This window comes from Azospirillum sp. INR13, from assembly GCF_015390205.1.
Lineage (GTDB): Bacteria > Pseudomonadota > Alphaproteobacteria > Azospirillales > Azospirillaceae > Azospirillum.
Genome location: NZ_VUOI01000007.1, coordinates 1 through 57,671, shown reverse-complemented (window position 1 = coordinate 57,671; position 57,671 = coordinate 1). Strand labels below are relative to the sequence as shown.

General features: G+C 68.7%; 49 protein-coding genes and 3 pseudogenes (1 of these 52 running past the window's edge). 33 read left to right on the top strand and 19 right to left on the bottom strand.

What is annotated here, in order from left to right; all coding sequences use genetic code 11:
• Positions 1-163: the beginning of a hypothetical protein gene (locus tag F1643_RS07995; RefSeq protein WP_194912462.1), read on the bottom strand. It extends 170 nt beyond the left edge of the window; only the first 163 of its 333 coding nucleotides appear in the window; the start codon lies at positions 161-163; its stop codon lies beyond the left edge, outside the window.
• Positions 164-239: 76 nt separating this feature from the next.
• Between F1643_RS07995 and F1643_RS07990 the strand changes: the two genes are divergently transcribed.
• The 3 genes from F1643_RS07990 (at position 240) to F1643_RS07980 (ending at position 2,896) form a co-directional block, all read left to right on the top strand.
• On the top strand, positions 240-1,280 hold the full coding sequence (locus F1643_RS07990) for an RluA family pseudouridine synthase (RefSeq protein WP_255542533.1): 1,041 nt from the start codon (positions 240-242) through the stop codon (positions 1,278-1,280).
• Between the two features lie 163 nt (positions 1,281-1,443).
• Positions 1,444-2,334, top strand: a complete 891-nt coding sequence (gene rpoH / locus F1643_RS07985; RefSeq protein WP_194912457.1) for an RNA polymerase sigma factor RpoH — start codon at positions 1,444-1,446, stop codon at positions 2,332-2,334.
• 28 nt (positions 2,335-2,362) lie between these two features.
• Entirely contained in the window at positions 2,363-2,896 is a 534-nt protein-coding gene (locus F1643_RS07980) for a GNAT family N-acetyltransferase (protein ID WP_194912454.1), read from the top strand.
• A gap of 45 nt (positions 2,897-2,941) precedes the next feature.
• Here F1643_RS07980 and F1643_RS07975 read toward each other — a convergent pair whose 3' ends face one another.
• The 6 genes from F1643_RS07975 to F1643_RS07950 all read right to left on the bottom strand — a co-directional run bounded on the left by F1643_RS07975 (position 2,942) and on the right by F1643_RS07950 (position 7,660).
• The gene (locus F1643_RS07975) at positions 2,942-3,286 is read right to left on the bottom strand and encodes a gamma-glutamylcyclotransferase family protein (protein WP_194912451.1); all 345 of its coding nucleotides are present in this window, start codon (positions 3,284-3,286) and stop codon (positions 2,942-2,944) included.
• An 18-nt stretch (positions 3,287-3,304) separates the two neighbouring features.
• Positions 3,305-4,111 carry a PhzF family phenazine biosynthesis protein gene (locus tag F1643_RS07970; protein ID WP_255542532.1) on the bottom strand — a complete coding sequence of 269 codons (807 nt, stop codon included), beginning with the start codon at positions 4,109-4,111 and terminating at the stop codon, positions 3,305-3,307.
• A gap of 75 nt (positions 4,112-4,186) precedes the next feature.
• Positions 4,187-5,203 carry a threo-3-hydroxy-L-aspartate ammonia-lyase gene (locus F1643_RS07965; protein WP_194912450.1) on the bottom strand — a complete coding sequence of 339 codons (1,017 nt, stop codon included), beginning with the start codon at positions 5,201-5,203 and terminating at the stop codon, positions 4,187-4,189.
• A 47-nt stretch (positions 5,204-5,250) separates the two neighbouring features.
• Positions 5,251-5,685, bottom strand: coding sequence for a GNAT family N-acetyltransferase (locus F1643_RS07960; protein WP_194912449.1), 435 nt, complete (start codon positions 5,683-5,685; stop codon positions 5,251-5,253).
• Between the two features lie 4 nt (positions 5,686-5,689).
• The gene (locus F1643_RS07955; protein ID WP_255542531.1) at positions 5,690-5,941 is read right to left on the bottom strand and encodes a DUF1127 domain-containing protein; all 252 of its coding nucleotides are present in this window, start codon (positions 5,939-5,941) and stop codon (positions 5,690-5,692) included.
• Positions 5,942-6,244: 303 nt separating this feature from the next.
• Positions 6,245-7,660 carry an MFS transporter gene (locus F1643_RS07950; protein ID WP_194912446.1) on the bottom strand — a complete coding sequence of 472 codons (1,416 nt, stop codon included), beginning with the start codon at positions 7,658-7,660 and terminating at the stop codon, positions 6,245-6,247.
• A gap of 143 nt (positions 7,661-7,803) precedes the next feature.
• On the opposite strand from F1643_RS07950, the gene F1643_RS07945 reads away from it, so the two are divergent.
• On the top strand, positions 7,804-8,718 hold the full coding sequence (locus F1643_RS07945) for a LysR family transcriptional regulator (RefSeq protein ID WP_194912443.1): 915 nt from the start codon (positions 7,804-7,806) through the stop codon (positions 8,716-8,718).
• An 81-nt stretch (positions 8,719-8,799) separates the two neighbouring features.
• Complete coding sequence (gene mgrA / locus F1643_RS07940; RefSeq protein ID WP_194912440.1) at positions 8,800-9,843, top strand: L-glyceraldehyde 3-phosphate reductase; 1,044 nt, start codon at positions 8,800-8,802, stop codon at positions 9,841-9,843.
• Positions 9,844-9,891: 48 nt separating this feature from the next.
• Here the strand turns inward: mgrA and F1643_RS07935 are convergent, their stop codons facing one another.
• The gene (locus F1643_RS07935; protein WP_194912438.1) at positions 9,892-11,304 is read right to left on the bottom strand and encodes a M20/M25/M40 family metallo-hydrolase; all 1,413 of its coding nucleotides are present in this window, start codon (positions 11,302-11,304) and stop codon (positions 9,892-9,894) included.
• 65 nt (positions 11,305-11,369) lie between these two features.
• Positions 11,370-12,458 carry a ParA family protein gene (locus F1643_RS07930; RefSeq protein WP_194912436.1) on the bottom strand — a complete coding sequence of 363 codons (1,089 nt, stop codon included), beginning with the start codon at positions 12,456-12,458 and terminating at the stop codon, positions 11,370-11,372.
• Positions 12,459-12,666: 208 nt separating this feature from the next.
• Between F1643_RS07930 and F1643_RS07925 the strand changes: the two genes are divergently transcribed.
• The 8 genes from F1643_RS07925 (at position 12,667) to mmsB (ending at position 19,810) form a co-directional block, all read left to right on the top strand.
• Entirely contained in the window at positions 12,667-13,017 is a 351-nt protein-coding gene (locus F1643_RS07925; RefSeq protein ID WP_370540520.1) for an ArsR/SmtB family transcription factor, read from the top strand.
• A 52-nt stretch (positions 13,018-13,069) separates the two neighbouring features.
• Positions 13,070-13,600 (top strand): arsenate reductase ArsC, encoded by a 531-nt coding sequence (locus tag F1643_RS07920; protein ID WP_194912434.1) that lies wholly within the window; start codon positions 13,070-13,072, stop codon positions 13,598-13,600.
• On the top strand, positions 13,597-14,031 hold the full coding sequence (gene arsC, locus F1643_RS07915; RefSeq protein WP_194912433.1) for an arsenate reductase (glutaredoxin): 435 nt from the start codon (positions 13,597-13,599) through the stop codon (positions 14,029-14,031). The genes F1643_RS07920 and arsC overlap by 4 nt, the downstream gene beginning before the upstream one ends.
• Before the next feature lie 13 nt (positions 14,032-14,044).
• Complete coding sequence (gene arsB, locus F1643_RS07910) at positions 14,045-15,118, top strand: ACR3 family arsenite efflux transporter (protein WP_194912432.1); 1,074 nt, start codon at positions 14,045-14,047, stop codon at positions 15,116-15,118.
• Complete coding sequence (gene arsH, locus F1643_RS07905) at positions 15,111-15,887, top strand: arsenical resistance protein ArsH (RefSeq protein ID WP_194912431.1); 777 nt, start codon at positions 15,111-15,113, stop codon at positions 15,885-15,887. The genes arsB and arsH overlap by 8 nt, the downstream gene beginning before the upstream one ends.
• Positions 15,888-16,021: 134 nt before the next feature.
• Positions 16,022-17,521, top strand: a complete 1,500-nt coding sequence (locus tag F1643_RS07900; RefSeq protein ID WP_194912429.1) for a CoA-acylating methylmalonate-semialdehyde dehydrogenase — start codon at positions 16,022-16,024, stop codon at positions 17,519-17,521.
• Between the two features lie 57 nt (positions 17,522-17,578).
• A complete protein-coding gene (locus F1643_RS07895) occupies positions 17,579-18,724 on the top strand; it encodes an isobutyryl-CoA dehydrogenase (protein ID WP_194912427.1) in 1,146 nt (381 codons plus the stop codon).
• Between the two features lie 195 nt (positions 18,725-18,919).
• Positions 18,920-19,810 carry a 3-hydroxyisobutyrate dehydrogenase gene (gene mmsB / locus F1643_RS07890; protein ID WP_194912425.1) on the top strand — a complete coding sequence of 297 codons (891 nt, stop codon included), beginning with the start codon at positions 18,920-18,922 and terminating at the stop codon, positions 19,808-19,810.
• Position 19,811: 1 nt separating this feature from the next.
• Here mmsB and F1643_RS07885 read toward each other — a convergent pair whose 3' ends face one another.
• The gene (locus F1643_RS07885; protein ID WP_194912423.1) at positions 19,812-20,717 is read right to left on the bottom strand and encodes a LysR family transcriptional regulator; all 906 of its coding nucleotides are present in this window, start codon (positions 20,715-20,717) and stop codon (positions 19,812-19,814) included.
• A gap of 307 nt (positions 20,718-21,024) precedes the next feature.
• Between F1643_RS07885 and F1643_RS07880 the strand changes: the two genes are divergently transcribed.
• Entirely contained in the window at positions 21,025-21,618 is a 594-nt protein-coding gene (locus F1643_RS07880) for a hypothetical protein (RefSeq protein WP_194912422.1), read from the top strand.
• A gap of 21 nt (positions 21,619-21,639) precedes the next feature.
• Here F1643_RS07880 and F1643_RS07875 read toward each other — a convergent pair whose 3' ends face one another.
• Complete coding sequence (locus F1643_RS07875; protein WP_194912421.1) at positions 21,640-22,419, bottom strand: DUF3102 domain-containing protein; 780 nt, start codon at positions 22,417-22,419, stop codon at positions 21,640-21,642.
• Positions 22,420-22,436: 17 nt separating this feature from the next.
• Complete coding sequence (locus F1643_RS07870) at positions 22,437-23,189, bottom strand: ParA family protein (protein ID WP_255542530.1); 753 nt, start codon at positions 23,187-23,189, stop codon at positions 22,437-22,439.
• 371 nt (positions 23,190-23,560) lie between these two features.
• Here F1643_RS07870 and F1643_RS22590 point away from each other — a divergent pair, with 371 nt between their 5' ends.
• The 6 genes from F1643_RS22590 to F1643_RS07840 all read left to right on the top strand — a co-directional run bounded on the left by F1643_RS22590 (position 23,561) and on the right by F1643_RS07840 (position 36,984).
• Positions 23,561-29,722 carry a filamentous hemagglutinin N-terminal domain-containing protein gene (locus F1643_RS22590; RefSeq protein WP_370540519.1) on the top strand — a complete coding sequence of 2,054 codons (6,162 nt, stop codon included), beginning with the start codon at positions 23,561-23,563 and terminating at the stop codon, positions 29,720-29,722.
• 144 nt (positions 29,723-29,866) lie between these two features.
• Complete coding sequence (hmgA, locus tag F1643_RS07855) at positions 29,867-31,171, top strand: homogentisate 1,2-dioxygenase (RefSeq protein ID WP_194912419.1); 1,305 nt, start codon at positions 29,867-29,869, stop codon at positions 31,169-31,171.
• A 116-nt stretch (positions 31,172-31,287) separates the two neighbouring features.
• Positions 31,288-31,809, top strand: coding sequence for a class I SAM-dependent methyltransferase (locus F1643_RS07850; RefSeq protein ID WP_194912416.1), 522 nt, complete (start codon positions 31,288-31,290; stop codon positions 31,807-31,809).
• Between the two features lie 169 nt (positions 31,810-31,978).
• A complete protein-coding gene (locus F1643_RS24580; RefSeq protein WP_370540518.1) occupies positions 31,979-34,813 on the top strand; it encodes an ABC transporter transmembrane domain-containing protein in 2,835 nt (944 codons plus the stop codon).
• A complete protein-coding gene (locus F1643_RS22580; protein WP_370540532.1) occupies positions 34,734-35,108 on the top strand; it encodes a cyclic nucleotide-binding domain-containing protein in 375 nt (124 codons plus the stop codon). Before F1643_RS24580 ends, F1643_RS22580 begins: the two co-directional genes overlap by 80 nt.
• Before the next feature lie 106 nt (positions 35,109-35,214).
• Entirely contained in the window at positions 35,215-36,984 is a 1,770-nt protein-coding gene (locus F1643_RS07840) for an ABC transporter ATP-binding protein (protein WP_194912414.1), read from the top strand.
• Positions 36,985-37,012: 28 nt separating this feature from the next.
• Here F1643_RS07840 and F1643_RS24575 read toward each other — a convergent pair whose 3' ends face one another.
• Positions 37,013-37,480, bottom strand: a complete 468-nt coding sequence (locus F1643_RS24575) for a hypothetical protein (RefSeq protein WP_370540535.1) — start codon at positions 37,478-37,480, stop codon at positions 37,013-37,015.
• Between F1643_RS24575 and F1643_RS22575 the strand changes: the two are divergent.
• Positions 37,379-37,933: pseudogene (locus F1643_RS22575) on the top strand (ABC transporter substrate-binding protein); the annotation flags it as partial. The gene F1643_RS24575 and the pseudogene F1643_RS22575 overlap by 102 nt on opposite strands.
• A 29-nt stretch (positions 37,934-37,962) precedes the next feature.
• On the opposite strand, the gene F1643_RS22570 reads toward F1643_RS22575, so the two are convergent.
• The gene (locus F1643_RS22570) at positions 37,963-38,103 is read right to left on the bottom strand and encodes a hypothetical protein (protein WP_255542564.1); all 141 of its coding nucleotides are present in this window, start codon (positions 38,101-38,103) and stop codon (positions 37,963-37,965) included.
• Positions 38,104-38,114: 11 nt separating this feature from the next.
• On the opposite strand from F1643_RS22570, the gene F1643_RS24570 reads away from it, so the two are divergent.
• The 9 genes from F1643_RS24570 to F1643_RS07795 all read left to right on the top strand — a co-directional run bounded on the left by F1643_RS24570 (position 38,115) and on the right by F1643_RS07795 (position 47,858).
• Positions 38,115-39,242, top strand: coding sequence for an ABC transporter substrate-binding protein (locus F1643_RS24570; RefSeq protein ID WP_370540531.1), 1,128 nt, complete (start codon positions 38,115-38,117; stop codon positions 39,240-39,242).
• Positions 39,124-40,095 (top strand): ABC transporter permease, encoded by a 972-nt coding sequence (locus F1643_RS07830; protein ID WP_370540530.1) that lies wholly within the window; start codon positions 39,124-39,126, stop codon positions 40,093-40,095. The genes F1643_RS24570 and F1643_RS07830 overlap by 119 nt, the downstream gene beginning before the upstream one ends.
• Positions 40,092-41,264, top strand: coding sequence for an ABC transporter permease (locus tag F1643_RS07825; protein ID WP_194912411.1), 1,173 nt, complete (start codon positions 40,092-40,094; stop codon positions 41,262-41,264). The genes F1643_RS07830 and F1643_RS07825 overlap by 4 nt, the downstream gene beginning before the upstream one ends.
• A 268-nt stretch (positions 41,265-41,532) precedes the next feature.
• Complete coding sequence (locus F1643_RS07820; RefSeq protein ID WP_194912409.1) at positions 41,533-42,846, top strand: glycosyltransferase family protein; 1,314 nt, start codon at positions 41,533-41,535, stop codon at positions 42,844-42,846.
• Between the two features lie 50 nt (positions 42,847-42,896).
• Positions 42,897-44,153 carry a glycosyltransferase family 4 protein gene (locus F1643_RS07815; RefSeq protein WP_370540517.1) on the top strand — a complete coding sequence of 419 codons (1,257 nt, stop codon included), beginning with the start codon at positions 42,897-42,899 and terminating at the stop codon, positions 44,151-44,153.
• Complete coding sequence (locus tag F1643_RS07810; RefSeq protein ID WP_370540516.1) at positions 44,150-45,280, top strand: glycosyltransferase family 4 protein; 1,131 nt, start codon at positions 44,150-44,152, stop codon at positions 45,278-45,280. The genes F1643_RS07815 and F1643_RS07810 overlap by 4 nt, the downstream gene beginning before the upstream one ends.
• Positions 45,277-45,801, top strand: coding sequence for a histidine phosphatase family protein (locus F1643_RS07805; protein ID WP_206692400.1), 525 nt, complete (start codon positions 45,277-45,279; stop codon positions 45,799-45,801). The genes F1643_RS07810 and F1643_RS07805 overlap by 4 nt, the downstream gene beginning before the upstream one ends.
• A 153-nt stretch (positions 45,802-45,954) precedes the next feature.
• Positions 45,955-47,091, top strand: coding sequence for a glycosyltransferase family protein (locus F1643_RS07800; protein ID WP_255542553.1), 1,137 nt, complete (start codon positions 45,955-45,957; stop codon positions 47,089-47,091).
• Positions 47,088-47,858 (top strand): polysaccharide deacetylase family protein, encoded by a 771-nt coding sequence (locus F1643_RS07795; RefSeq protein WP_194912408.1) that lies wholly within the window; start codon positions 47,088-47,090, stop codon positions 47,856-47,858. Before F1643_RS07800 ends, F1643_RS07795 begins: the two co-directional genes overlap by 4 nt.
• A gap of 77 nt (positions 47,859-47,935) precedes the next feature.
• Here the strand turns inward: F1643_RS07795 and F1643_RS22560 are convergent, their stop codons facing one another.
• The 3 genes and pseudogenes from F1643_RS22560 to F1643_RS07785 all read right to left on the bottom strand — a co-directional run bounded on the left by F1643_RS22560 (position 47,936) and on the right by F1643_RS07785 (position 51,164).
• Complete coding sequence (locus F1643_RS22560) at positions 47,936-49,201, bottom strand: cellulase family glycosylhydrolase (RefSeq protein WP_370540515.1); 1,266 nt, start codon at positions 49,199-49,201, stop codon at positions 47,936-47,938.
• A 460-nt stretch (positions 49,202-49,661) separates the two neighbouring features.
• A pseudogene (locus F1643_RS22555) lies at positions 49,662-50,339 on the bottom strand (carbohydrate-binding domain-containing protein); the annotation flags it as partial.
• A 609-nt stretch (positions 50,340-50,948) separates the two neighbouring features.
• Positions 50,949-51,164 carry a hypothetical protein gene (locus tag F1643_RS07785; RefSeq protein ID WP_370540514.1) on the bottom strand — a complete coding sequence of 72 codons (216 nt, stop codon included), beginning with the start codon at positions 51,162-51,164 and terminating at the stop codon, positions 50,949-50,951.
• A 223-nt stretch (positions 51,165-51,387) separates the two neighbouring features.
• On the opposite strand from F1643_RS07785, the gene F1643_RS07780 reads away from it, so the two are divergent.
• A complete protein-coding gene (locus tag F1643_RS07780; protein WP_194912407.1) occupies positions 51,388-51,963 on the top strand; it encodes a Panacea domain-containing protein in 576 nt (191 codons plus the stop codon).
• 686 nt (positions 51,964-52,649) lie between these two features.
• Positions 52,650-54,073: pseudogene (gene pyk / locus F1643_RS07775) on the top strand (pyruvate kinase).
• Positions 54,074-54,316: 243 nt separating this feature from the next.
• Here the strand turns inward: pyk and F1643_RS07770 are convergent.
• Positions 54,317-54,742 (bottom strand): Lrp/AsnC family transcriptional regulator, encoded by a 426-nt coding sequence (locus F1643_RS07770; protein WP_149222766.1) that lies wholly within the window; start codon positions 54,740-54,742, stop codon positions 54,317-54,319.
• Between the two features lie 210 nt (positions 54,743-54,952).
• Positions 54,953-55,438: a thioesterase family protein gene (locus F1643_RS07765; RefSeq protein ID WP_194912406.1), complete on the bottom strand. Its 486-nt coding sequence runs from the start codon at positions 55,436-55,438 to the stop codon at positions 54,953-54,955.
• A 408-nt stretch (positions 55,439-55,846) separates the two neighbouring features.
• Between F1643_RS07765 and F1643_RS07760 the strand changes: the two genes are divergently transcribed.
• Positions 55,847-57,671: carbohydrate-binding domain-containing protein (locus tag F1643_RS07760; protein WP_194912405.1), on the top strand; the 1,825-nt coding region annotated here is incomplete at its 3' end.

Genomic DNA, 57,671 nt, shown 5'->3' with positions numbered 1-57,671 from the left:
CCAGCGTCACCTCGGCGGTGGTTTCGGCCGGAGCGGGGGCGATGGCGGTCAGGGAGGCGCGGTTGGGGTCCGACATCCGCTTGTAGAGCTCCACCCCCAAAAAGGTGAAGCCGGCGACGATCAGAACGCCCATGATGACGATGAGTGCCTTGAGGATCTGCACGGTTTGGGGTCCACTCCCGGACGATTGAAACAGGACGCGACACGCACGCCCGATGGCCGCCAAAACACCCGCCGAAATGCCTGACGACATGTCGGACGACTTCTTCGATCCGGAGGACGGCGGTTCGCCCGCCGGAACCGCCGGGCCGCTGGCCTACACGATTCCCGACGAGGCGGCCGGCCAACGGCTGGACAAGGCGCTGGCCGCCGGTCTGCCGGACCTGTCGCGGTCGCGCGTGCAGGCCCTGCTGGAACAGGGCTGCGTGCGCGGCGACGGGCGGACGATAACGGACCCGTCCCTGAGGGTCAAACCCGGCCAGACCTTCGAGGTCGAGGTGCCGGGGGCGGAGACCGCCGAACCGGTGCCGCAGGACATCCCGATCGACGTGGTGTACGAGGATGCCGACGTGCTGGTGATCGACAAGCCGGCCGGCCTCGTCGTGCATCCCGCCGCCGGCAACCCGGACGGCACGCTGGTCAACGCCCTGCTCGCCCATTGCGGCGACAGCCTGTCCGGCATCGGCGGGGTGCGGCGGCCGGGCATCGTCCACCGGCTGGACAAGGACACCAGCGGCCTGATGGTGGTCGCCAAGAACGACCGCGCCCACCATGGCCTGTCGGAGCAATTCTCCGACCGCACGCTGAGCCGCACCTATCTGGCGCTGGTCTGGGGCGTGCCCAACCCGACGCAGGGCCGGATCGAGGGCAACATCGGCCGCAGCAGCGCCGACCGCAAGAAGATGGCGGTGGTGACCGGCGGCGGAAAACACGCCGCCACCAAGTACCGCGTGCTGAAGAGCTTCGGCATGGCGGCGTCGCTGGTGGAATGCGTGCTGGAGACCGGGCGCACCCACCAGATCCGCGTCCACCTGACCCACATCGGCCACCCGCTGGTCGGCGATCCGCTCTATGGCCGCGGGCGGTCGGGACGGCCCGGCGGCAAATTCGCCTCGCTGCTGCCGGAACCGGCGCGGACCGGACTTGTTGGGTTTTCGCGACAGGCGCTGCATGCCGCGGCGCTGACCTTCCGTCATCCGGTCAGTGGCGAGATCGTGACCTTCCGCTCCCCAATCCCGGCGGATATTCATGAACTAATTGTCACCTTGGAGACGGTTTAAAACGATACACCGGGAAATCGTTCTTGGTTAGACTCCCGGTCAATGGCGAGGTTCCGCCGCCCGCTCATTGAAAGGGGCCTATGGAACCCGCGCTGAAGAACGGCAGTGTGCGCATGAATTCATGTCGGCGCGCACCGGCCGTCATAAAGGGGGTTTTAGAACCATGGCGACGGCGTCCAACCTTCCGGCGATCGGGTCCGAGAGCAATCTGTCCCGCTATCTCCAGGAAATCCGCAAGTTCCCGATGCTGGAGCCGCAGCGGGAATACATGCTGGCCAAGCGTTGGCAGCAGCATGAGGATTCCGGCGCCGCCCACCAGCTCGTCACCAGCCACCTGCGGCTGGTCGCCAAGATCGCCATGGGCTACCGCGGCTACGGCCTGCCTTTGTCGGAACTGATCTCCGAAGGCAATGTCGGCATGATGCAGGCGGTCAAGCGCTTCGACCCCGACCGCGGCTTCCGGCTGGCGACCTACGCCATGTGGTGGATTCGCGCGGCGATCCAGGAATACATCCTGCACAGCTGGTCTCTGGTGAAGATGGGCACCACCGCCGCCCAGAAGAAGCTGTTCTTCAACCTGCGCCGGCTGAAGGGCCAGATGCAGGCGATCGAGGAAGGCGACCTGTCGCCCGAGCAGGTCCACGCCATCGCCACCAAGCTGGACGTGCCGGAACAGGACGTCGTCAACATGAACCGGCGCCTCGCCAGCCCCGACCATTCGCTGAACGCGCCCCTGCGGGCGGAAAGCGAGGGCGAATGGCAGGATTTCCTGGTCGACGAGACCGCCAGCCAGGAAATCACGCTGGCCGACCGCGAGGAGCTGGGCAAGCGCCGCAAGCTGCTGGCGAACGCCATGACCGCGCTGAACGACCGCGAGCGCGACATCCTGACCGAACGCCGCCTGCGCGAGGCGCCGACGACGCTGGAGGACCTGTCGCAGAAATACGGCATCAGCCGCGAACGCGTCCGCCAGATCGAAGTGCGCGCTTTCGAAAAGCTGCAGAAGGCGATCAAGGCCGCCGCGGTGGAACAGAAGATGGAGACGGAGGCGTAAGGGGCAACCCGGCCGCCGATACCGCGTGATGACCAGGACCAAGCAGGACGGCGAGGTTACCCTCGCCACGGTCGGGCCCGGCGATCTGCCGGCCTTCAAGGCGGATATGGAGGCATCCTTCGCGGTCGCCGTCATTGAGGAGTTCGGCTCCCTTCCGGAAGGCTCGATCCCCTCCGGCAGCGACCTCGACGAATCCATGACGGCGCCGGGCACCGAGCTTCTGCATATCCTTTGCGATGGCCGAAAGGTCGGCGGCGCCGTCGTCGTGATCGACGAGGCGACGCAGCGCAATTCGCTGGACCTCTTCTTCCTGTCGCCGGCGCAGCATGGCCGGGGACTGGGCTTAAAGGCCTGGATGGCGATCGAGCGGCGCTATCCCGGAACGCGCGCCTGGCAGACCCACACGCCCTATTTCGAGAAGCGCAACATCCACTTCTATGTGAACAAGTGCGGCTTCAAGATCGTCGAGTTCTTCAGCGACCGGCACCCGGATCCGCATTTCCCCGGCCCGTCCGGCCTGCCCGGCGGCGGCGAGATGTTCCGCTTCGAAAAGGTGATGTGACACCGGCGGCGGCTGGCCCTTGCCGTTTGCCGCCGATGTTCGCCCTCACGCCTTCACATACACCCAAGCCTCGGCCCCCGACTTCAGGCGGACCACGACGCGCCTGTAATCCGCGACCTCATAGGAATCGGCGGCGGCCAGCTCTTCCGCGGTGATCTCGAACAGGGTGCCGGCCACCTCGTCGGCCGGGTTCGCGCTCTTGCTGACCACGGGGTGGAAGCGCTTGCCGCTGGTGCGGATCACCTCCGGATCGGTGATCTCCAGCATGTCGCGGCGATAGCCCGGCATGGCATCCGCCCGCCCGGCGAGCCGCCGGCCGAAGGACGCCAGCTGCACATTCTCCTGCTGCAAGGTGCCGTAGGAGAAGAGACGCACGGAATTGTCGGACATGGCTGCTTCTCCCCCGCCTCAGACCAGAATCGAGCCTTCCAGATACAGCACCGCCTGCCCGCCGATCCTCACGCGGTCGCCGGCCAGTTCGCACAGCAGGTCGCCGCCGCGGGCCGAGACCTGACGCGCCGTCAGCACGGTCTTGCCCAGCCGCTCCGCCCAATAGGGGGTCAGCATGCAGTGGGTGGAGCCGGTGACCGGGTCCTCCGGGATGCCCTGGGCCGGGGCGAACAGGCGCGAGACGAAATCGACCCCGTCCTCTCCCGGTGCGGTGACGCAGACGGCCCACATATCCAGCTTCGCCAGCAGCGCCATGTCCGGCGCCAGCGCCCGCACCGCGTCGGCCGACTCGTACACCACCAGATAGTCGCGCCCGCTCAGGATCGCGACCGGCGCCGGGCCGCCAAGCGCCGCCAGCAGGTTGGGGTCGGGGTTCTCCGCCGGCTTGGGCGGACGGTTGGGGAAGTCCAGCGTGTAGCGGTCGCCGTCGCGGGTGACGGTCAGCGTGCCGGCCTGCCGGGTGGCGAAGTCCATGCGCTCGCGGCCGGGCTCCAGAATCGTGGCGATGACGAAGGCGGTCGCCAGCGTGGCATGGCCGCACAGATCGACCTCCACCGCCGGGGTGAACCAGCGCAGCTCGTAGCCATCTCCAGCACGGATGAAGAAGGCGGTTTCCGCCAGATTGTTCTCCGCCGCGATGGCCTGGAGCTGCGAATCGGGCAGCCAGGAGTCCAGCGGCACGACCGCCGCCGGGTTGCCGGCGAAGACGCGGTCGGTGAAGGCATCGACCTGATAGATGGGCAGGCGCATGGTTTTCCCGGTCATGGGATCGATCCCTTACGTCTTGGGGGAATAAGTCGATGAGGTGCCAATTCCATCTCCCGGCGCGGGAGAGGGAGGTCAGCCAGCCTGAACCAGCGCGGCGAAGCGGGCGAGGTCGACGTTGCCGCCGGTGACGACGATGCCGACGCGCTTGCCGCGCGCATCCAGCTTGCCGGACAGCACCGCGGCGGCGGCGAGGCAACCGGTCGGCTCCACCAGCATCTTCATCCGGCTGGCGAAGAAGCGCATGGCGTCGACCAGCTGGTCGTCGGTGACCGTGTCGATGTCGTCGACCAGCCGCTGCATCACCGGGAAAGTCAGCTGGCCGACCGCACGGCTCTGGGCGCCGTCGGCGATGGTCTTCGGCGGTTCGATGCGGACGATGCCGCCGCTGCGCAGGCTCTGCTGGGCGTCGTTGCCGGCCTCCGGCTCGATGCCGATGACGCGGCAGCCGGGGTTCAGCGTCTTCGCCGCCACGGCGCAGCCGGCCAGCAGCCCGCCGCCGCTGGTCGGCACGACCAGGATATCGAGCGGTGCGCCGCCGTTCGCCAGAACCTCCTCGATCAGTTCCTTGGCGACGGTGCCCTGGCCGGCCATCACATGCGGGTGGTCGAAGGGCGGGATGTAGGTGCCGCCCCGCTCCTCCAGTACGCGGGCGACGGCGGCGTCGGGCGGCTCGGCATAGCGGTCGTACAGCACCACCTCGGCGCCATAGCCGCGCGTCGCCGCCAGCTTGGCCGCCGGGGCATCCATCGGCATGACGATGGTCGCCTTCACCCGCAGCATCGACGCCGCCAGCGCGATGGCCTGGGCGTGGTTGCCGGACGAATAGGCGACGACGCCGACGGCGCGCTGGACGGCCGTGAAGCGGGCGATGGCGTTGTAGGCGCCGCGGATCTTGAAGGCGCCGGTGCGCTGGAAATTCTCGCACTTGAACAGCAGCTCGCCGCCGGTCAGCGTGTCGGCGGTGCGGCTCGTCAGCACCGGCGTGCGGTGGGCGACGCCGGCGATCCGCTCCGCCGCGCCCGCCACATCGGTGTAGGAGATGGCGAGGCCCGTGGTGTCGGCCACGCTGTTGCTCATGATGTCGGGCATGGCGGCGATGCTCCCCCTTGTCCTTTAAGGCCTTTGAGTCCGGGGCCTTATTCCAGATCGGTGAACAGGAAGGCCTGCTCGTGCCGCTTCAGCCCGGCCTGCTCGTAGAAGCTGATGGCCTTGGGGGCCGACAGCAGCAGGCACATGGTGCCCGGCCCCATCGCGTCGCGGGTGCGGCGCATCAGCTCCTTGCCGATGCCGCGCCCCTGCAGGGCGCGGTCGACGGCAAGGTCGGACAGGTAGCAGCAATAGACGAAGTCGGTGATCGACCGGGCGACGCCGACCAGCCGTCCCTCGGCCCTTGCGGTGATGATCAGGCCGGCGTTGCGCAGCATCGCCTCCACCCGCGGGCGGTCGCCCACGGGCCGGCGCTCGGCCAGCCCGGAGCGTTCCAGAACGTCGATGAAATCGTCCGCAGTCAGGTCCGGTTCGACCGCGTAGTCGATCTGAATGGATCCGCCCTGAATGGATTTGTCGGCCATCGTCTCATCCCCGCCAGAACGGCTTCGACACTTCCTGTTCCACCTCGGCCCGGCTGACGCCGATGTCCTTCAGCAGATGGTCGTCGAGGCCCATCAGTGCATGGCGTTGTTTGCGCCGTTCCAGCGCGGAAAACAACAGGTCGAGCAACCGCCAGAGGGGGCGCGAGGCGACACGGGTGACGCGGTCGGCGGCCGGGACGGCGCCCGGGGCTGCCGTGAAAGTGCCGGAACTGCGGGTCACGTCGGTGTGGCGCATCGGATCCTCCATAATCTGGCGCACATTGCTCGAACAATCGAGACAATCAGGATTATGGAGACGTAATCGGCGGGGTCAAACGGAACATTGTCACCATTACATTTCCGATATCGGATGTATCTTTTCGGCCACAGGGGGAATCGCTCCCCGCTGCGGCCCAGAGAAACCCTTGAGATACGAAGGGTTCCATCGGTCCGGCCCGGATTGGTTCGCACCTGCGGATGGTCTGCATGACAAGCCACGACCGACCAGTGAAATTGTCATGGTAGCATTGTCCCGGTCGTCAGGCTTCCGAACCGGCGCCTACCGCCGCCGCGCCACCCCGATGGCAATGGCGAACGCCACGGCGATCAGCCCGCCCGCGACGGCGAAGGTCGTCCGGGTTCCGGCCGCGACGGCGTCCGGCGCCGCGGCGGCCACCTCCGCCCCCGTCGCCAGCGTGAACACCGCCCCCATCGCCGAGGCGCCGGTGACGAGCCCCAGATTGCGCGAGAGATTGAGCAGCCCCGACACCACGCCGCGCCGGTCCTTCTCCACATCCGCCATCACCGCCGTGTTGTTGGCGGTCTGGAACAGCGCGTAACCGGCGGTGACCACGGCAATCGGTACACCATACCCGGCCACGCCAAGCGTCGCCGGCAGCAGCGCCAGCAGGACGCAGCCGGCCGCCACGGCACTCAGCCCCAGGATCGTCATGCCCGGCGCGCCGAACCGGTCGACCAGCCGGCCGGCCGGGACGCCGGTCAGCGCCGCCACCAGCGGTCCCACCGACATGACTGTCCCCACCGCCGCCGCTCCCAGCCCGAGCGCGCGGGCGAGGTGGAACGGCCCCACCACCAGCGTCGCCATCAGCACGGTCGCCACCAGCATGCTCATCGACAGACGGCCGCTCAGCCCCCGGTCACGCAGCATGCCGGTCCGCAGCAGCGGCGACGCCGTCCGTGCCTCCACCGCCCTCTCCACCGCCAGGAACAGCCCCGCCCCGCCGGCCGCCGCCGCCAGCAGCACGGAGTCGAGCCAGCCGTGCCCGCCCGTCATCGCCAGCGCATAGGCCGCCAGCGTCAGCGCGAGGATCAGCGTGCCGGCGATGTCGAACCTCCCCTGCCCGCTTCCCGTCTCCTCCCGGTCGGCCGGCAGGTGCCGCCGCACCAGCAGGAAGGCCACCACCCCCGGCGGCACGGTGGCAAGGAAGATCGCCGGCCAGCCGAACGCCGCGATCAGCACACCGCCCAGCGACGGGCCGAGCGCGGTCCCCAGTGCCGACATGGTTCCCATCAGCCCCATCGCCCGGCCGATCCGCGCCTTGGGCACCGTGTCGCCGACGAAGGCGGTGGCGAGCGCCATCATCACCGCCGCCCCCAGCCCCTGCACCGCCCTTGCAGCCACCAGCATCCACAGGCCGGATGCCGCACCGGCCACGGCGGACGCCGCCGTGAACAGCGCGATCCCGGCCAGCAGTAGGCGCCGCCGCCCGACCATGTCCCCCAGCCGCCCCACCCCGACGATCAGCGTGGTGATCGACAGCAGATAGGCCAGTACCACCCACTGCACCTCGCGGAACGGCACCGCGAACGCCGACGCCAGCGCCGGCAGGCCGACATTGGCGATGCTGGTGCCGAGCGAGGACAGCAGCGTCGCCAGCGCCAGACCGGCCAGCCCCCAACGGATCGCCCCGCCTGTTGCGGCAACCTCATCCCTCTGCGCAAGCGCTTCCCTCATGACACCCTCCTTCATCCAGGACAGACGCCAAGGCTAGGACGCGGGATGACATGGCGGAACGCGCAGCATCCGCACTGTATTCGTGCATCCGGCGCCATGTCCCGGCAGCGGCGATCGGGACAAGTCGTGATACGATCCGGCGCATGACCGCACCGGACCTCAACATGCTCATCACTCTGGACGCCCTGCTGGCGGAGGGCAGCGTCGCCGGCGCGGCGCGGCGGCTGCGGCTCAGCCCGTCGGCGATGAGCCGGGCACTGGCGCGGCTGCGCACGGCGACCGGCGACCCGCTGCTGGTCAGGGCCGGGCGCGGCCTCGTCCCCACGCCGCGCGCGCTCGACCTGCGCGACCGCGTGCACCAGTTGGTGCAGGAGGCGGAGGCGGCTCTGCGCCCGGCCGAGAACCTCGACTTGAACCAGCTCACCCGGACCTTCACCCTGCGGACCAGCGACGGCTTCGTGGAAAGCTACGGCGCCGCCCTGCTCACCCGCATCGCCGGGGAGGCTCCCGGCGTCCGCATCCGCTTCCTGTCGAAGCCGGACAAGGACAGCGGCCCCTTGCGCGACGGCTCGGTCGATCTGGAAACCGGGGTCGTCGTCAAGGGCAGCGGCCCCGAACTGCGCGCCCAGGCGCTGTTCCACGACCGCTTCATCGGCGTCGTGCGCACCGGCCATCCGCTGTGCGAGAGCGACATCACCGCTGCCCGCTATGCCGCCGGCCGGCATGTTCTGGTGTCGCGGCGCGGCGACGACCGCGGGCTGGTGGACGAGGCGCTGGAGCGGCTGGGCCTGCAGCGCCGCGTGGTCGCAACGGTCGGCGGCTTCGCCGCGGCGCTGGCGCTGGTGCGCGGCACCGACCTGATCGTCAGCGTCCCCGAACGGCACACGGCGGGCCTGCGCGCCGGTCTCCACAGCTTCGCCCTGCCCTTCCCCGCCCCGGAAGTCACCGTTTCCCTGCTGTGGCACCCGCGGCTGGACGCCGACCCGGCTCACCGCTGGCTGCGCGGCTGCGTGCGCAAGGTCTGCGCCACGCCGTCCGGTCGGCAAGACCGGGAGTGATATGACCCGCCGCACCATTGCGCAGCGTCCCCACGGCGCCCTATGCTGATATATCACTCAAGATCACATCGGGAGAACGCCATGCAGCCGCCCTACCTTGCCGCCGACCAGCGCTACGAGGGCATGAGCTATCGCCGCACCGGCCGCAGCGGGCTCGACCTGCCGGCCATTTCGCTGGGGCTTTGGCAGAATTTCGGCGGCACCGACGTGTTCGCGACCGGGCGCGCCGTGCTGCGCCGGGCCTTCGACCGCGGCGTCACCCATTTCGACCTCGCCAACAATTACGGCCCGCCGCCGGGCTCGGCGGAGGAGAATTTCGGCCGCATCCTCGCCACCGATTTCCGCCCCTACCGCGACCAGATGGTCATCTCGACCAAGGCCGGTTACGAGATGTGGCCCGGCCCCTACGGCAACTGGGGCTCCCGCAAGTATCTGGTCTCCAGCCTGGACCAGAGCCTGAAGCGGATGGGCCTCGACTACGTCGACATCTTCTATTCGCACCGCGTCGATCCGCGCACCCCGCTGGAGGAGACGATGGGCGCGCTGGACCATATCGTCCGCCAGGGCAAGGCGCTCTATGTCGGCATCTCCTCCTACTCGCCGGAGATGACGCGGCGGGCGGCGGGCATCCTGAAGGAGTTGGGCACCCCCTGCCTGATCCACCAGCCCTCCTACTCCATGCTGAACCGCTGGATCGAAGGCGGGTTGCTCGACACGCTGGACGATCTCGGCATGGGCTGCATCGCCTTCTCGCCGATGGCCCAGGGCATGCTGACCAACAAGTATCTGGGCAACCAGCCGACAGACGCCCGCGCCGCCAAGGGCGGCACCCTGCGGGCGCATTTCCTGTCGCCGGAGAATCTGGAGCGCATCCGGGCGCTCGACGCCATCGCCCAGCGGCGCGGCCAGACGCTGGCGCAGATGGCCGTCGCCTGGGTGCTGCGCGATCCGCGCGTGACCTCCGCCCTGATCGGCGCGCGCAACGTGGAGCAGCTCGACAACTCGCTGGACGCGCTGAAGAACCTGTCCTTCTCGCCGGAGGAACTGGCGGAGATCGACACCCACGCCGTCGCCGACGCCGGCATCAACCTGTGGAGCGCCTCCTCTTCGGCCGAGGCCGGCTGAGCGCGACGGGCCGGGGGAACACGTCGCCCCCCGGCCCGCGCATCGGCGTCAGCCGATCCGGCCGGCCGCCAAGCGCCCCACTATCGCCGCATGGCTGCGGATGCCGTTGCGCAGGCATTTCAACTCGAACTTCTCGTTCGGCGAATGGATGCGGTCGTCGTCCAGGCCGAAGCCGACCAGGATGGTATCCAGCCCCAGATATTCGCGGAACCAGCCGACGATGGGGATCGACCCGCCGCCGCCGATCAGCACGCCGTCGCGCCCCGTCGCCTCCTTCAGCCCGCCGCGCACCGCCTGCATCCATGGCGTGTCGGTCGGCACCTCGATGCCGGGCGACGAGCTGAAGCTGCGGAAGCTGACCGTGCAGTCGGCCGGCAGCCGCTCCTCGAAGAAGCGCTGGACCGACGCCTCGACGGCCGCCGGGTCCTGGCCGGGCACCAGCCGGCAGCTCAGCTTGCACGACGCCTTGGCCGGGATGACCGTCTTCGATCCCTCGCCGGTATAGCCGCCCCAGATGCCGTTGATGTCGCAGGTCGGCCGGGTCCAGATGCGCTCCAGCAGCGTCCGCCCCGCCTCGCCATGGCTTCGGGTCAGGCCGAGCGCGCCCAGGAACTGCGCCTCGTCCAGCGGCAGGCCGCGGATCTGCGCCAGCAGCTCGTCCGGCAACTCGCGCACGCCGTCATAGAAGCCGTCGAAGCGCACCCGCCCGTCGGCATCGTGGATCTGGCCCAGGATGCCGGTCAGCACATTGATCGGGTTGGGCACGGCGCCGCCGAACAGGCCGGAATGCAGGTCGTGGCCCGGCCCGGTGACGGTGGCCTCCAGATAGAGCAGGCCGCGCAGCCGCGTGGTGATCGCCGGGGTGTCGACGTCCCAGGCGTTGGTGTCGGTGACGAGGCAGAAGTCGGCCTGCAGTTCGTCCGCATGCTCCTTCAGGAAGCGCGGCAGCGACGGGCTGCCGGTCTCCTCCTCGCCCTCCAGCAGCACGGTGGCGCGGATGGGGATAGAGCCGTGGACGGCGTGCCAGGCCTCGAAGGCCTCCATGAAGGTCATGGTCTGGCCCTTGTCGTCGGCGGCACCGCGGGCGACGACGCGGCGCCCCCGCTCGGCCTCGACGATCACCGGCTCGAAGGGCGGGCTGTTCCACAGTTCGACCGGGTCGGCGGGCTGGACGTCGTAATGGCCGTAATAGAGCACATGGGGCGTCTCCACCCCCTGCGGCCCCGGCCCTGGCCCCGGATGATGGGCGACCAGGATGGGATGGCCCGGCGTTTCGTTGAGCGTCACCGTGAAGCCCATCGCCGCCAGCCTGTCGGCGCACCATTGGGCGGCGCGGCGGACATCGCCGGCATAGGCGGGGTCGGTGCTGACCGAGGGAATGCGCAGAAGCTCGCAAAGCCGCCCGACCGACTCCTCGAAAGACTCGTCCACCTTGCGCAGCACGGCATCGACAGGAAGCATGATGGCCTCTTCTTGAACGTGGGATCCACCTGTCCCACTCTCCCCGGGGGGGGAGAGGGAACAACTCACCCCCCCAGACCCGCCAGCAGCTTGCCCAGAACCGGCTGCCCCACGACGGCACCCAACGCGAAGCCGGCGATCAGCCCGATCACCAGACCCACGATGCCGGCCCCCATCCCGCCGCGGCCGGCCTGCGCGCGCTCCGCCTGCCGGGCGCCGTTGCCCCCGCTGCCCGACGGCTCGTCCGCCTCGTCGATGGAGGAGGCGCGCCGCGCGCTGTAGGAGGTGTCGGTCGCCTCGTGCCACGCCTGGATGCGCTCCAGCGCCGGCTTCAGCTGCGCGTCGTCGGGCGTGCTGCCGCGGCCGTGGACGATTTCCCAGGCCAGCGCCGCGAAACGGGCGGTGGTCCGCCCCTCCGGCGTGAAGATCGCCGCCGGCATGCGGCGGTAGGTGGCCTTCACCACGTCCACGTCATAGGGGAAGGCGGTGCGGAACATCAGGTCGGGGAATTCGGTGCGCAGCTGGGTCATCGACTCGCGTCCCACCTCGTCGTTGGTGATCGACATCATCAGGATGCCGGCCAGCGACAGGTTGGGGTTCAGCCCGTTCTGGATATGCTCGACCACCTGCAGGGTGCGCCGCAGCCCGTCCAGCGCATAGCGGCCGGGGAACACCGGCACCACCAGCCGGTCGGACGCCGCCAGCGCGCCGGCCGCCAGATGGCCGAGAGCCGGCGGACAGTCGATGACGACGTAATCCGGCGGGTTGCGCGAGAAATGCAGCGCCTTGCGCAGGCCGCGCTGCGACCCGCCGCGGCTGTCCAGCGCATGTTCCAGCGAATAGAGCTTGCGCGCGCCGACGATCATCGACAGCCCGTCGAAGGCGGTCGGGGTGATGGCGTCCTCGACGAAAGTCTCCTGCCGCAGCAGGTCGTTGATGCCGACCTTCGCCTTGTCGCGCAGCAGGAAGTTGCTGGTGGCGCTGCTCTGCGGGTCGAAATCGATCAGGACGACGCTCTTGCCCAGTGCGGCCAGCGACAGGGCGAGGTTGACCGAGGTGGTCGTTTTGCCGACGCCGCCCTTCTGGTTGTAGACCGACAGGATGGTCGGCTGCCGTGCCTGCGGCGTGTCGAAGACGTCTTCGTGACTGGTCATGTTCGTTCCGCTTCGCCGTTCTGCGGCATTCCCCACTTCCCGCACCGGATGGCCCGGCCCAGAAGCGAGGGCGCACTATAAGCGCCGCGACGCCGCAAGTCTTCCCGCACGTTCGGGTGTTCCCCAAGCGGCCCTGCGCGGCGCCGGGCCCGTCACGAAACCGTCACTTGTTCGGCTTCCATGTTTCCACTATCTTCGAAACATGGAAATGAAAGCAGCCACCAACGCCTTCGCCGCCCTCGCCCAGGAAACCCGCCTGGCGGTGTTCCGCCTGCTGATTACGGTGGGGCCGAACGGGCTGACGGCCGGCGATCTCGCCCAGCAGGTGGGGGTTCCGGCCTCCACCCTGTCCCATCATCTGGCGACGCTGGAACGCGCCGGCCTGCTCCGCTCCTGGCGGGTGCAGCGGCAGATCTTCTACGCGTCAGACTATGAGGGCACCCGCCGGCTGATCGCCTTCCTGATGGAGGATTGCTGCCAGGGGCGCCCCGAACTCTGCTCTGCCGACCTGACCCAGGCCGTTCCGTGTGGTCCCGACGGATGTGACCACGACGCCTGAGGCCCCGATCCCAACCGCCGCGCGCTCCGCGGCCCGGAAAGGCAATCCAGCGATGACCGACCGCGTCTACAACGTCCTGTTCCTGTGCACCCACAACAGCGCCCGCAGCGTCATGGCGGAGTGCCTGCTGAACCGGGATGGCCAAAAGGGCGGAAGCGGCCGCTTCCGCGGCTTCAGCGCCGGCAGCCAGCCCTCCGGGCGCATCAATCCCTATGTCCATGACCTGCTGGTGCGGCTCGGCTTCCCGACCGCGGAACTCCGCTCCAAGACCTGGGACGAGTTCGCCGCAGCGGACGCCCCGCACATGGATTTCGTCTTCACCGTCTGCGACAACGCCGCGGGCGAGGTCTGCCCGGTGTGGCCGGGACAGCCGATGACCGCCCATTGGGGCTTCCCCGACCCGTCCAGCGCCCAGGGCACCGACGCGGAGAAGGCCGCCTTCACCGCCACGGTGTTCGGCCAGATCCAGCGCCGCATCCAGGCCTTCGTCAGCCTGCCCATCGCCTCGCTCGACCGTCTGGCGCTGAAGCGCAAGCTGGACGACATGGGGACGGCGTCCGCCGCCACGGAGGCGGCGCGATGACGCCCGTCACCATCTACCACAACCCGGATTGCGGCACCTCGCGCAACACGCTGGCGCTGATCCGCAACAGCGGCGTCGAGCCGACGGTGATCGAGTATCTGAAGACGCCGCCGACCCGCGACGAACTGGCCGACCTGATCGGCCGCATGGGCGTGCCGGTGCGCGCCGTGCTGCGCGAGAAGGGCACGCCCTTTGCCGAGCTCGGGCTCGACGACCCGTCGTTGAGCGACGACCGGCTGCTCGACGCCATGATGGCGCACCCGATCCTGATCAACCGGCCGATCGTGGTGACGCCGCTCGGCGTCCGGCTGTGCCGCCCGTCCGAGGCGGTGCTCGACATCCTCCCCGATGCCCAGCGCGGTGCCTTCGCCAAGGAGGACGGCGAGCAGGTCGTCGACGCCGCCGGCCAGCGCATCGGCAAAGCCTCCTGACGGACAAGCGATCATGACAACCGACATCCACGCCGCCCCGGCGGCCCGCCCCGCCATGGGGCTTTTCGAGCGTTACCTCAGCGTCTGGGTGGCGCTCTGCATCGTCGCCGGCATCGCGCTCGGCCATCTGGTGCCCGGCGTCTTCCAGGCCATCGCCGCGGCGGAGGTCGCCCAGGTCAACCTGCCGGTCGCGGTGCTGATTTGGCTGATGATCGTGCCGATGCTGCTGAAGATCGACCTCGGCGCGCTGGGGCAGGTCAAGGAGCATTGGCGCGGCGTCGGGGTGACGCTGTTCATCAACTGGGCGGTCAAGCCCTTCTCGATGGCGCTGCTGGGCACGCTGTTCATCGGCAACCTGTTCGCGCCGCTGCTGCCGCAGGACCAGATTTCCTCCTACATCGCCGGGCTGATCCTGCTGGCGGCGGCGCCCTGCACCGCCATGGTGTTCGTCTGGTCGAACCTGTGCGAGGGCGAGCCGCATTACACGCTGAGCCAGGTGGCGTTGAACGACATCATCATGGTCTTCGCCTTCGCACCGCTGGTCGGGCTGCTGCTGGGCGTGGCGTCGATCACCGTGCCGTGGGACACGCTGCTGCTGTCGGTGCTGCTCTACATCGTCATCCCCGTGGTCGGTGCTCAGCTCTGGCGTCGCAGCCTGCTGGCAAGCGGCGGCGAGGCGGGTCTGAAGCGCCGGCTCGACCTGATTCAGCCGGTTTCGCTGCTGGCGCTGCTGACCACGCTGGTGCTGCTGTTCGGCTTCCAGGGCGAGCGGATCCTGGCGCAGCCGCTGGTCATCCTGCTGCTGGCCGTGCCGATCCTGATCCAGGTCTATTTCAACGCCGGGCTGGCCTATTGGCTGTCGCGGCGCTTCGGGGTGGCATGGTGCGTGGCGGCGCCGGCGGCGCTGATCGGCGCCTCCAACTTCTTCGAGCTGGCGGTCGCCGCCGCCATCAGCCTGTTCGGTCTCGGCTCGGGCGCCGCGCTCGCCACCGTGGTCGGCGTGCTGGTCGAGGTGCCGGTAATGCTGTCGGTGGTGAAGATCGTCAAGGCGACCAAGCCCTGGTACGAGGGACGCACCCATGCATGATATCCAACACGTCGAACACGACTCCTTTCCGAGCCTGGACGAGCCCTATCTCGATGCGCCCGACCTCGACAGGCTGACACCCGAGCAGCCGTCGAGCCACCCTCCGCGCATCCTGCTGCTCTACGGTTCGCTGCGGGAACGCTCCTACAGCCGATTCCTGGCCGAGGAAGCTGCCCGGCTGCTCCAGCGCATGGGGGCCGAGACGCGCATCTTCGACCCCCACGGCCTGCCGCTGCCCGACAGCGTGCCGGCCGACCATCCCAAGGTGGCGGAGCTGCGCGCCCTGTCGCAATGGTCGGAAGGTCAGGTGTGGGTCAGCCCGGAACGGCACGGCACCATCACCGGCATCCTGAAGTGTCAGATCGACTGGCTGCCGCTGGAAAGCGGCGGCGTCCGGCCGACGCAGGGGCGGACGCTGGCGGTGATGCAGGTGTCCGGCGGCTCGCAATCCTTCAACGCGGTCAACGCGATGCGGGTGCTGGGCCGCTGGATGCGGATGGTGACCATCCCCAACCAGTCCTCCGTCGCCAAGGCCTATCAGGAGTTCGACGAGGCCGGGCGGATGAAGCCGTCGCCCTATTACGACCGCGTCGTGGACGTGATGGAGGAGCTGGTCAAGTTCACCCTGCTGGTGCGCGACCGCAGCGACTACCTGACCGACCGCTACAGCGAACGCCGCGAGGCCGGGCTGAAGGCAGAAACCGAGGCGCAGGCCCTCGCCGCCGCGGCCATGAGCGGGCAGAAGTCCAGTGGGGGCACGGCGGACTGATCCGCACCGCGGTTCCGGCCCGCCGCCGGGACCCTTGCCGCATTCCTGCACAACCGTTGCGCAAAGTTTCGGGTCGATCCGCGAGGCCGCTCAGGTCCACATGGTGACAAACAATCCCATGGGAGGACAATAGGATGACCACCGAACTTCAGCACCTGATCGGCGGCAAGCTGGTTTCCGGAAAGTCGGGGCGGTTCGCCGACGTCTACTCCCCGATGACCGGCGAGGTGCGCGCCCGCGTGCCGCTGGCGAGCGTGGAGGAGATGCGCGCCGCGGTGGAGAACGCCAAGGAGGCACAGCGCGGCTGGGCCGCCACCAACCCGCAGCGCCGCGCCCGCGTGCTGATGCGCTTCCTCGATCTGGTCCAGCGCGACTACGACGAACTGGCGCTGCTGCTGTCGCTGGAGCATGGCAAGACCATCGTCGACGCCAAGGGCGACATCCAGCGCGGCCTGGAAGTGGTGGAGTTCGCCTGCGGCATCCCGCACCTGCTGAAGGGCGAGTTCACCGACGGCGCCGGCCCCGGCATCGACATCTATTCGATGCGCCAGCCGCTGGGCGTCGTCGCCGGCATCACGCCGTTCAACTTCCCGGCCATGATCCCGATGTGGAAGTTCGCCCCGGCCATCGCCTGCGGCAACGCCTTCATCCTGAAGCCGTCGGAGCGCACCCCCGGCGTACCGGTCAAGCTGGCCGAGCTGATGCTGGAGGCCGGCCTGCCGGCGGGCATCCTGAACGTCGTCCACGGCGACAAGGTGGCGGTGGACGCCATCCTCGACGACCGCGACATCAAGGCGGTGGGCTTCGTCGGCTCCACCCCGATCGCCGAATACATCTACAATCGCGGCTGCGCGGCGGGCAAGCGCGTGCAGTGCTTCGGCGGCGCCAAGAACCACGCGCTGGTGATGCCGGACGCCGACCTCGACCAGGCGACCGACGCGCTGATCGGCGCCGGTTACGGTGCGGCGGGCGAGCGCTGCATGGCGATCTCCGTCGTCGTTCCGGTCGGCAAGAAGACCGCCGACGCCCTGATGGAGCGACTGATCCCGCGGGTGGAGAGCCTGAAGGTCGGCCCCTCGACCGACAGCAGCGCCGATTTCGGCCCGCTGGTGACGCGCGAACATCTGGAGCGGGTGAAGTCCTACGTCGATATCGGCGTCAAGGAAGGCGCCAAGCTGGCGGTCGACGGCCGCGGGTTCAGCATGCAGGGCTATGAGAACGGCTTCTACATGGGCGGCTGCCTGTTCGACGAGGTGAAGCCGGACATGCGCATCTACAAGGAGGAGATCTTCGGCCCGGTGCTCTCCGTCGTCCGCGCCGATAGCTATGAGGAAGCGCTGGCCCTGCCGAACGATCACGAGTACGGCAACGGCGTCGCCATCTTCACCCGCGACGGCGACGCCGCCCGCGACTTCGCGTCGCGCGTCGATGTCGGCATGGTCGGCATCAACGTTCCGATCCCGGTTCCGCTCGCCTACTACACCTTCGGCGGCTGGAAGCGTTCGGGCTTCGGCGACCTGAACCAGCACGGCCCCGACGCGGTGCGCTTCTACACCAAGACCAAGACCGTCACCTCCCGCTGGCCCTCGGGCGTCAAGGAAGGCGCCAGCTTCGTCATTCCGACCATGGAGTGATGGGCGTAACATTCCCCCTCCCGCCTCCGGCGGGAGGGGGGTTACACGAGGTGACGCATGTCCTTTGAACTGACCGAAGACCAGGTCGCCATCCGCGACATGGCGCTGTCCTTCGCCCGCGACGAGCTGGCGCCCAATGCCGTCGAGTGGGACCAGAAGAAGCATTTCCCCGTCGACACCCTGCGCGCCGCCGGCGAGCTCGGCATGGGCGGCATCTATGTGTCGGAGGACCATGGCGGCTCGGCGCTCAGCCGCTTCGACGCCGTGGTGATCTTCGAGGCTCTGAGCCAGGGCTGCCCGACCATCGCCTCCTACATCTCCATCCACAACATGGTGGCGGGGATGGTGGACAATTTCGGCAGCGACGAGCAGAAGGCGCATTGGCTGCCGAAGCTCTGCACCATGGAATGGCTCGCCAGCTATTGCCTGACGGAGGCCAACGCCGGTTCCGACGCCGCGGCCTTGCGCACCAGGGCGGTGCGTGACGGCGACAGCTACGTCCTGAACGGCGCCAAGCAGTTCATTTCCGGCGCCGGCAGCTCCGACCTCTACCTCGTCATGGCCCGCACCGGCGAGGACGGCCCCGGCGGCATCAGCGCCTTCCTGGTGCCCAAGGACACCCCCGGCCTGTCCTTCGGTGCCAACGAGCACAAGATGGGGTGGAACGCCCAGCCGACCCGCGCCGTCATCATGGAGGACGCCCGCATCCCCGCATCCGCCCTGCTGGGCCAGGAGGGGATGGGCTTCAAGTTCGCCATGAAGGGTCTGGACGGCGGCCGCATCAACATCGCCGCCTGCTCCATCGGCGGCGCCCAGGCGGCACTGGACAAGGCGCTGACCTACATGTCCGAGCGCAAGGCCTTCGGCCAGTCGCTCGACCGCTTCCAGGCGCTTCAGTTCCGCATCGCCGACATGGCGACCGAGCTTGAGGCCGCCCGCACCTTCGTCCACCGCGCCGCCTCGGCCCTGGACGCGAAGAGCAAGGATGCGACCCGCCTCTGCGCCATGGCGAAGCGCTTCGCCACCGACACCGGTTTCGAGGTGGCGAACAACGCCCTGCAGCTGTTCGGCGGCTACGGCTATCTGGCGGACTATGGCGTGGAGAAGATCGTCCGCGACCTGCGGGTGCACCAGATCCTGGAAGGCACCAACGAGATCATGCGCCTGATCGTCTCGCGCAGCGAGATCGGGCGGATGGCGTAACCGAAACACGCACCTCATCCCCTCTCCCCCCCGGGGAGAGGGTTAGGGTGAGGGGGACGCACAGCGAGGATCTCCAAGAACCGCGCACCTTCCATTCCTCACCAAATCCACGCAACGCCTCCCCCTCACCCCGACCCTCTCCCCGGGGGGAGAGGGGGAAGCAACCAAAAAACCAAAGCAACGGGAGACGCGACGATGGCGGTGATCGGTTTCATCGGATTGGGCAACATGGGCGGCCCGATGGCCGCGAACCTCGTGAAGGCGGGGCATCAGGTGGTGGGCTACGACCTGTCCACCGCCGCGATCGACGCGGCCAAGGCGGCCGGCGTCACCATCGGCGACAGCCCCGCGGCCATCGCCGCGGCGGCGGAGGTGGTCATCACCATGCTGCCGGGCGGCAAGCATGTGCTGGGCGTCTATGACGGCGACACCGGCATCGTCGCGGTGGCCCGGCCGGGCACGCTGCTGATCGACTGCTCCACCATCGACGTCGACTCCGCCCGCAAGGCGCATGCGCTGGCCGCCGCCAAGGGTGCGGCCTCGCTCGACGCGCCGGTGTCGGGCGGCGTCGGCGGTGCCGCTGCCGGCACGCTGACGTTCATGGCCGGCGGCGAGGCCGACGCCTTCGAGCGCGCCCGCCCGATCCTGGAGGCGATGGGCAAGAAGATCGTCCATTGCGGCGGCGCCGGGGCCGGTCAGGCGGCGAAGATCTGCAACAACATGCTCCTCGGCATCTCGATGATCGGCGTCTGCGAAGCCTTCGTCCTGGCGGAGAAACTCGGCCTGTCGCATCAGGCGCTGTTCGACGTGTCCTCCACCTCGTCGGGCCAGTGCTGGTCGCTGACCAGCTATTGCCCGGTCCCCGGCCCGGTCCCGACCAGCCCGGCCAACCGCGATTACCAGCCCGGTTTCGCGGCGGCCCTGATGCTGAAGGACCTGAAGCTGGCCCAGGAAGCGGCGCAGAGCGCCGGCGCCCCCACCCCGCTGGGTGCGGCGGCGGCACAGCTCTACGCCATGATGAACGCGCAAGGCGAAGGCGGCACCGACTTCTCCGGCATCATCCGCATGCTGCGCGGCGAAGGGTGAGTCAGCTGACCGGCGGGGGCAGGAACAGCGCCTGCTCCCGCCGGACCAGATCGGCGATGTAGTCTGCTGTCATGGATATCCGCGCCAGCGACCGCAGATCCTCGTGCACGATCAGCCAGAAGGACCGGGTGATCGTCAGTTCTTCCGGCAGGACCGGCACAAGATCGGGCTCACCGCCGGCAATGAAAGCCGGCAGCATGCACAGGCCGGCGCCGGCCTGCGTCGCCTTCAGCTGGGCGACGAGGCTGCTGCTCTTGATGCGCGGCACCACCTCCCCGATCGTCTCGACATAGTCCAGTTCGGGCGCGAAGATCAGGTCGTCGATATAGCCGATGAAGGACTGGCCGCGCAGGTCGGCGCGGCTGCGGATCGCTGGCCGGGCGTCCAGATAGGCGGCTGTGCCGTACAGCCCCAGCCGGTAATCGGTGAGTTTCCGGGCATAAAGCCGCCCTTCCTGCGGACGCGACAGGCTGATGGCGATGTCGGCCTCGCGCTTGGACAGGCTGAAGACGCGCGGCATGGCGACCAGCTGCACCTCCAGCTCCGGATGGCGTTCGCACAGGCTCCCGATGCGCGGCGCCAGGAAACAGCTGCCGAAGCCGTCCGGCGCCCCGATCCGCACCGCGCCGGCAAGCGCCAGATCGCCGTCGGCCACCATGCCCTGGGCTAGAAGCGCCGCGCTTTCCATCACCTCGGCGGTCTGTTTCAGCCGCTCGCCCTGCGGCGTCAGCGTGAATCCGCTGGGACGCCGCTCGAACAGGGTGACGCGCAACGCATCCTCCAGCGCCGAAATGCGGCGGCTGACCGTGGTGTGGTCGGCACGCAGGCGCTGGGCCGCCGTGGTCAATGTGCCGGCACGGGCCACCGCCAGGAAGAATCGCAGATCGTTCCAGTTGAAATCGGCCATATCCGCCGGCGCCGCCGTCCGTTCTCGCTGGTGAAGCAGGGGCCGAACTGTCCCATCAACCCGCCCCCCTGACAAGAGCGCCAAGCCGCCCCTGCGACAACGCCGCACCCGGTGCGAACGCAAGCACCGGAAGAGCATGCCCCGAAGGAGTACCGCATCTTCCGGCCACCGCCCCCATTTCGCGTGGACGAACCGCCCGCCTGTTGCGTTTATCTGTTGAGGGATGCGGCGTTCCTGACGACTGCGAAGAACGAAAGGACGGGCGATGCCGGGCGAGGGCCGGACGGGGAACTGGAGCGGATCGGCAATGGCGATGCCGACAGCGATGATCGCGGCAGCGACGCTTGCCGTCCTTGTCGCGGCTGCGGCGCTGCCGGCCGCCGCTGAACCGCTGCTGTCCGCGCCGGAGGCCGATGCCCCCCTGCCCTCCCCCGCCCCGTCACCTCCCGTGGCGCCTCCCATGCCGGCGATGGTCCCGGCAGCGGAAGCTGCAACGGTTCAGGCACCGGCAAAACCCCAGACCGACGCCTTCGACTGCTGGCTTCTTGACCCGAACCGGCTGGAGCAGGCGGCCGACCAGGGCCTGTGCGGCGATGCCTTCGCCCGCGCGCCGGAAATCGCCTCCCTGCCCGACGCCCCTCCCCTGCCCGCAATGACGCCGCCGCGCAAGCCGAAGGCCCCGGAACGGCGGATCCGCACGTCGAACCGGAGTTCCAGCCACAGCCAAACCCATACGACGGGCACGTCGGCGGCCCAGGTGTCCCGTACCGGCGGAGGCGGCGGAGACTTCTTCAGCAACTTCCAGCGCGATTTCCGGGCGCTGGGCGACCTGCTGGGCGGCGGATCGTCACCGCGCCGGGGCGACGGCGGCCCCGGTTCCCACACGTCTCACCGAAACTGACGGCACTGGAACCGAGGCGCCTTACGACGCGCCGTCCGGCTCCCTGCCGACATCCTCCGCCCCCATATCCTCGGCCCCCATATCCTCGGCAACGACGTCGATGGTGACGCCGGTTCGCCCCGGCCGGCCGTAGTCATGCTCCGGGTCGATGCCGTGGTCGCGCCGCAACTCGTCGCGAACCTCCGCCATGCGGGCGCGCAGCCGGGCATATTCGGCCAGAAGCTGGCGGCGCCGGTCGTTCGGCGTCACGTCCTTCGGCGGGCGCAGCGAACGCTTGAAGTCGATCAGCTGGCGGCGGGTCACGTCGGGACGGACCAGCCCCTGCGCCTTCGCGCGTTCCAGCTCGTCCGGCGTCATGGTGACGATCTGGTAGGCGACGCTTTCCGCCCCCGGCAGCACCTCCAGAGACAGCCGGCCGGTATCCACCGCCTCCGCCACCGCGCGGAAGCGGAAGGCGGTCTCGACCGAAAACGGCATGTCGCTCTCGATCATCGCCTCGAAATCGCCGTGGGGCAGGATTTCCTTGGCGCGGTTCAGATAGCGGCCGATCGACAGGAATTCCTTGCGGCTGCGGTTCCAGTGATAGCGGATTTCCTGCGCGAATTCCTGCCGGGTGTGGCAGGGCACGATGGCGTCGCTGATGTCCGACGCCCGGCGGTCGGCCTTGGACGGCGCCACCGCCGCGCTGGTCCGGGCCGGCACGGTGGGCGCATGGGCGGGCGCCGCGGGCTGGGCAGCCGGCTGGGGAGCGGCCTTGCCCTGCTCCGCCACCTTCTTCATGAAGGACTTCACGTTGGCCATATTCAAATCCCCCGGGTTCAGATCCCCAACTCGTGCCGGATGAAGTACCAGGCGCCCAGGCATTCGTCGGCGCCGTTCACCGCACCGACATCGACGATGGAGCAGCCGATGTCGTCGACGCGGTGCATGTCCTCGATGTCCGGCACCTCGTGCGGGACCAGCCGCCCGACCCGGCCCAGCTCCAGCTTCGCTTCCCGCAGGCTGACCGACCGGCGCTTGACCCGGTTCAGCAGGAAGGCGGCGGGGCGGCCGTAATCGCGCAGGAACTCCATCCAGGGGATGACGCTCATCTTGTCGAAACGCCCCACGCCGGTCGGCACCAGAACGAGGTCGGCGCGGCGCAGCAGGATCTTGGTCGCTTCGGGATAGAGTTCCACCGAGGGCGGCGTGTCGATGAAGATCACGTCGTAGCGGGCAGGGTCGATCTGGGACAGCGCCGCGTCGATCTCCTCCAGCGTGCCTTCATAATGGTCGATGGCGGCGACGTCGTGCGGACGGCGCAGTTCATGCCACTGGCCCAGCGTGCGCTGCGGATCGAAATCCAGCGTCGCGACGCGCATGCCGTCCTTGGCGGCCGCCACCGCGGTGTTCTTGCAGCTGGTGGTCTTTCCGGTGCCGCCCTTCGGCGCGCTGTAGACCACCCAGCGGGCGGGCTTCTGCGCAGCCGTCTGTACCGGCTCCACGGCATTCTGGCCCGCCTGCCTGCCGGTCGGTTTACCTGTTGGTTTGCCTGCAGATTTCCGTGTGGCGACGGCGGTCGGATCGGCCATCTGTTCCCCCTGCATCGCGTGCCCGTCTTCCGGGTGGCCTTCTTATTAGCGGATCGGCAGTCGGGTCGAAAGGGCAAAGGCGGGACCTGAACCATTGAAATAGAGAGTTTCTGTACCGAAAAGGCATTACCGGTAACGCTTTCCGGGGCAGTTCCGTTACCGGTAACGCTTCCGGCACGACACACAGGTCCTCCCGCATTGCGGCAACGAAACACTCCGTCACCACTTTCGGCATTTCCGCCCCGGACCTGCGTCGCTAAAATGTTTCGCATTCCAAGAAGCCGGACAGGATATCGCCTTCCCGCGAGCATCGGGGGCTTGGGCTGGGGAGTGGATCGGTGATGCGGGGATCGGGTGTGAAGGACGGATCGGTGGGACAGGCTGTGGACGCCCGAGAGGGACGCATCGGAACCCGGCTGAGGCACGCCCTGTGCCGCACCACCGCATTGGCGGGAGCGGCGCGTCTGGCGGTCATCACCGCCGTGGCCGCCCTCGGCCTGCCGGCCCTGCCCGCCTTCGCCAACCCCGAAGGCGGCGTGGTCACCGAAGGCAGCGCCACCATCCAGTCCACAGGACCCGGCCGGCTCGACATCATCCAATCCACCTCGAAGGCGGTGATCGACTGGCAACGCTTCGGCATCAGGGAGGGCGAGCACACCAACTTCCGGCAGCCCGACGCCGGTTCCATCACGCTCAACCGCGTCACCGGCCCAGATCCCTCCGCCATCATGGGGCGGCTGACCGCCAACGGGCAGGTCTGGCTCGTCAACCCGAACGGCATCCTGTTCGGCCCGAACGCCAGCGTCGATGTCGGCGGGCTGGTCGCCACCACCCACGACATCCGCAACGAAGACTTCATGGCCGGCCGCTACAAGTTCGAAGGCCGGGCCGGCTCCACCGCGACGGTGGAGAATGAGGGCACCATCACAGTGGCTGAGGCCGGGCTGGCGGCGCTGGTCGCGCCCGGCGTCGCCAACCGCGGCACCATCAACGCCCGCATGGGCGAGGTGACCCTGGCCTCCGGCCGGCGCTTCGTCGTCGACCTGTTCGGCGACCAGAAGATCAACATCGCGGTGGACGCCCAATCCGATACGAAGACCGATGCGCGGCCCGTCGGTGCCGACGGCAAGCCGGTGGACGCCCTGGTCAGCAACAGCGGCAAGATCTTCGCGGACGGCGGCCGGGTTCAGATGACGGCGTCGGCCGCCAAGGGGCTGGTCGACCGCGTCGTCAACATGTCCGGCACCGTCCAGGCCCGCCGGGTGGAACAGCAGGGCGGCGACATCGTCCTGCTCGGCGACGGCGGCGCGGTGGAAGTGTCAGGCACGCTGGATGCCGGCGGCAGCGGCGCCGGCCAGAGTGGTGGCTCCGTCATCGTGTCGGGCAACCGCACGGCGCTGACGGCATCGGCGCGCGTCACCGCGTCGGGCGCCGCCGGGGGAGGGGAGGTGCTGATCGGCGGCGACGTGCAGGGCGGCAAGGCGTCCGCCGCCACGCTGGCCGGCTACGACATCCGCCCGGCGCGCAAGCCGGTGCCGCCGTCGACCGAGACGGTTGTGGCTCAGGGCGCGGCCATCGCTGCCGACGCCACCGGGAACGGCAAGGGTGGCAAGGTCGTGGTGTGGGCCGACGGCAGCACCCGTTTCGACGGCGCCGTCTCCGCCCGCGGCGGTGCGGCAGGCGGCAACGGCGGCTTCGTGGAGACGTCCGGCAAGCTGTCGCTGCAGGTGCGCGGCCGGGTCGATGCCGGGGCGTCGGCAGGGAAGGGCGGGTCCTGGCTGCTCGATCCGACCGACATCATAGTGTCGTCGTCCGGCGGGACCATCAGCGCCGGTACGATCGAAGCGTCGCTGAATACCGGCACCGCCGTCACGCTGCAGACCGACGCGGGAGTGGGCGATGACGGCGACATCACGGTCAACGAGGCCATCCAGAAATCGGCCGGGGGAGATGCGTCGCTGACGCTGAAGGCCCACCGCCACGTCATCGTCAACGAGAGCATCATATCCGGCGCAGGCGCGCTGTCCGTGACTTTGAACGCTGGCGCGGCGGGCGACGAGGGGCGGGTCCGGGTGTCGGGAAAATCCGGCAACGAGCCCGTCGTCATCTCCACCAACGGCGGCAGTTTCATCGTCGGTGGCGGCGCGAACCCGGCGACCGATCCCGCCACCGGCCTGTCCGGCCAATATTCGCCGAAGACCGACCGGATCGGCGTGGAGTTCAACCATGCGACCATTTCGACCGGCGCCGGTTCGATCCTGCTCAACGGCCAGGGCGGCGAGAACGACATCGAGGGCAACCACGGCATCGCGCTGTACGACAGCGATCTGATCACGACGACCGGCGCCATCACGCTGAATGGAACCGGCGGTAACGGCATGATGCATGGCGGGAATGTCGGCGTTCTGCTGTACGACACCATGCTGAGCACGTCCGGCGGCGCGGTCACCGTCACCGGCAAGGAGGGCGGCGGCGAGAGCCCCATGGGCAGCGATGCCGTCCGCATCAGCGGCGCGTCCAGCGTCATCGTGCGGGGCGATGGCGCCATTGCCGTCAAAGCCGGCCCGAATTCCAGGCGCGACATCATCCTGAGCGGCGCGACCCTCCGCAACGAAGCGGGTCCCATCACCCTGGAGTCCGCCGCCAACCTCTTGCTCGACTACGGAAACAACGTCATTTCCAACGGCGCCGTGACGCTGAACGCCGGCTATGGGGTGTATCTGACGGAAAGCCAGATCTCGACCGGCGGCTCCCCCGTGACGCTGAACAGCGCGAGAAGCCTCGACAAAGGGGCCATCCGCCTGACCGCCAGCGGCATCACGACCCAGGGCGGCGCCATCACCATGGGTGGCGGCATCGACCCCACGTTGTACGCCGCCAAGGGCGATTGGGACGATGCGGCCGGTGTGGCCATCGCCGCCAGCCTGTTGGACTCCGGCGGCGGCGCCATATCCATCCGCGGGGAGGGCAGCGATTCCGGAGACCAGGGCCACGGCGTCTCCATCACTGGCGTGTCGAGGCTCGAGTCCGGCACCGGCAGGATCGCGATCCACGGCAAGGCGGTTTCCTATTCCGGCTGGAATGCCGGCTTGCTGATCGCCTCCGACCCCGAGGGGGGGCCGGTCATCAACTCCAGCTCGACCGCTGCGGACGCGATCGTCCTGACCGGGGATGCAACCGAAGTCGATGCCGACGAGGCCTGGGGCGTCAAGATCCAGGGTACGGCGACACTCACCTCGTCCGGCGGCGTCTCCATCACCGGCAAGGGCGGTGCATCGGCCGTTACGTATGATGTCGCCGGGATCGGCCTGGATGCCGAAACGGACGGCGAGATCCGGATCGTGGCCGCGGCCGGGGAGGTGTCCCTGCAGGGCATCGCCGGAACCGGCGGGATGGCGCTGGACCTGTACCGCAACGGCAACGTGGTGATCAGCAGCACGCCTGCACCGCCGCCACCTCCGCCGCCGCCGCCTCCCCCACCACCGCCCCCTCCGGTAATTCCGCCGGTGACGCCGACGGTGCCGCAGGTCCCCACTGCGCCGACCACCCCCCCGACTCCGACAACGCCGACTGAGCGGCGCGACCCTCCGCAACGAAGCGGGTCCCATCACCCTGGAGTCCGCCGCCAACCTCTTGCTCGACTACGGAAACAACGTCATTTCCAACGGCGCCGTGACGCTGAACGCCGGCTATGGGGTGTATCTGACGGAAAGCCAGATCTCGACCGGCGGCTCCCCCGTGACGCTGAACAGCGCGAGAAGCCTCGACAAAGGGGCCATCCGCCTGACCGCCAGCGGCATCACGACCCAGGGCGGCGCCATCACCATGGGTGGCGGCATCGACCCCACGTTGTACGCCGCCAAGGGCGATTGGGACGATGCGGCCGGTGTGGCCATCGCCGCCAGCCTGTTGGACTCCGGCGGCGGCGCCATATCCATCCGCGGGGAGGGCAGCGATTCCGGAGACCAGGGCCACGGCGTCTCCATCACTGGCGTGTCGAGGCTCGAGTCCGGCACCGGCAGGATCGCGATCCACGGCAAGGCGGTTTCCTATTCCGGCTGGAATGCCGGCTTGCTGATCGCCTCCGACCCCGAGGGGGGCCGGTCATCAACTCCAGCTCGACCGCTGCGGACGCGATCGTCCTGACCGGGGATGCAACCGAAGTCGATGCCGACGAGGCCTGGGGCGTCAAGATCCAGGGTACGGCGACACTCACCTCGTCCGGCGGCGTCTCCATCACCGGCAAGGGCGGTGCATCGGCCGTTACGTATGATGTCGCCGGGATCGGCCTGGATGCCGAAACGGACGGCGAGATCCGGATCGTGGCCGCGGCCGGGGAGGTGTCCCTGCAGGGCATCGCCGGAACCGGCGGGATGGCGCTGGACCTGTACCGCAACGGCAACGTGGTGATCAGCAGCACGCCTGCACCGCCGCCACCTCCGCCGCCGCCGCCTCCCCCACCACCGCCCCCTCCGGTAATTCCGCCGGTGACGCCGACGGTGCCGCAGGTCCCCACTGCGCCGACCACCCCCCCGACTCCGACAACGCCGACCGATCCCACCACGCCCGGAAGCGGCGATGGAAGCGGCGGCGGGACCGGCACGCCGTCCACCGGCACCGATACCTCCGGAACGGGCACGGGCAGCACCGGGACCGGATCGACGGGCGGCACCACGGACACCGGCTCTTCGAACACGCCGTCGACCACCACATCCTCGTCGGCCGGCCAGTCCGCCGCGGCCGGCAACAGTTCGGTGCAGACGGTGCTGCAGACGGTGGCGCAGATCGCCGCGAACCCGGCCACGACTGCCGGCAACTCGGCGACCGGATCGACGGCCGGCGCCTCAGCCGGCGCGGCCGCCCCGCAGACCTTCCTGTCGGCGCTGGAACAGGGCACGGCCAATCAGGGCACGGACACCCAGGGCGCGGCAGGGCAGGGCACCCAATCCTCCGGCACCACCCAGACGGGCGGAAGCGGCCCGGCCTCTCCGCCGCCCCCGCCGCCCGCTCCGGCGACGGTGGTCCTGGCGTCCGGGCGGTCCGTGACCTTCACGGCGGAGGCGACGCAGGCCTACGCGTCCGGCGCCACCCTGTCGCAGCCGGGGCCCCAGCTGCTCGCCTCGCCCCAGGTCCAGGCGGCGGCCGGCTCCATCATCCAGGCGGCCGGCGGCGGCGGCATGGCCCAGGCGGTGACGACGCTGGCGACCGGCACGCTGTCGCTGCCGGAACAGCGCGCCGTGCTGGCCAGCGTTCCCGTCCCCACCCTGATCGGCGGCCTGACCGCCAGCAGCGATCCGGTGGCGGTGCGCGTCGGCGGCATCCTGCAGAACAGCGCGGCCGGCCAGCCCGGCGGCTATGCCCAGGTGCGCGTCACGGTGACCCAGGCCAACCTGCCGCCCCAGGTCGCCCGCACCTACCTCGCCATGGTGCAGCGGGTGGAGCGCGAGCAGCGCACCCAGGCTTTCTCCGGCGCGCTCCGCCAACTGGTGGCCAACCCGGCGGCGGCGGACATGTTCGGCCGGCCGAATGCCTCCTCGGCGCCGCCCAGCCTGCAGCAGGCACGCGGCGGCCGCACCCGCGGTGGCACCATGACGCTGCGCGGCATCGTCGCCGACAGCGCCAATCTGGCCGAAGCGCGGGTGAACGGCCGCTGGGTCTTCATCGACGAGCAGGGGCAGTTCCGCACCAGCATCCCGGTGGAGCCGGGGGCGACCGAAGCCACGCTGACCATGACCGACGAGGCGGGCAAGACGACCGAGCAGCGCATCGCCATCGACGCTGCCGCCGCCACACCCGACCCGGCCGCTCCGCCCAAGCCGCGCAAGATCGCCCTGATGATCGCGGTCGACAGCTACCGCGATACCGCATTCCCCGCCCTGGCCACGCCGGACGCCGACATCAAGGCGGTGGGCAAGGCGCTGAACGACCATCTCGGATTCGAGACGCGGGTGCTGCGCAACCCGACCAAGGCACAGATCGGCGAGGCGCTGCGCAAGCTCGGCCGCGAGGTGGGCGAGCAGGACCAGGTGATGGTCTATTACGCCGGCCACGGCTATGAGCTGGCGGAGACCGGTGCCGGCTATTGGCTGCCGGCCGATGCGGAGACGACCAGCGCCCGCAACTGGGTGTCGAACAACGACATCGGCCGCTTCCTCAGCCGCATGCCGGCCAAGCATGTGATGCTGGTGTCGGACAGCTGCTATTCCGGCGCCTTCACCAAGGAACAGAAGGTCGACGCCGCCCGCATCGCCGGCGAGCAGGAGATCCGTCAGCGCCGGTCGGTCATGGCGCTGTCGTCGGGCGGCGACGAACCGGTGGCCGATGGCGAGGTGAACTCCCCCTTCGCCACCGCGCTGAAAAAGCGGGTGCTGGCGCTGCCGAAGGACAGCAACGGCTTCGCGCTCTACCAGGAGGTCCGCGAGGACGTGACCCGCGAGGCGCCGCAGACCCCGCAATACGGCGTGATCCGCACCGCCGGCTATGACGAAGGCGGCGACTTCCTGCTGGACCTCCCCGACCGCGCAATGAACTGAGGGGGGAATTCCTCTCCCCCCCCGGGGAGAGGGAATTCCCCCCAATTTCCACTGGCGCATAGTTTCAAAAGAAACTATATGAGCGACAAATGGTCGCGCCCGGCTCCACGCCGGCCGCATCCCCCGGATAAGGGAGCAGCCCGCATGACGCCCTCCGCCTTCACCTACCGATCCGGCTTCGGCAACGAGTTCGCGACGGAGGCGCTGCCCGGCGCGCTGCCCGTCGGCCGCAACTCGCCGCAGCGCCCGCCCTACGGCCTCTATGCCGAACAGATCAGCGGCACAGCCTTCACCACGCCCCGCGCGCACAACCGCCGCTCCTGGCTTTACCGCATCCGTCCGGCGGTGGTGCACGAGCCGTTCCGGCCACTTGAGTCCGGCCGGCTGACCAGCCGCTTCGACGAGGTGCCGGCCCCGCCGACCCAGCTGCGCTGGAACCCGCCGCCGATGCCGGACGCCCCGACCGACTTCGTCGCCGGGCTCGTCACCATGGGCGGCAACGGCGGACCGCAGGCGCAGGCCGGCTGCGGCATCCATCTCTACGCCGCCAACCGGTCGATGGAAGGGCGCTTCTTCTACGATGCCGACGGCGAGCTGCTGATCGTGCCGCAGCAGGGCCGCCTGCGCCTGTTCACCGAACTGGGCGTGCTGGAGGTCGAACCGCAGGAGATCGCGCTGATCCCCCGCGGCCTGCGCTTCCGCGTCGAACTGCCGGACGGCACGGCGCGCGGCTATGTCTGCGAGAATTACGGCGCGCCCTTCCGCCTGCCGGACCTTGGCCCCATCGGCTCCAACGGGCTGGCCAACCCGCGCGACTTCCTGACGCCCGACGCCTGGTACGAGGATGTCGAAGGCGCCTTCGAACTGGTGGCGAAGTTCGACGGCCATCTGTGGAGCGCGCCCATCGGCCACTCGCCGCTGGACGTCGTCGCCTGGCACGGCAACCACGCGCCCTGCAAATACGACCTGCGCCGCTTCAACACCATCGGCTCGATCAGCTTCGACCACCCGGATCCGTCGATCTTCCTGGTGCTGCAATCGCCCAGCGACACGCCCGGCGTCGACAGCATCGACTTCGTCATCTTCCCGCCGCGCTGGCTGGTGCAGGAGGACACCTTCCGCCCGCCCTGGTTCCACCGCAACATCGCCAGCGAGTTCATGGGCCTGATCCACGGCGTCTACGACGCCAAGGAGGAAGGGTTCCTGCCCGGCGGTGCCAGCTTGCACAACTGCATGAGCGGCCACGGGCCGGATGCGGAGACCTTCGCCAAGGCCACCGCCGCCGACACGACCCGGCCGCAGCGGGTCGGCGACACCATGGCCTTCATGTTCGAAACGCGCGCCGTCATCCGTCCGACGCGGTACGCACTGGAAACTGCCGAGCTTCAGCACGATTATTACCGCTGCTGGCAGGGGCTGGCGAAGCGCTTCGACCCGAGCCGCCCGTAAGCGGGCAGGGCGGGGGCACCCGCCGGCCCCGACCATGCGACATTTTGTCTCGACGGCACGCGCGCGGCCTTTCACACTACGCCCGTGCCGATCCGCGAAGCGCAGGGGAGGGGCCGATGGGGGCCGGTATGGGCAAAGAGATGGAATCCCGGTCGCTGCTCGACCGCATGATCGATCGGCTGACCGTGCAGCGCGACGCGCTGGCCTGGGCCGAGCGTGCCGTCGCCGGCCGCGACGGCATGGTGCTGGAGGTGGGGCTGGGCAAGGGCCGCACCTTCGACCATCTGCGCCACCTGTTCCCGCCGCGCGACATCCTGGTCTTCGACATGTGGGTCCGCGTACCGCCGGAACTGACGCCCGACGAGGACCGCCTGTTCGTCGGCGATTTCCAGGAAACCATGCCGGCGGCGGCGGAGCGGTTCGGCCGCTGCGCCCGGCTGGCCCACGCCGATTTCGGCAGCACCGACCGCAGCCACGACGCCCGCCAAGCGGCTTGGCTGGCGCCGCTGATCGACGCGCTGATGCTGCCGGGCGGCGTCGTGCTGTCCGACCGGCCGCTGGAGCGTCCCAACTGGACGCCGCTCGACCTGCCGGCGGACGAACGCTGGCCCTACCATGCATGGCGGGTGGAGGGCTGAGCGGCGCGGCGCCCATGCCGGGGGCAGGCATGCCGGGCGAAGGCGTAAGGCCGGCAGTGGAAAACGGCCCGGCTGACGCCAATCTTCAGTCCCTTCCGCCCGCAAGGCTCCCGGCACCCATGCCGGGCTCCGCGGGGGCGGACGACGGTCGCGATGCTGAAGGCCTTTGATGGACCGCAATATTTTTCAGTTCATTTGGAAGCACAGCGGCCGACAGCAGATCCTGCTCGCCCTGTTGACCATCGCGTCCTTCCCGGTGCTCTACGCATCGCTGGAACTGCCCAAGATCATCATCAACCGGGCCTTGTCCGATCCCCAGCCGGTGCGCGAGATCCTGGGCGTCACCATGGGTCCGGTGACCTACCTGCTGGTGCTGTGCTTCACCTTCCTGGCGCTGGTGCTGGCCAACGGCGCCTTCAAGATGCGCATCAACACCTTCAAGGGGGTGGTCGGCGAACGGCAGGTGCGGCGGCTGCGCTTCATGCTGCTGGACCGCATGCTGCGCTTCCCGCTGCCGCATTTCTCCAAGGTCAGCCAGGGAGAGCTGATCTCCACCGTCGCGTCGGAAACCGAACCGCTGGCCGGCTTCATCGGCGATTCCTTCGCCCAGCCGCTCTACCAGGGCGGCACGATGCTGACGATCCTGCTGTTCCTGTTCATCCAGCAGCCGACCATCGGGCTGGTGTCGATCGCGCTGATCCCGGTGCAGGCCTATATCATCCCCAAATTGCAGATCAAGGTGAAACTGCTGGGGAAGGAGCGGGTTCGCAAGGTCCGGCAGCTGTCCGAACGCATCGGCGAAAGCGTGGAGAATGTCCGCGAGGTCCGCGTCAACGGCACCATCCGCTACGTGCTGGCGGAATTCTCGCAGTATCTCGGCAGCATCTACTGGATCAGGCTGGAGATCTACAAGCGCAAGTATTTCGTCAAGTTCCTGAACAACTTCATCAACCAGATCACCCCCTTCTTCCTGTTCTCCATCGGCGGGTATCTGGTCCTGCACGGCGACCTGACCATCGGCGCGCTGGTGGCGGCGCTGTCGGCCTTCAAGGACCTGACCGCTCCCTGGAAGGAGCTGCTCGACTATTACCAGAACATGATCGACGCCCAGATCAAGTACGAGCAGATCGCCGACCAGTTCTCTCCGCCCTTCCTGTTCGAGTGGAGCCCGTCGACGCCCGCCACGCCCGCCGACCTGAAGGCCCCGCTGCGGCTGGAGGCGGTGACCTGGGCCAACGAATACGGCGACCGCATGCTGCAGCGGCTGTCGCTGGACGTGCCGCCGGGCGCGCTGGTCGGCATCGCCGGCACCAACGCGCTGGCGCTGCGCCGGCTGGCCGAGGTGCTGGTGCGCCTGTCGCCGCCGACCTCCGGCCGCATCACCATCGGCGACCAGACGCTGGACCAGCTGCCGCTCGACCTGCTGGGGCGCCGCATGGCCTATGCCAGTCCGGAACCGCGCATGTTCACCGGCAGCATGATGCAGAACATCACCTATGGGCTGCGCCATCGCCCGCCGCCCGACGATCCGGAAACCATGAGCCCCGCCCGTCGCCGCGAGATCGTGGAGGCCCAGGCGTCCGGCAACTCCGCCGACAGCATGGAAGGCATCTGGACCGATTTCGCCATGATCGGCGCGACCGACTGGGCCAGCCTGCGGCCCTGGTTCATGCAGTGCCTGGCGGCGACCGGCGGCGAGAGCGCCGTCTACCAGCGCGGCCTGCGCGAGGTGTTCGACCCCGACGACTATCCCTTCGTCGCCCAGCCGCTTCTGCGCGCCCGCCACTGGCTGCGCGACGCCATCGGCGAACGCGGGATGGACAAGCTGCTGGCCCGCTTCGACCGCGACCGCTTCAACCCCTATGCCAGCCTGGCGGAGAACCTGCTGTTCGGCCTGCCGGACGGCAAGCGGCTGACCGTCGCCCGCATGGTCGGCGACCCCACCATCCGCGCCCTGATGGAGGCGCACGGGCTGTGGGAGTCCGCCGTGCGTCTCGGCCGGCGTTTCGCCATGCGGGTGGTGAGCGTCTACCGCGACAGCGCCGACGGCGACGTCATGATCATGCGCTACCCGCACATCGACGACTCCCTGTTCGAGGAGCTGGTGGAGGCGGTCACCCGCCTGAAGCGCCGGTCCGAGCGGCCCCAGCGCCGCCACCAGGAGGCGGACACGCTGCTGTTCGCCACCATGTTCCTGATGATCGTGCCCAAGCGCGACGGCATGGATTTCGCCCCGCAGCCGGAGCGCGAGGCGATCATGGCGATCCGCCGCCGCCTGCTGGACGACATGCCGCAAGAGCTGCGCGACAAGGTCGCCGTCTTCGATCCGGATCTCTACCACCCGCGCCTGAACGTGATCGACAATCTGCTGTTCGGCCGCATCACAACGGAGGATCCCCGCGCGATCACCCAGCTGCGGGCATTGGTGGACGAGGCGCTGGAGCGGACCGACGCGCGCGCCTTCGTGCTGATCCTGGTGGCGCTGGGAGAGGTCGGCATCGGCGGCTCGCTGCTGCCGATCAGCGTGCGGCAGAGGGTGCAGCTGATCCGCGGCCTGATGAAGAAGCCCGACATCTTCGTGATCTATCAGGCGCTCAACAGCTACGACCCCGAAGAGCGGCTGCGCATCTTCCTGCGCATGAAGGAACTCCTGCCGACCATGACGATGATCGTGCTGGAGGAACGGATCACCGACAACCCGGCCTTCGACGCGAATCTACGACCTGGAGGACGGCCGGCTGGTCCGGCGCGGCCAGAACGGCGCCGACCAGCAGGAGGACGCGATGCCCGGGGAAGGGGAGGGTACCGACGAGCCGGCCCTGCGGCTGCTGTCGCGCTCTCCCGTCTTCTCCGACCTGCCGGAAACGGTGCTGCGCCGCATGCTGGCGGCGTCGGAATGGCGGGCGGTATCGGCCGGCGACTTCATCTACCGCAGCGGCGAGCAGTCGGAATTCGTCTTCGTCCTGGCGGAGGGGGAGGCGGAGCTGGTGCGGTTGATGCCTGACAACCAGCCGCCGCTGCACATCGCCTACATCAAGCCGCCGGAGGTGATCGGCGAGGTGGAGTTGCTGGCCGGCGTCCGCCGCTTCTCCACCATCCGGGCGCGCACCGACCTGCGGCTGCTGCGGCTCGACGGCGCGGCGATGCTGCGGCTTCTGCCCTCGGTGCCGGACCTGCCGATGCGGGTGATCCAGCAGATCGGCAAGCGCCTGACCAGCGAGGGACCGGCCGGCGAAGTCCCTCTCCCGCCCCAGGAGAGGGAAGGGACCCATGCGGAGCATGGGAAGGGTGAGGGGTGAGGCAAGGGGCGATGATCCATGTCCACATTGCCCCTCACCCTCCCCACTTCGTGGGTCCCCTCCCTCTCCCAGGGCGGGAGAGGGCATTCCTCCTGGAGACGCAACGATGCTGAAGGTCGAGGACCTGACGATCCGTTTCCGCAATGCGCCGGTCGACCGTCCGGTCGTCGACGGCGTCGGCTTCTCGGTCGGGGCGGGGCAGAGCGTGGCGCTGGTCGGCGAATCCGGGTCCGGCAAGACGCTGACCTGTCGCAGCATCCTGGACATCCTGCCGCGCGGGGCGGAGGTGAGCGGCGGCTCCATCCTGTTCGGCCGGGGTCCGGAGGCGGTCGACCTGCTGCGCCTGCCGCGGTCGGGCCTGCGCGACATCCGCGGCAGCCGCATCTCGATGATCTTCCAGGAACCGATGAGCGCGCTGTCGCCGCTCCACAGCATCGGCGACCAGACCATGGAGGTGCTGCGGCTGCACGGCCACTGCAACCGCCGGAGCGCCCGCGACCAGTGCCTCGCCATGTTCGAGCGGGTGGGCTTCCCCGACCCGCTGCGCGCCTTCCGCTCCTACCCGTTCCAGCTGTCGGGCGGCCTGCGCCAGCGGGCGATGATCGCCATGGCGATGGTGGCGCGTCCGCAGCTGCTGATCGCCGACGAGCCCACCACGGCGCTGGACGTCACCCTGCAGGCCCAGGTGCTGGCGCTGATCAAGGAACTGCAGGCCGAGACCGGCATGGCCGTGCTGCTGGTCACCCACGACCTGGGCGTGGTCGCCAACATGGCAGACGCCGTGGTGGTGATGCGCGCCGGCCGGGTGATGGAATCCGGCTGCTGCGCCGACGTGCTGGGCCGGCCGCTGCACGGCTACACCCGCAAGCTGATGGCCGCCGCCCCCTCCATCCCCGAGATGACCTGCGCGCTTCCAGACACCGGTGCCGAGGACGCCATCCTGGAGTTCCACCGCGTCGCCAAGACCTATGAACGCGGGTCCACACGGGTGCGGGCGCTGGACGGCATCGACCTGTCGGTCCGCCGCGGGGAAACGCTGGCCATCGTCGGCGAGTCGGGATCAGGCAAGACGACGATGGCGCGGCTTGCGATGCTGGCGGAGCGGCCGGACCCCGGCGGCCGCCTGCTGTTCCGGCCGTCCGCCGGGGAGCCGCCGCTCGACCTCCTTTCCGCCGCGGGGCCGGAGCTGACCGCCTACCGCCGCCGTGCCCAAATGGTGTTCCAGGACCCCTATGCCTCCCTCAGTCCCCGCATGAGCGTCGGCGAGATCATCGCGGAGCCGCTGGCGATCCACGGCGTCTGCGGCCGCGGCGAGGGGCGCGAGCGCGTCCGGGCGCTGATGGCGCAGGTCGGGCTCGACCCCGCCTGGGCCTGCCGCTATCCCCACGCCTTCTCCGGCGGCCAGCGCCAGCGCATCGGCATCGCCCGCGCGCTCGCCCTCGACCCGCAGCTGCTGATCTGCGACGAACCGACCTCGGCGCTCGACGTGTCGGTGCAGGCGCAGGTGCTCGACCTGCTGGAATCGATCAAGCGGCGGCTCGGCCTCAGCCTGATGTTCATCTCGCACGATCTGGCGGTGGTGGCGCGGCTGGCCGACCGGGTGGCGGTGATGCGCGCCGGCCGGGTGATGGAGCAGGCGCCGCCCGCCGTGCTGTTCTCCGCCCCGCTGCACCCCTACACCCGCGCGCTGATCGCCGCCTCGCCGGAACCGGACGTCGGCCGCCCGATCGACGTCGCCACCGTGGCGCTAGGCGCCGGCGCCCCCGACCTGTGGCCCGAACCCTTCCGCCCCACCCCCGACGGCGCCCCGCCCCCGCTGGTGGAGGCCGCGCCCGGCCATTTCGTGAGGGGCCATTTCGCGAGGCAGGCGGCATGAGGGTCATCACCGACCATCTTTTCGGCCGTCATCCCGCGAATGCGGGGATCCAGGTGCTCCCGCTGCGACGATGCCGGAAAAGCTGGATTCCCGCCTTCGCGGGAATGACGGCCGATTGAGATCCGGCTCTCTCGGCCAAGCAACATTCAGCCTGACGATCGCCCTCCTCCTCGCCACCCCCGCCGCCGCCTTCACCCCGCAGGAACCGGCGCTCCTGCGCGACGAGGTCACCTACGGCCTGCTGCCGCCCGTCCGCCAGCGCATGCCGGAGGAACCGCTGATCGTCGATCCGACGGCGAAGGGCCGCGACCTCGGCCGGTCCGGCGGCTGGATCCGCAGCTTCATCACCCAGCGGCGCAACAGCCGCATCGCCGTGCTCTACGGCTATGCCCGGCTGGTCGGCTACAACGAGAAGCGGGAGCTGGTCCCCGACATCCTGAAGGACGTCACCGTTGTCGACGGCCGCGACTTCACCCTGACCCTGCGGGCCGGCCACCGCTGGTCCGATGGCGCCCCCTTCACCAGCGACGACATCCGCTACTGGTGGGAGGACATCGCCAACGATCCGATGCTGTCGCCGTCCGGCCCGCCGCGCTTCATGCTGGTGGACGGCAAGCCGCCGCAGGTCAGCTTCCCCGACGCGGTCACCGCCCGCTTCCGCTGGGAGGAGCCGAACCCCTATTTCCTCCCCGCGCTCGCCGCCGCCCGGCCGCCCTTCATCTACCGGCCGGCCCATTACCTGAAGCGCTTCCACGCCCGCTACACCGGCGAGGCGGAGCTGGCGCCGCTGATCGCCAAGCACAAGGTCCGCAACTGGGCGGCCCTGCACAACGCCCGTGACGACATGTTCCGCATGGAGAACCCGGACGAACCGACGCTGCAGCCCTGGATGGCGCTGTCGAAGGGCACCGGCAGCCACCTGCTGTTCCAGCGCAACCCCTATTACCACCGCTTCGACACGCAGGGCATGCAGCTGCCCTACGCCGACGGGCTGGACGTGACCGTGATGGCCGGCGGGCTGATCCCGGCGCAGGTCGCCACCGGCAAGGCCGACCTCCAGGCCGAAGGGCTGACCTTCTCCCAGGTGCCGGTGCTGGTGGCGGGGGAGGGGGGCGGCAAACTACCGCACCCTGCTGTGGCCGGAGGGCAAGGCGGCGGAGATCGCGCTCTATCCCAACCTGAACTACAACGACCCGGTCTGGCGCACGCTGCTGCGCGATCCCCGCTTCCGCCGCGCCCTGTCGATGGGCATCGACCGGCGCATCATCAACCGCTCGCTCTTCTTCGGGCTGGCGCGGGAAAGCGGCGTGGACGTGCTGCCGGGAAGCCCGCTGTTCAAGCCGGAACGCACCGGCGTCTGGACCGGGTACGACCCTCGCCAAGCCGCGGCGCTGCTGGACGAGATCGGTCTGAAGCGCCGGCGCGGCGAGCTGTACCGCGACCTGCCCGACGGCCGCCCGCTGGAGGTGATCGTGGAATCGGCCGGCGAGAAGCCGGAGGTGGCCGACGCGCTGCAGATCATCGCGGAGACCTGGCGCGACATCGGCGTCCGGCTGCTGGTGCGCACGGTGGACCGCGACGTGCTGCGCAACCGCGTCTATGCCGGCCAGACGATGATGGCGGTGTGGGGCGGCTGGGACAACGGCGTCCCCGATCCCGACAGCAGTCCGGAGGAGCTGGCGCCGATGACGCAGGAGAATTTCAGCTGGCCGAAATGGGGGCAGCATTACCAGACCTCCGGCAGCGCCGGCGAGCCCATCGACATGCCGGTCGCGCAGGAGCTGATGGACTTCGCCCGCCGCTGGCGCCACACCACCGACGAGACCGAACGGCGCGCCCTGTGGTCGGCGATGCTCGACATCCATGCCGACCAGATCTTCGCCATCGGCGTGGTGTCGAAGACGCCGCAGCCGATCGCCGTCGCCAACCGCCTGCGCAACGTCCCGGACAAGGGGCTGTGGCTGTGGGATCCCGGCGCCTATCTCGGCATCTACCGCCCCGACGAGTTCTATTTCGCCGACGGCCCGCCCGGCCGATCCGGAGCCGGCCGGCATCCACCGCAGGGGGGAATGACCGCCCATGCTGCGTTTCATCCTGCACCGGCTGCTGGTGATGATCCCGACGCTGATCGTGGTGTCGATCGTGATCTTCATCGTCATCAACCTGCCGCCCGGCGACTATCTGTCCAACCAGATCGCGGAGCTGCGCGCCACCGGCCAGGAAGCCGGCCTTGCCAAGGCCGAATTCCTGCGGCGTGAATATGCGCTGGACCGGCCGCTGCCCGAGCAATATCTGGTCTGGATCGGCCTGTGGCCGGGACCGAACGGCTTCAACGGCCTGCTGCAGGGCGACCTCGGCTGGTCGTTCGAGTTCAACAAGCCGGTGGCGGAGGTGGTGGGCGAAACCCTGTGGTTCACCGTCGTCCTCAACGTCGCCGCCGTGCTGTTCGTCTATCTGGTCTCCTTCCCGCTGGGGGCATTGGCGGCGATCCGCGCCAACAGCTGGGTTGATTACCTCGCCGCCACCATCGGCTATATCGGGCTGGCGACGCCGAACTTCCTGCTGGCGCTGATCCTGCTCTATTACGGGCAGAAATGGCTGGGCCTGCCGATCGGCGGGCTGGTCGACGCCCAGTACGAGAACCAGCCGATGAGCTGGGCCAAGCTCGGCTCGATCCTGCAGCACCTGATCGTTCCCACCATCGTCATCGGCCTGTCGGGCACCGCCGCCATGGTCCGCCGCCTGCGCGCCAACCTGCTGGACGAACTGGGCAAGCCCTATGTCGTCACCGCCAAGGCCAAGGGCGTGCCGCCGCTGCGCCGGCTGACCCGCTACCCGCTGCGCATGGCACTGAACCCCTTCGTCTCCGACATCGGCTCGCTTCTGCCGTCGCTGGTGTCGGGATCGGTGCTGATCTCGGTGGTGCTCAGCCTGCCCACCATCGGCCCGGCGCTGCTGGAGGCGCTGCGGGCGCAGGACATCTTCCTGTCGGGCTTCATCCTGATGTTCATCTCGCTGCTGGTGCTGGTCGGCATGCTGATCTCCGACATCGCACTGGCCCTGCTCGATCCCCGCATCCGGCTGGGCAAGGCAAGGAAGGCGCAATCATGAGGGGTGAGGGCAAGAACGGCGGCTGGGACCACTACGTCGACAGCCGGCCCTATCCCGATCCGGAGTCGCCGGACGCCCCGGCCACCCGCTTCGATCCGGGCGCCTCGACCGGGCGGCTGATGCTGCGGCGGTTCCTGCGCCACCGGCTGGCGGTGCTGGGCGCGCTGTTCCTGGGGCTGTCCTATCTCAGCCTGCCCTTCGTCGATTTCCTGGTTCCCTACGGCGCCAACGAACGCGACGTGGAGCATCTCTACGCCCCGCCGCAAGGCATCCACCTGTTCCACGAGGGCCGCTTCATCGGCCCCTTCGTCTACCCGACCACCGGGCAGCCCGACCTGAAGGACTATCGCTGGCGCTACGAGGCGGACGAAAGCCGGCCGATGCCGCTGGAATTCTTCTGCCCCGGCAAGCCCTACCGTTTCCTGGGGCTGGTGGAGGCGCAAATGCGGCTGGTCTGCCCGCCGCCGGGGGCGACGCTGCATCTGCTCGGCACCGACCGGCTGGGCCGGGACATGCTGTCGCGGCTGGCCATCGGGGCGCAGCTGTCGCTGACCGTCGGCCTGCTGGGCATCGCCGTGTCCTTCGCCATCGGCGTCACGCTGGGCGGCATGGCCGGCTATTTCGGCGGCTGGATCGATGCCGGGGTGCAGCGCCTGTCGGAGATCCTGAAATCCCTGCCGGAGCTGCCGCTGTGGCTGGCGCTCTCCGCCGCGGTGCCGGCGCAATGGAGCCCGGTGACGGTGTTCCTCTGCATCTCCGTCATCCTCGGCCTGCTCGACTGGCCGTCGCTGGCCCGCGCCGTTCGCTCGCGCTTCCTGGCGCTGCGCGAGGAGGATTTCGTCATGGCGGCGGAGCTGATGGGGGCAAGTCCGGCGCGGATCATCCGCCGCCACCTGCTGCCCAACTTCGCCAGCCACCTGCTGGCCAGCGCCACCCTGTCGATCCCGGCGATGATCCTGGGCGAGACGGCGCTGTCCTTCCTGGGGCTGGGCCTGCGCCCGCCGGCGACCAGCTGGGGGGTGATGCTGAACGACGCCCAGAACTTGATGGCCGTGGAAACCTATCCATGGGTGTCATTACCGATGCTGCCGGTGATCCTGGTAGTCTTGTCCTTCAACTTCTTCGGCGACGGACTGCGTGACGCCCTGGATCCCTATCATGGCGATTGAGCCCTTTCCCCGGCGGGCACCAAGCCCTGCAAGCATGACCGTCACTCATATATCACAGGACATAGGTGGGTTGTCGCCGCTCGGCCGGAAGTCGGCTTGATGCGCGGCGAAATCCATGTGAGGGGTTCTATCCAGGCTGGAGCGCTGCCGCCGGCACCTGGACCAGACGCGCAACCACCGGGGCCAAGCCGGTCCTCAGACGAGCATAGTGATTTGATCTGCTACGGCTTTTCGGTTCCGACTCCTTGCTGAAGCGGAGTGTCCGAGCATGCACCAGCCCCTCGCCCCCTTTCGGTCCATCCACCCTGACCGGACACCGCCGCGCATCCTGCTGTACAGCCACGACACCTTCGGGCTGGGGCATCTGCGGCGATCGCGGACGATTGCCCAAGCCCTGGTGTCGGCCTTTCCCGACGCCTCGGCGCTGATCCTCACCGGCTCGCCGGTCGCCGGCCGCTTCGATTTCCCGGAACGGGTCGACCATGTGCGCCTGCCGGGCGTGGTGAAGCAGCCGGACGGCGGCTATACCGCCCGCAACCTGGGCCTGCCGATCGAGGAGACCACCGCCATCCGGGCGGAGATCATCCGCGCCACCGCCCGCGCCTTCCGCCCGACGCTGGCCATCGTCGACAAGGAGCCGACCGGCCTGCACGGCGAATTCCTGCCGGCGCTGGAGGAGATGCGGGCCACAGGCAACACCCGCGTGGTGCTGGGCCTGCGCGACGTGCTGGACGCGCCCGAGGCGCTGCAGCCGGAATGGGAGCGCAAGGAGGCGGTGGCCGCCGTGGAGCGCTACTACGACCAGCTCTGGGTCTACGGCCTGCCGCAGGTCTACCGCCCGCTCGACGGGCTGGATCTGCCGCCGGACGTGGCGGCGCGCGTGCGCTACACCGGCTATCTGCGGCGGGAGCCGTCGGAGGGCGGCGGCGCCGTCCAGGCTGCGGACAGCCTGATGGCGGCGCCTTACGTGCTGGTGACGCCCGGCGGCGGCGGCGACGGGGCGGCCCTGGTCGACTGGACCATCGCCGCCTATGAGAGCGATCCGGATCTCGCCCCCAACGCCCTGATCGTCTACGGCCCCTTCCTGGAGGATGCCCGCCGTCAGGAGTTCGCCGCCCGCATCCGCCGGCTGAAGGGCAGGGTGGAAACCATCAACTTCCATTCCCGGATGGAAGACCTCTATGCCGGGGCCATCGGCGTGGTGGCGATGGGCGGCTACAACACCTTCTGCGAGATCCTGTCCTTCGACAAGCCGTCGGTCCTGGCCCCGCGCACCCGTCCGCGGCTGGAACAGCGCATCCGGGCGGAGGCGGCGGAGGCGCTGGGCCTGCTGCGCATGCTGGACGCCGACCGCGACGGCGCCGACCCGCGGGCGATGGCCGACGCCATCCGCGCCCTGTCCAGCCAGCCACCGCCCTCGGCCAGCCCGCTGCCCGGCCTGCTCGGCGGGCTGGACCGCATCGTCGACCTGACGCGCGAGGTGCTGGAGGCGGACTCGGTGGTCGCCCGCGCCACCCCGGTCACCCCGATCCGCCGGGCGGCGGAACGGATGTCCCGCGCCATGGCGGGCAAGCGCGCATGACCGACGAGGGAACGGACGGCGCCACACCGTCCCGCATGACGTCGAAAGCCGTGCCGCCAAAGATTGCGCCGTTGAAGATCGCCGTGGTGGTCAAGGGCTATCCCCGCCTGTCGGAAACCTTCATCGCCCAGGAGATCCTCGCCCTGCAGGAGCGCGGCGTCGATCTGGCGATCTGGTCCCTGCGCCACCCCACCGACGGCCGCCGCCACGCCCTGCACGACCGCATCACCGCACCGGTCCATTACCTGCCGGAATATCTGCGCGACGAGCCGCGGCGGGTGCTGCGCGCGCTCGGCCGGCTGCTCGTCCGCCACCCGGCCGGGCTGGCCCGCACGGCGCTGGGCTGGCTGCGCGACCTGTGGCGCGACCGCACCGCCAACCGGGGCCGCCGCTTCGGTCAGGCGCTGGTGCTGGCGGCGGAGCTGCCGGCGGATGTTCCCTTCGTCTACGTCCATTTCCTGCACACCCCGGCTTCGGTCGGGCGCTATGCCGCGGCGATCCGCGGCATCGGCTGGGGCTTTTCCGCCCATGCCAAGGACATCTGGACCTCGCCGGAGTGGGAGAAGCGCGAGAAGCTGTCCGACGCCCGTTTCGGCGTCACCTGCACCGCGGTGGGGGCGGCGCATCTGCGCGGGCTGGCGGCGGATCCCGCGCGCATCGACCTCGTCTATCACGGGCTGGACCTCGGCCGCTTTCCCGCCCCGCCGGACCGCGCGGACGCGCTGAACCGCGACGGCTCCGCCCCTACCCTTGCGGTGGAAATTCTGTCCGTTGGCCGGCTGGTGGAGAAGAAGGGCTACGACCGGCTGCTCGACGCCCTGGCGACGCTGCCGGACGGCCTGCACTGGCGGCTGGTCCATATCGGCTCCGGCGAGCTGAAGCATGACCTGCGCGCGCAAGCCGACCGTCTGGGGCTGTCGGACCGCATCGATTGGCGCGGCGCGCAGGACCAGGCGACGGTGATCGAGGCGCTGCGCCATGCCGACCTGTTCGTGCTGACCAGCGTGGTGGCCGGTGACGGCGACCGCGACGGCCTGCCCAACGTGTTGATGGAGGCGGCGAGCCAGCGCCTCGCCATCCTGTCCACCGCCGTGTCGGCCATCCCGGAATTCATCACGGACGGCACCCACGGCCTGCTGACCGACGGCACGCCGCCCGCCATCGCCGCCGCCCTCGAACGGCTCGCCACCGACCCGGCGCTTCGCCTGCGGCTGGGCGAGGCCGCCCATGCCCGGCTGCGCGCCGAGTTCGGCATGACCGCCGGCATCGACCGCCTCGTCCGCCGGCTGGAGGAGGCAGCGGCGTGAAAGCCCAGTCCCCGCCGCGCCCATCCCTGCCGCGGATCGCCTTCCATGCCCCGCTGAAGCCGGTCGACCACCCCATCCCCTCCGGCGACCGCCAGATGGCGCGGCTGATCCTCCGCGCGCTGGAGGCGACCGGCCCGGTCGAGGTGGCGAGCAGCCTGCGCGTCTATGACGGCAGCGGCGATGCCGCGCTCCAGGCTCGTCTGACAGCCGCCGCCGGCGGCGAGCGCGAGCGCCTGCTGTCCCTCTATGCCGCAGCGCCGGAGCGGCGCCCGTCGCTGTGGCTGAGCTACCATGTCTATTACAAGGCCCCCGACCTGATCGGCCCCGCCATCGCAAGCAAGCTCGGCATCCCCTATGTGGTGGTGGAGGCGACCCGCGCCCGCAAGCGCCTGACCGGCCCGTGGTCCGCCTTCGCCGCCGCCGCCGAAGCCGCCATCGAATCGGCCGACCTCGTGCTCTGCGTCAGCGCCCGCGACCGGCAGGCGGTGGAGGCCTACGGCCGGCCCGGCCAGCGCGTGGCGATGCTGCCCCCCTTCCTCGACCTGCCGGCCTCCGTTGAACGCACCGGCCCGGACTCGCCGCCCCGCCTGCTGACCGTCGCCATGATGCGGCCGGGCGACAAGCTCGCCTCCTACCGCCTGCTGGCAGAATCCCTCGGCATCCTTGCCGACCAGCCCTGGACGCTCGACATCGTCGGCGACGGCCCGGCGGCGGCGGAGGTGTCGGCCCTGTTCGCCCCCTTCGGTCCGCGCGTGACACTCCACGGCGCCTGCGCCCCCACGGACCTCGCCGGCCGTTACCGCGCCGCCGACCTGCTGGTCTGGCCCGGCCTGAACGAGGCCTTCGGCATGGTCTATCTGGAGGCGCAGGCCCATGGGCTCCCCGTGCTCGCCGTCGACAATGCCGGCACCGGAACCGTCATCCGCGACGGCGTCGGCGGACGGCTGACCGGCCCGGCGCCGCAGGACTTCGCCGCGGTGCTGGCTGGACTGCTCGCCGACTCGTCGGCCCTGCGGTCCCTCGGCCGAACCGCCCGCGCCCATGTCGAGGCGCGTCACGGCCTGCCCGCGGCGGCGGAGCGTCTGCGCGGACTGCTGACCGGCCTGACCAAGCAGGTGCCGGCATGATCCGCCTCGCCTTCCTGCGCCACGGCGTCACCGGCTGGAACCGCGAGGGGCGCATCCAAGGCCGCACCGACATCCCGCTCGACGCGGAGGGGCGCGAGCGCCTGTCCCGCCTGACCCTGCCGGAGGACTGGCGCGACGCCACCCTGCACGCCAGCCCGCTGTCCCGCGCCGTGGAGACCGCGCGCCTGCTGGGCAACGGCCGCCCCGTCCGCACCGATGACCGACTGATCGAAATGGACTGGGGCGCCTGGGAGGGGCTGCGCGGCCTGGACCTGCGCGCCGATCCCGACAGCGGCTACCGCGACATCGAAGACTGGGGCTGGGACTTCCGCCCCCCCGGCGGCGAAAGCCCGGCCGACATCCGCGACCGCCTGACCGGCTGGCTAGACTCCCTCTCAACACGGCAAGAATCCCCTCTCCCCCCCGGGGAGAGGGTTAGGGTGAGGGGGACGCGCGGCGGCCCTCCACCGAGAATCCACGCACTGCATCCCCCCACCTCGTCGTCACCCACATCGGCGTGATGCGCGTCGCCCTGGCGCTCGCCTGGGGCTGGGACTTCCGCGGACCGCCGCCGGTGCCGGTGAAGCGCGACCGCCTCTACGCCATGACGCTCACCGATGACGGCACCCTGCGCCCGACCGGCAACCGCGAGGGGAGCGCCTGTCGTGAAGCTCATGATCGTCGTCACCCATCTGCTGGGCACCGGCCATCTCAGCCGCGCGCTCGCCCTGGCGGAGGCCTTCGCCGGCCGCGGCTGGAGCGTCGATGTGGTCAGCGGCGGGCGCCCGGCTCCCCATCTCGACACCGGCGGCGCCACCCTGCACCAACTGCCGCCGCTGGCGAGCGACGGCGCCGATTTCGCCACGCTGCTGACCGCCGACGGGCATCCCGCCGATGCCCGGACCTTCGCCGCGCGCCGCGCGATGCTGACCGGCCTGCTCGACAGCCTCCGTCCCGACGTTCTCGTGACCGAACTCTTCCCCTTCGGCCGCCGCGCGCTCGCTGCCGAGTTCGACGACCTGCTGGAGCGCGCCCGCGGGCTGCCGGCCCCGCCGCTGACCCTCGCCTCCGTCCGCGACATCCTCGCCCCACCCTCCAAACCGGCGCGCGTGGCAGAGACGGAACGCCGGCTGCTCGGCTTCTATGACGGCGTGCTGGTCCATTCCGACCCCGCCGTGGTGCCGCTGGAGGACAGCTGGCCGCTGACCCCGGCGATGCGTCCGCTGCTGCGCTACACCGGCTTCGTCGTCCCGCCGCCGGCCCTTGGCGACGGCGGCACGGACGGGCAGGGCGAGATCCTGGTCACGGCAGGCGGCGGCCCGGTCGGCCGTCCCGTCTTCGAGGCCGCCGCCCTTTGCGCCGCGTCCGCCGCCCTGCCGCAGCGCTGGCGCCTGCTGGTGGCGAAGGGCGACGCGGTGCTGGCCGACCGGCTGCGCGCGATGGCCCCGGCAGAACGCCTCGTGGTGGAGCCGGTCCGCCCCGACTTCCGCGCCCTGCTGGGCCGGGCAGCCGCCTCGGTCGGGCGCTGCGGCTACAACACCGCGCTCGACTGCCTGACGGCCGGCGTCCCCAGCGTCTTCTGCCCCTTCGAGGACGGCAAGGAGGTCGAGCAGACCATCCGCGCCGCCATCCTGGCCCGCCGCTCCGGCATCGCCATGCTGCGCGAGGCGGCGCTGACCCCCGACAGCCTCGCAGGCGCCGTGCGCTCCGTCCTGGGCGTGCGCATCCCGCCGCTCGACCCGGCATCGCTGGCCGGGGCGGCACGCAGCGTGGAGATCGTCGAGGCCATGCTGGCGGAGAAGAGATCATGACGAGCTGGACCGCCGTAAACGAAGAACTCGCCCGTTGGACGGATCTCGGCCTCCGCTGCACTTTCTGGCTGCGCGACGACGACGCGGTCGCCGCCGGCCCGCAGCTCGACCGATTGCTGAATCGCTGCACCCAGGCCGGCATCCCCCTCGGCCTTGCCGTCATCCCAGCCGACGCCGAACCGTCGCTTACCGAGGCACTAGCCGACCACGCATGCGTCACCCCGCTGGTCCATGGCTGGTCCCACACCGACCATGCCGCCCCCGGCAAGAAGAAGTGCGAGTTCGGCCCCGAACGTCCGCCCGAGCTCCGCCGGGCCGAGGCCGAACGCGGCCTGTCCGTCCTGCGCGCCCTGTTCGGGAACCGCGTTCTGCCGCTGTTCGTCCCACCCTGGAACCGCATGGCCCCCGACATGCCGGCGTGCCTGTCGGCCGCCGGCTATCGCGCCGTCTCCGCCTTCGGCCCATCCCCGGAACCCCGTGACGGCATCGCCTGGATCAACACCCACCTCGACCTGATCGACTGGCGCGGCAGCCGCTCCGCCGTGCCGCTCGACACCCTGCTCGATACGCTGTGCCGCGAACTGCGCGAACGGCGGGAGGGCCAACGCGACCCGCATGAACCCATCGGCCTGCTGACCCACCACCGGGTCCATGACGAGGCGATCTGGGCGTCGCTCGACCGCCTGCTCGACGGGCTCGCCGGCCATCCGGCGGTGGAGTGGCCGGCTGTCGGCACACTGTGCCGGTCCCGAAAACGCAAACCCTGAAAAACGCAATGGGGCCGACCCGCGCCCTTGGCGACGCGGATCGGCCCCGTGCTGCAGTGGTGCCCTCGCGGGAGAGCTTACGCCGCGAGGTCGGTGATGTAGCCCGTCGCGGCACCGATGCTGGTGTTGCCGTGGGTCAGGTTCAGAAGGAAGTTCTCCGTTCCTTCATTGCCCGAATTGTCGCCGTTGATGTGGACGGTGACGGTCTTGGTGGTCTCGCCCGGCTGGAAGGTCAGGCTGCCGCTGGCGGCGGTGTAGTCGGACCCGGCCTTGGCCGTGCCGTCCTCGGTCGAATAGTCGATGGTGGTTGCGGTGGTGACCGCGTTGGCCAGCTGCACGGTGAAGACCGCCTCGTCGCTGCCCGCCACGGTGCCCGAGCTGCCGGTGCCGGACGCCAGACCCGCCTTGATGATGTTCATCTTGTTGGCGTCGATGGTCTTGTAGTCGTCCTGCAGCAGGCCGCCCACGTCGCCCGATTCCGGCGTCCAGGCCCAGTAGGTCCAGTTCATGCCCTGCTGGCCGGCCGGCAGGTCGCTCTTGCCGTCCAGATCCCAGTCGCCGTTCATGTACTTGACGAAGGCGTTGGCCCAGGTCTGCTCGGCGGCGCTGTTCATCTGGCCGCCGAACTCGCCGATCAGCACGGGGGCGATGTTGTTCTTGTAGATGTAGCCCCACATGCTGTCGTACTGGGCCGGCAGGTTGTTGGGGAAGTTGGAGTCCTGCAGCCAGCTGAAGTTGCCGACGCTGTGGCCGTAGGCGTGCGGCGAATAGACCAGCTTGTTCGGCACGTCGAACTCGATCGGACGGTCCTTCACGCCGGCCAGCGTGCTGCTCCACTCCGTGCCTTCGACCAGCATCAGCCAGTCCTTGTTCACGGACTGGATGGCGTTGCCGATGCGCTCGGCGGCCGAGGCCCAGTCGGTGGCGGGGTTGCCGCCCCAGGTGGCGGACACGCTCGGCTCGTTGTGCAGGTCGGCGCCGACCACCGCCTCGTTGCCGGCATAGTGCTTGGCCAGCATCTTCCAGTTTTCGATGACCTTCGATTCCGGGTTCTTGTCGGTGTACCACAGCCCGTGTTCGTTGGTGCCGGCGCCGCCGTCGTTGCGGTGGTGGTCGAGGATCACCTTCATGCCGACCTTGCCGGCATAGTCGATGACCTTGTCATAGACCTCCAGCCGGGTCAGGCCCTTCAGGTCCGGGTTCTTCGAATAGTCGATGCCGTTGGTGACGGCCTCGCTGTCGAACATGTCGTCCGCCCAGGTCAGGCGGATGACGTTGAAGCCCAGGTCCTTCATGCTGTCGACGTGGCCCTGGTAGCTGTCGGCCCACAGGCCGGCGGGCACGTAGTTGTAGCCCTCGCCGCCGAACCAGTTGATGCCGGTCAGGCGGACGTTGTTGCCGGCCTTCGTCGACGATCTGGTTGCCCTTGGTGCTCAGGAAGCCGTTGATCGACCCGCTGCTCTGGCTCTGCACCATGCCCGGATCGGAGACCGTGACGTTGCCCACCTTGACCGACGGCGTGCTGCCGCTGCCGGTGGAGCCGCCGGTGGAACCGCCCTTGCCGCTGTCGGTGCCGCTGTCGGTGCCGGTGTCGGTGCCGCCGCCGTCGCTGCTGCCGGTATCGCCGCCGGCGTCGCCGGTGGAGGCGTTGAAGTGGCTGGCATCCAGCTTCGCGGTCAGCGTGGCGTTCCAATAGAGGTCGGTGGTGGCGCCGAGGTCGGCACCGTCGGCTTCACGCAGGACCGACACGGCATCGTCGGTCGCCGCAACGGCCTTGCCGTCGACGCTGACGCTGTGGACGTACAGGTTGCGGTCGGCACCGTCGACCATGGCGTCGTTGTCGTACTTCACCTCGACCGAATGGGCCGCGCCCTGGGCCAGATCGGCGGTGAACTTGAATTCCTTGGCTTCGGCGCTGTCGGCGATCCCCTTGCCGATCTCCTTGCCGTCGACCAGCACGGTGAAGTGCGCGCCCTCGCCGGCCGCGGCAGTGCCGGCGGCATTCACGGCGATGACGTTCTGCGCGGTGCCGGCGGCCGGGGCGGCCGGGGCGGTGGTCGGAGCGGCCGGGGCGGCGCTCTGACCACCGGCGTAATAGCTGGCGGGGGTGCTGAAGGTCAGCGCGCCGTCCCACCACATGGCTTCCTGGCCGGCCTGGGTCGGCGCCGGGGCGGCATCGTCATAGCGTTCGTAGATGGCGTCGGTCGGCTGCAGCGTGTGGCCGTTCACCTCGATCGACTGGACGTAGAGGTCGCGACTTGCGCCGGTCACGGTGTCGTTGTCGTAAACGACCTGGACGCTGTGCGCCGTGTTGGCCGCAAGGTCGGCAGTGAAGCTGTAGGCCTTCGACGAGGCGGTCGCCGCATTGGCCGTCCCGACCTCCTGACCATCCACCAGCAGCTTGAAATTCGGCGCGACACCGTCCGCGGACTGGCCGTAGGCGTTGACGACGATCTTGCTCGGCGTGGTGGTCGTGCTCATGACTTCAATCCTATGTCCGTTTCGTTGAAGCCATGCTGGCGTTCCAATGGTTAACGAAACCTTTCCAAATCCGGTTAAGTTTTCTCGAACCTTGTGGCAAATTTGGCTCGGCCGGTCACGGGGGCGGTCAAGGGGGATGGGCTACGTTCGGCAACTATATCCCATCATGGTCACAGGGACCGCCAGACTTCTATCAGTCCTTCCTTCAAGGACACAATATCAGCTTTGAAATGTATAATTCTGATAAGACAATCTCGAAAGACATAGATCCATCTACTAGGAAGCTCCGCGCGCTTTTGGAATTATAGTTTCACTTATCCGCCGATCGGCGACCGATCATTGTCGAAAATACTTATTCGTCCGAGCACAAGATTGGTCCTCAATCTAACGCGCTGAGGTACGGCTATGGGGGTAATCCGAAGTCGCGACCGACCTTTCGCGTACCCAAAAAGGTTAACAGTCGTGATCTGGTAAGGCGGCCCGACAGCAACGTTAATGGATTTTTTAGCAGATGATATTCCTATCATCCACAGACATGAGAGCACCCCGCACGTATGGGCGTATGGGGCGGGGCAGGGATAAGGCAGCGATGGAGTGCGGGCGCGCCGCTCAGCGCCCCCCGACCATGCCGATGAACCGGGCAAGCTCCGGCGTGGATGGCCGGTCGAACAGCTGGGACGGCGGCCCCTGTTCGATGATGCGGCCGCCATGCATGAAGACCGGCCGGTCGCAGACCTCGCGGGCGAAGCGCATCTCCTGCGTCACCAGGATCAGCGTCATGCCCTCTTCCGCCAGCCGGCGCACGACCGACAGAACCTCCTGCACCAGTCCTCTCCTTGGCGATACGTTCTAGCGCGTCGGCATCGGCCACAGTGCTCAATATAAGAAATCAACCGCAGCACCTTTCCACCATGGTGCTTCTTGCCGGCATAAAGGCCATCAGAAGTTCGTCGGTGTTCGCTGGCGACACCCACAACCGCTTTTTTCCAGGAAATTAGTATATCCATACCCAAAATTCGCCTATGATGGGCCTGATATGGAGGCGACCATGACCCACTCAGCGCTCGATAATGCCAAGCTCGACGCTCTTATTCTCTACATCGTGAATAGAGTAGAAAACCCTGCTGACTTGGGCGCCACCAAGCTCCACAAAATACTGTGGTTCTCCGACTTGGCAATATTTGCCAACTATGGCAAGTCAATAGCTGGTGAAACTTACATCAAGATGCCGCGCGGTCCTTGGGGAGAGCATGTAGAAAGCTCCATAGACCGACTAAAAGCATCTGGGATGCTTGCTGAGCGTCGTGAACCACATTACAATAGAACACAGCGTCGCTTTTTCGCAACAAAGAACGCGGATATATCGCGATTTTTGCCAGAGGAAATCAGCGTTGTTGATTCCATGATTTCTGCAATTTGCTCACATCACACAGCAACGTCTATCAGCGACTTTAGCCACTCTGACATATGGGAAATGACATTGGATAGGCAGTCAATTCCATTGGAAACGGTATTTGCAATGACAACAGCTGAGCCTGATGAAGAGGATTATGAGTGGGCCAAATCAGCGTATACACCTGACGTTGCCACCGATGTAGCGAATTTAGCGGCGCGCCTATCCTGAGGCTAATCATGACTGTCTTCGGGTTAATCGGTAAATACTGGGTGCGATCGACCACGCAGTTTGACGCGGATTGTCGATCCGCAAGCTTGATGTTTAACAAATTTCAGTTTGTTCTTGGTGGCCTTAGGCATCGAATTGCGCTTGCTCCGGAAACGGGATCAGATTCCAGACTTGGAGATGGCTCATTGATCATGAAGGTGCTCCCGGACCAACAACTTGAATCACCTGGAGTGACGATACTGTACAAGTATGACGGAGCAAACGTCTATCTGATAAGACTCCGGACAATTGGTTTCTGACAGCTTTCCACGTGCCGGCATCTGATTTAGGGATCGTTCGGGCATCAACCTCCCACGCCGTCGTTTCCCTTCTGCAAACGACTTTATCAGATCAGCGGGCTCTGGGGCCTTCTTACGCCGCCGGGAAGCGCCCCGGACGATGGAACAGCAGTCAGTCGGTGTTTCACCCCGTTCGATCTGCCGCCGCCGGCCGCCTTGCTTTCCGGCGGCAATGGCGACACCTTGGTATGGCACGCGAACGGTCGTCAGGCGCCACCAGAACGGTTGCCCACCCCGGCCGTTCCGCTGCGGACCAGTCACCCCGCCGTCCTCCCAAGGTGGCAGCCGCTTGTGCCGGCGCACCGGACGGCCCAGCCAACAGAGGACGGCCCCCGCGGCCGGAACCATATGCGCCGTCATCGCCGCGCCAAGATCGTCGCCACCGTCGGACCGGCCAGCAACTCGCCCGAGATGCTGAAGACCCTGTTCCTGGCCGGCGTCGACACCTTCCGGCTGAACTTCAGCCATGGCACCCACGACGACCATGCCAAGGTCCACCGTGCCATCCGCGAGCTGGAGGCGGAGGTCGGCCGTCCCATCGGCATCCTGCAGGACCTGCAGGGGCCGAAGATCCGCGTCGGCACCATCCGCGACGGCAAGATCGCCGTGGCCGCCGGCGAGCGGATCCGCTTCGTCTGCAGGGCAGCGACGGCGACAAGCGCTCCATCCCCCTGCCGCACCCGGAAATCTTCGCCGCCATCATGCCGGGCCACCATCTGCTGATCGACGACGGCCGCGTCCGCGTCGAGGTGGTCGAGCTGGGCGACGACTGGATCGAGGCCCGCGTCGTCGTCGGCGGCACCATCTCCAACCGCAAGGGCGTCAACCTGCCGGGCACCGTGCTCGACCTGTCGCCCCTCACATCCAAGGACCGAGCCGACCTCGCCTTCGGGCTGGAGCTGGGGGTGGACTGGGTCGCCATGTCCTTCGTCCAGAAGCCGGGTGACATCATCGAGGGCCGCGGCCTGATCGGCGACCGCGCCGGCATCATGGCGAAGATCGAGAAGCCGCAGGCGCTGGAGCGGATCGACGACATCATCCGCCTGTCCGACGCGGTGATGGTGGCGCGCGGCGACCTCGGCGTCGAAATCCCGCACGAGGACGTGCCCGGCCGGCAGAAGGAGCTGGTGCGCGCCTGCCGCCTGGCGGTGAAGCCGGTGATCGTCGCCACCCAGATGCTGGATTCCATGGTCTCCGCCCCGACCCCGACGCGGGCCGAGGCGTCGGACGTGGCGACCGCCATCTATGACGGCGCCGACGCGGTGATGCTGTCGGCCGAATCGGCGTCCGGCCAGTATCCGGTCGAAGCGGTGGCGATGATGGACCGCATCATCCGCTCCACCGAGCAGCACAAGCTCTACCACTCGCTGATCCAGGCGACCCATCCGGGCGAGGAGCACAGCCCGCCCCATGCGGTGGCCGCCGCCGCCGCCGACCTGGCCAACAGCCTGCATTCCTCGGCCATCGTCGCCTTCACCTCCAGCGGCACCACCGCGGCGCGCATCGCCCGCAAGCGGCCGGAGGTGCCGATCCTGGCGATCACCCCGGACAAGGCGGTGTCGCGCCGGCTCTGCCTGCTGTGGGGTGCCCACAGCATCCTGTCGGACGACATCCGCACCTACGAGGAGATGGTCGACCGCGCCATCGCCACCGCGCGGGCGGAGGAGTTCGCCGGCAAGACCGGCACCATGGTGGTCGTCGCCGGCATCCCCTTCGCCCAGGCCGGCACCACCAACAACCTGCGCGTCATCCAGATGGAAGCGAAGGCCTGAGGGCGGATCGCCCCCTCTTCCATTGCGTCCGGTCGGACACAATGCGGGAGAGGGGGCAGGCATCTCAGGTTCATGTAACGCACAGGCATCGAAGAGCTTCTTCAGCCGTCATTCCCGCGAAGGCGGGAATCCAGACTTGTGCCCGCCCTTGCACTGGAAACGCTGGATCCCCGCCTTCGCGGGGATGACGGTGGAAAAGTACCGTCCAGACTCTGACAGGCTCGACCGGAGCGGTGGTCCGATCTACCGCTCCATCTTCGTCGACAGCACGATCGACGACATCGTCCGCTCCACCCCCGGCAGGCGGCCGATGGTGTCGAGCGCCGCGTCCATCGCGTCATGGGTTTCGGTGCCGACGGTGGCGCACAGGTCGTACTGGCCGCTGATGCTGTGCAGCCGGATCACCTCCGGCATCTTGCGCAGGGCGTGGACGGCGCGGTCGGCCAGTTTGGCGTTCACGCTGATCATCACCAGGGCCGACACGCCGCGGCGCGGCGCCGGGTCGCCCAGCTTCACCGTATAGCCGGCGATCACCCCCTGCCGCTCCAGCCGGGCGATGCGGTCCTGCACGGTGGACCGCGACAGCCCAAGCGCCCGCCCCAGCGCCGCCGTGCTGGTGCGCGCGTTCACCGTCAACAGGTCGATCAGCCGGCGGTCGAGGTCGTCCATGGAGGTCCGTCACGGAGAATCCCCTCTCCCCCCGCTTTCGCGCAAACGAAGTTTGCGCTGTCGCGGCAGGCGGACCAAAGGTCCGCTGAGAGCGGGGAGAGGGTTAGGGTGAGGGGGGAGCACAGCAGAATTTTTCGGGAAAGGCACGCAGTGCATCCCCCTCACCCCAGCCCTCTCCCCAGGGGGGAGAGGGGGTATAGGGCCAGCCCCCTACCCCTCGCAGCCCGCCTGATAGCGTTCCATCGCGGCGCGGATGTCGTCGGGAATCGGCACCGCGGCGAAATCGTCCAGCGATGTGGTGACCAGCGTCAGGCTGCCCGACAGCCGCACCTGCCCCTCATGCTCGCCGTTGATGCGCAGCTTGACGGAGCTGCGGCCGAGCCGCTCCAACAGGACTCCCAGCGTCAGGGTGTCGCCCATGCGGCTGGGGATCACGAAATCGCATTCCGCATGCACGATCGGCAGACCCAGCCGCCGCTGCAGGATCATCGTCGCATAGTCGATGTCCAGGCCCTGGGTGAACCAGTCCTCCACCGTCCCGTTGAACATGTCGAAATAAACCGGGAAATAGACGATTCCGGCGGGATCGCAGTGGGAGAAGCGAATGGGCCGCTGCATCCGGAAACAGCCCGGCGGCAGAGGCCGGTGGCTGGGGTTCTGTTCAGGGCGGCGCGACCGCTCGCTGTACTCGTGCATCTCTCGATCAATCCTTGTTCCGCACTGGCTCCGGACATATGGGGTGGCCGGGCCGTTGCGGTAGCCGCGTCTCTTCCGGCGGCAAACAGTTGTGTCTATCCCAAACAATCCGGGAAAAGCACCTTTCGTTCAACGGCTTCCTGCAGGAATAGGGGAAAGCCGCAATATTCGCTCCGCTTGCTGTTGCGGAAATGCTGCAGTGCAATCACTACGATGCCGGGAATCCGTGCACAGTATCGCCGCCCGCAATTTGTCGCAGATTCCGCGGTTTTTAGCGCAAACATCACACAAAGATCCCCCGGGACCTCGCCATCCTCCGCGCACATCCCGGGTTCAGGCCCAAACGGACATCAGGCCCGCAAACTCCGCAAGGAGCCGTCGGGCCCATCAGGCGAGGACACCGAACCGATGGCCACATCCGCTACCAAGATCGTCGTGAACGCCCAGGGCAAGGCCGCCGCCGGCGTGAACGCCCATTTCACCCTGCTGGTCGACGGCCAGAAGGTGGGTGAGGGCACCGCCGGCACGACGGCCAAGGATTTCGTCTTCACCCCCGTGCTGACGGCCGACGCCGCGCACAAGGTGCAGATCCGCTACGACAACGACGCCGTCATCAACGGCCAGGACCGCAGCCTGACCGTCAACAGCATCAGCATCGGCGGCAAGACGATCGCCCCGACCGCCGGCATCGTCAGCTACGACAAGGGCGCGCTCGACGGCCGCGACGTCGCCGCCGGCCAGTCGAACATGTGGTGGAACGGCACGCTGGTCGTCAATGCCGACAAGAGCTATTTCCCCGTCGCCGCCGCTCCCGTGGCGGGCACCGGGGCCAAGGACACCATCGTGGTGAACGCGTCGGGCACCCCGGCGGGCGGCGTGAACGCCCATTTCAAGGTGCTGGTCGACGGCAAGCAGATCGGCGAGGGGACCGCCGGCACCACCGCGAAGAATTTCACCTTCACCACCGACGCCGCCGACCGGGTGGCGCACAAGGTGCAGATCCAGTACGACAACGACGCGGTGATCAACGGCCAGGACCGCAGCCTGAACGTCAACAGCATCTCCATCAACGGCCACAGCTACTCGCCCACCAGCAGCGCCGTCACCTATGACAAGGGCGCGCTGGACGGCAAGGACGTGATCGCCGGCCAGAAGGGGATGTGGTGGAACGGCACGCTGGTGGTGAACGCCCCGGCCTCCGACTTCCCGGCCGGCACGACCACGCCGACGCCGACGCCGACCCCCACACCGACCCCGACTCCCACCCCCACCGTGCCGGCGCCGACCGAACCCGGCTTCTACGTCGCCAGGAACGGCAACGACAGCTGGTCGGGCAAGCTGGCCGCCCCCAATGCCGCCGGCACCGACGGTCCCTTCGCCTCGCTGCAGAAGGCGCAGGCCGCGATGCGCGCCGACGCCAATATCGACACCACCTATGTGCGCGGCGGCGACTATTACCTGCAGAACGTGGTCTGGCTGGACTCCAAGGACTCCGGCGTGACCTTCTCCGGCTACGGCAACGAGAAGGCGGTGATCCACGGCAGCGCGCAGGCGTCCGTGTCCTTCGGCCTGGGCGGCGCCAAGAACGTGACCATCGAAGGCCTGACCTTCACCGATGGCGTCGCGAGCGGCCACTATGTCTACGCCGACAACGCCGCCGGCCTGACCTTCGCCAACAACACCGTGTCCGGCGGCGGCTACGGCATCACGGTGCAGAACAGCGCCAACAGCAAGGTCATCGGCAACCAGTTCGACCGCACCGGCGCCGAGGCCGTCTTCGTCAAGGCCGGCTCCAACGCCACCGTCGTCTCCGACAACCTGATCCGGAATCCGAATGCCGCCGACCGCGGCGACGCCGGGATCTGGGTCAACGGCAGCTCCGACGTCAAGATCACCCACAACCAGATCGAGGATTCGCCGGAGAAGGCCATCGCCGTCGGCTCGGTCCAGACGGACGGCAGCGACGCGACCTACCGCGCGACCATCGCCTTCAACAAGGTGATCGACGCCAACCTGGAATCGAATGACGGCGGCGGCATCTACCTGATCAACCGCCAGCAGGACCTGACCGGTCACACCGTCGTCAACAACGACGTGTCCGGCACCACGGCGACCAACCCCTCGGGTCAGGTGGCGAGCTGGGGCATCTATCTCGACGACTGGACCAGCGGCGCCACGGTGAAGGGCAACGTCGTCCACGACAACATCGGCGGCGTGTTCCTGCATGGCGGCT

Excerpts from the sequence above, each read along its gene's own strand:
- F1643_RS07975 (WP_194912451.1), bottom strand. The coding sequence starts at position 3,286 with ATGTCCGACAATTCCGTGCGTCTCTTCTCCTACGGCACCTTGCAGCAG.
- hmgA (WP_194912419.1), top strand. The coding sequence starts at position 29,867 with ATGACGCCCTCCGCCTTCACCTACCGATCCGGCTTCGGCAACGAGTTC.
- F1643_RS07900 (WP_194912429.1), top strand. The coding sequence starts at position 16,022 with ATGACCACCGAACTTCAGCACCTGATCGGCGGCAAGCTGGTTTCCGGA.
- F1643_RS07895 (WP_194912427.1), top strand. The coding sequence starts at position 17,579 with ATGTCCTTTGAACTGACCGAAGACCAGGTCGCCATCCGCGACATGGCG.
- mgrA (WP_194912440.1), top strand. The coding sequence starts at position 8,800 with ATGCAGCCGCCCTACCTTGCCGCCGACCAGCGCTACGAGGGCATGAGC.
- F1643_RS07965 (WP_194912450.1), bottom strand. The coding sequence starts at position 5,203 with ATGCCCGACATCATGAGCAACAGCGTGGCCGACACCACGGGCCTCGCC.
- F1643_RS07795 (WP_194912408.1), top strand. The coding sequence starts at position 47,088 with ATGACGAGCTGGACCGCCGTAAACGAAGAACTCGCCCGTTGGACGGAT.
- F1643_RS07935 (WP_194912438.1), bottom strand. The coding sequence starts at position 11,304 with ATGCTTCCTGTCGATGCCGTGCTGCGCAAGGTGGACGAGTCTTTCGAG.
- F1643_RS07880 (WP_194912422.1), top strand. The coding sequence starts at position 21,025 with ATGGCGATGCCGACAGCGATGATCGCGGCAGCGACGCTTGCCGTCCTT.
- F1643_RS07800 (WP_255542553.1), top strand. The coding sequence starts at position 45,955 with ATGATCGTCGTCACCCATCTGCTGGGCACCGGCCATCTCAGCCGCGCG.
- F1643_RS07920 (WP_194912434.1), top strand. The coding sequence starts at position 13,070 with ATGACCGACCGCGTCTACAACGTCCTGTTCCTGTGCACCCACAACAGC.
- F1643_RS07970 (WP_255542532.1), bottom strand. The coding sequence starts at position 4,111 with ATGACCGGGAAAACCATGCGCCTGCCCATCTATCAGGTCGATGCCTTC.
- F1643_RS07955 (WP_255542531.1), bottom strand. The coding sequence starts at position 5,941 with ATGCGCCACACCGACGTGACCCGCAGTTCCGGCACTTTCACGGCAGCC.
- F1643_RS07765 (WP_194912406.1), bottom strand. The coding sequence starts at position 55,438 with ATGCACGAGTACAGCGAGCGGTCGCGCCGCCCTGAACAGAACCCCAGC.
- F1643_RS07770 (WP_149222766.1), bottom strand. The coding sequence starts at position 54,742 with ATGGACGACCTCGACCGCCGGCTGATCGACCTGTTGACGGTGAACGCG.
- F1643_RS07805 (WP_206692400.1), top strand. The coding sequence starts at position 45,277 with ATGATCCGCCTCGCCTTCCTGCGCCACGGCGTCACCGGCTGGAACCGC.
- F1643_RS07960 (WP_194912449.1), bottom strand. The coding sequence starts at position 5,685 with ATGGCCGACAAATCCATTCAGGGCGGATCCATTCAGATCGACTACGCG.
- rpoH (WP_194912457.1), top strand. The coding sequence starts at position 1,444 with ATGGCGACGGCGTCCAACCTTCCGGCGATCGGGTCCGAGAGCAATCTG.
- F1643_RS07870 (WP_255542530.1), bottom strand. The coding sequence starts at position 23,189 with ATGGCCGATCCGACCGCCGTCGCCACACGGAAATCTGCAGGCAAACCA.
- arsB (WP_194912432.1), top strand. The coding sequence starts at position 14,045 with ATGACAACCGACATCCACGCCGCCCCGGCGGCCCGCCCCGCCATGGGG.
- F1643_RS07990 (WP_255542533.1), top strand. The coding sequence starts at position 240 with ATGCCTGACGACATGTCGGACGACTTCTTCGATCCGGAGGACGGCGGT.
- F1643_RS07950 (WP_194912446.1), bottom strand. The coding sequence starts at position 7,660 with ATGAGGGAAGCGCTTGCGCAGAGGGATGAGGTTGCCGCAACAGGCGGG.
- arsH (WP_194912431.1), top strand. The coding sequence starts at position 15,111 with ATGCATGATATCCAACACGTCGAACACGACTCCTTTCCGAGCCTGGAC.
- F1643_RS07780 (WP_194912407.1), top strand. The coding sequence starts at position 51,388 with ATGACCCACTCAGCGCTCGATAATGCCAAGCTCGACGCTCTTATTCTC.
- F1643_RS07980 (WP_194912454.1), top strand. The coding sequence starts at position 2,363 with ATGACCAGGACCAAGCAGGACGGCGAGGTTACCCTCGCCACGGTCGGG.
- arsC (WP_194912433.1), top strand. The coding sequence starts at position 13,597 with ATGACGCCCGTCACCATCTACCACAACCCGGATTGCGGCACCTCGCGC.
- F1643_RS07885 (WP_194912423.1), bottom strand. The coding sequence starts at position 20,717 with ATGGCCGATTTCAACTGGAACGATCTGCGATTCTTCCTGGCGGTGGCC.
- F1643_RS07850 (WP_194912416.1), top strand. The coding sequence starts at position 31,288 with ATGGGGGCCGGTATGGGCAAAGAGATGGAATCCCGGTCGCTGCTCGAC.
- mmsB (WP_194912425.1), top strand. The coding sequence starts at position 18,920 with ATGGCGGTGATCGGTTTCATCGGATTGGGCAACATGGGCGGCCCGATG.
- F1643_RS07945 (WP_194912443.1), top strand. The coding sequence starts at position 7,804 with ATGACCGCACCGGACCTCAACATGCTCATCACTCTGGACGCCCTGCTG.
- F1643_RS24580 (WP_370540518.1), top strand. The coding sequence starts at position 31,979 with ATGGACCGCAATATTTTTCAGTTCATTTGGAAGCACAGCGGCCGACAG.
- F1643_RS07840 (WP_194912414.1), top strand. The coding sequence starts at position 35,215 with ATGCTGAAGGTCGAGGACCTGACGATCCGTTTCCGCAATGCGCCGGTC.
- F1643_RS07820 (WP_194912409.1), top strand. The coding sequence starts at position 41,533 with ATGCACCAGCCCCTCGCCCCCTTTCGGTCCATCCACCCTGACCGGACA.
- F1643_RS07925 (WP_370540520.1), top strand. The coding sequence starts at position 12,667 with ATGAAAGCAGCCACCAACGCCTTCGCCGCCCTCGCCCAGGAAACCCGC.
- F1643_RS07930 (WP_194912436.1), bottom strand. The coding sequence starts at position 12,458 with ATGACCAGTCACGAAGACGTCTTCGACACGCCGCAGGCACGGCAGCCG.
- F1643_RS07825 (WP_194912411.1), top strand. The coding sequence starts at position 40,092 with ATGAGGGGTGAGGGCAAGAACGGCGGCTGGGACCACTACGTCGACAGC.
- F1643_RS07875 (WP_194912421.1), bottom strand. The coding sequence starts at position 22,419 with ATGGCCAACGTGAAGTCCTTCATGAAGAAGGTGGCGGAGCAGGGCAAG.